Annotated in this window: 53 protein-coding genes (2 of these 53 cut by a window edge); 10 read left to right on the forward strand and 43 right to left on the reverse strand. The window is 62.1% G+C overall.

Going from position 1 to position 57,671, the window contains the following annotated elements:
- The 30 genes from DH08_RS13480 to DH08_RS13625 all read right to left on the reverse strand — a co-directional run.
- A protein-coding gene (locus DH08_RS13480; protein WP_345892388.1) for a mechanosensitive ion channel domain-containing protein crosses the window boundary here: on the reverse strand, positions 1-1,773 show its 5' portion. The gene continues 72 nt to the left of window position 1, outside the view; the window shows 1,773 of its 1,845 coding nt (coding positions 1-1,773); its start codon is at positions 1,771-1,773; its stop codon lies off the left edge, out of view.
- Between the two features lie 378 nt (positions 1,774-2,151).
- A complete protein-coding gene (locus DH08_RS13485; protein ID WP_192179763.1) occupies positions 2,152-3,468 on the reverse strand; it encodes a hypothetical protein in 1,317 nt (438 codons plus the stop codon).
- A 112-nt stretch (positions 3,469-3,580) separates the two neighbouring features.
- On the reverse strand, positions 3,581-4,825 hold the full coding sequence (gene gltS, locus DH08_RS13490; protein ID WP_192179764.1) for a sodium/glutamate symporter: 1,245 nt from the start codon (positions 4,823-4,825) through the stop codon (positions 3,581-3,583).
- A 194-nt stretch (positions 4,826-5,019) separates the two neighbouring features.
- On the reverse strand, positions 5,020-6,030 hold the full coding sequence (locus DH08_RS13495) for an Lnb N-terminal periplasmic domain-containing protein (RefSeq protein WP_192179765.1): 1,011 nt from the start codon (positions 6,028-6,030) through the stop codon (positions 5,020-5,022).
- A 48-nt stretch (positions 6,031-6,078) separates the two neighbouring features.
- A complete protein-coding gene (locus DH08_RS13500; protein WP_192179766.1) occupies positions 6,079-6,342 on the reverse strand; it encodes a hypothetical protein in 264 nt (87 codons plus the stop codon).
- Positions 6,343-6,487: 145 nt separating this feature from the next.
- Positions 6,488-7,444, reverse strand: coding sequence for a DUF2950 domain-containing protein (locus tag DH08_RS13505; RefSeq protein ID WP_192179767.1), 957 nt, complete (start codon positions 7,442-7,444; stop codon positions 6,488-6,490).
- Between the two features lie 25 nt (positions 7,445-7,469).
- Positions 7,470-8,828: a DUF3300 domain-containing protein gene (locus tag DH08_RS13510; protein ID WP_192179768.1), complete on the reverse strand. Its 1,359-nt coding sequence runs from the start codon at positions 8,826-8,828 to the stop codon at positions 7,470-7,472.
- A gap of 409 nt (positions 8,829-9,237) precedes the next feature.
- Positions 9,238-10,272, reverse strand: a complete 1,035-nt coding sequence (locus tag DH08_RS13515) for a DUF2955 domain-containing protein (protein ID WP_192179769.1) — start codon at positions 10,270-10,272, stop codon at positions 9,238-9,240.
- Complete coding sequence (locus DH08_RS13520) at positions 10,262-11,386, reverse strand: HlyD family secretion protein (RefSeq protein ID WP_246800822.1); 1,125 nt, start codon at positions 11,384-11,386, stop codon at positions 10,262-10,264. The genes DH08_RS13515 and DH08_RS13520 overlap by 11 nt, the downstream gene beginning before the upstream one ends.
- A 355-nt stretch (positions 11,387-11,741) precedes the next feature.
- Positions 11,742-12,197, reverse strand: a complete 456-nt coding sequence (locus DH08_RS13525; RefSeq protein WP_192179770.1) for an ion channel — start codon at positions 12,195-12,197, stop codon at positions 11,742-11,744.
- A complete protein-coding gene (locus tag DH08_RS13530; RefSeq protein ID WP_192179771.1) occupies positions 12,194-13,300 on the reverse strand; it encodes an AI-2E family transporter in 1,107 nt (368 codons plus the stop codon). The genes DH08_RS13525 and DH08_RS13530 overlap by 4 nt, the downstream gene beginning before the upstream one ends.
- A gap of 83 nt (positions 13,301-13,383) precedes the next feature.
- On the reverse strand, positions 13,384-13,710 hold the full coding sequence (locus tag DH08_RS13535; RefSeq protein ID WP_192179772.1) for a hypothetical protein: 327 nt from the start codon (positions 13,708-13,710) through the stop codon (positions 13,384-13,386).
- Between the two features lie 23 nt (positions 13,711-13,733).
- Positions 13,734-14,393 carry a L,D-transpeptidase gene (locus tag DH08_RS13540; protein ID WP_246800823.1) on the reverse strand — a complete coding sequence of 220 codons (660 nt, stop codon included), beginning with the start codon at positions 14,391-14,393 and terminating at the stop codon, positions 13,734-13,736.
- Positions 14,394-14,461: 68 nt separating this feature from the next.
- Positions 14,462-15,430: an ABC transporter substrate-binding protein gene (locus tag DH08_RS13545; RefSeq protein WP_192179874.1), complete on the reverse strand. Its 969-nt coding sequence runs from the start codon at positions 15,428-15,430 to the stop codon at positions 14,462-14,464.
- Positions 15,431-15,809: 379 nt separating this feature from the next.
- Complete coding sequence (locus tag DH08_RS13550; RefSeq protein WP_192179774.1) at positions 15,810-16,316, reverse strand: BA14K family protein; 507 nt, start codon at positions 16,314-16,316, stop codon at positions 15,810-15,812.
- A gap of 187 nt (positions 16,317-16,503) precedes the next feature.
- Positions 16,504-16,980: a mitochondrial pyruvate carrier family protein gene (locus DH08_RS13555; RefSeq protein ID WP_192179775.1), complete on the reverse strand. Its 477-nt coding sequence runs from the start codon at positions 16,978-16,980 to the stop codon at positions 16,504-16,506.
- Between the two features lie 164 nt (positions 16,981-17,144).
- Positions 17,145-19,079, reverse strand: coding sequence for a DUF3604 domain-containing protein (locus tag DH08_RS13560; protein WP_192179776.1), 1,935 nt, complete (start codon positions 19,077-19,079; stop codon positions 17,145-17,147).
- Positions 19,076-19,837 (reverse strand): hypothetical protein, encoded by a 762-nt coding sequence (locus tag DH08_RS13565; protein WP_192179777.1) that lies wholly within the window; start codon positions 19,835-19,837, stop codon positions 19,076-19,078. Before DH08_RS13565 ends, DH08_RS13560 begins: the two co-directional genes overlap by 4 nt.
- 10 nt (positions 19,838-19,847) lie before the next feature.
- Positions 19,848-20,843, reverse strand: coding sequence for a HupE/UreJ family protein (locus tag DH08_RS13570; RefSeq protein WP_192179875.1), 996 nt, complete (start codon positions 20,841-20,843; stop codon positions 19,848-19,850).
- Positions 20,844-20,890: 47 nt separating this feature from the next.
- A complete protein-coding gene (locus DH08_RS13575) occupies positions 20,891-21,766 on the reverse strand; it encodes a peptidyl-prolyl cis-trans isomerase (protein ID WP_192179778.1) in 876 nt (291 codons plus the stop codon).
- A gap of 430 nt (positions 21,767-22,196) precedes the next feature.
- On the reverse strand, positions 22,197-22,595 hold the full coding sequence (locus tag DH08_RS13580) for a hypothetical protein (protein ID WP_192179779.1): 399 nt from the start codon (positions 22,593-22,595) through the stop codon (positions 22,197-22,199).
- Positions 22,596-22,649: 54 nt separating this feature from the next.
- Entirely contained in the window at positions 22,650-23,459 is an 810-nt protein-coding gene (locus DH08_RS13585; protein ID WP_192179780.1) for a transporter, read from the reverse strand.
- Positions 23,460-23,515: 56 nt separating this feature from the next.
- Positions 23,516-24,439, reverse strand: a complete 924-nt coding sequence (locus DH08_RS13590; protein ID WP_246800832.1) for a formylglycine-generating enzyme family protein — start codon at positions 24,437-24,439, stop codon at positions 23,516-23,518.
- A gap of 107 nt (positions 24,440-24,546) precedes the next feature.
- Entirely contained in the window at positions 24,547-25,554 is a 1,008-nt protein-coding gene (locus DH08_RS13595) for an HAD family hydrolase (RefSeq protein ID WP_192179782.1), read from the reverse strand.
- Positions 25,555-25,574: 20 nt separating this feature from the next.
- Positions 25,575-26,015: a hypothetical protein gene (locus DH08_RS13600; protein ID WP_192179880.1), complete on the reverse strand. Its 441-nt coding sequence runs from the start codon at positions 26,013-26,015 to the stop codon at positions 25,575-25,577.
- Between the two features lie 72 nt (positions 26,016-26,087).
- Positions 26,088-27,695, reverse strand: coding sequence for an arylsulfatase (locus tag DH08_RS13605; protein ID WP_192179876.1), 1,608 nt, complete (start codon positions 27,693-27,695; stop codon positions 26,088-26,090).
- Positions 27,696-27,872: 177 nt separating this feature from the next.
- Positions 27,873-29,108 (reverse strand): alpha/beta hydrolase, encoded by a 1,236-nt coding sequence (locus DH08_RS13610; protein WP_428338304.1) that lies wholly within the window; start codon positions 29,106-29,108, stop codon positions 27,873-27,875.
- Between the two features lie 101 nt (positions 29,109-29,209).
- Positions 29,210-29,536 (reverse strand): hypothetical protein, encoded by a 327-nt coding sequence (locus tag DH08_RS13615; protein ID WP_428338303.1) that lies wholly within the window; start codon positions 29,534-29,536, stop codon positions 29,210-29,212.
- A gap of 46 nt (positions 29,537-29,582) precedes the next feature.
- Positions 29,583-30,380 (reverse strand): hypothetical protein, encoded by a 798-nt coding sequence (locus DH08_RS13620; RefSeq protein ID WP_192179785.1) that lies wholly within the window; start codon positions 30,378-30,380, stop codon positions 29,583-29,585.
- A gap of 43 nt (positions 30,381-30,423) precedes the next feature.
- Entirely contained in the window at positions 30,424-30,738 is a 315-nt protein-coding gene (locus DH08_RS13625) for a hypothetical protein (RefSeq protein WP_192179786.1), read from the reverse strand.
- A 124-nt stretch (positions 30,739-30,862) separates the two neighbouring features.
- On the opposite strand from DH08_RS13625, the gene DH08_RS13630 reads away from it, so the two are divergent.
- Positions 30,863-32,572 (forward strand): hypothetical protein, encoded by a 1,710-nt coding sequence (locus tag DH08_RS13630; protein ID WP_192179787.1) that lies wholly within the window; start codon positions 30,863-30,865, stop codon positions 32,570-32,572.
- Positions 32,573-32,840: 268 nt separating this feature from the next.
- Positions 32,841-33,302, forward strand: a complete 462-nt coding sequence (locus tag DH08_RS13635) for a hypothetical protein (RefSeq protein WP_192179788.1) — start codon at positions 32,841-32,843, stop codon at positions 33,300-33,302.
- A gap of 268 nt (positions 33,303-33,570) precedes the next feature.
- Here DH08_RS13635 and guaA read toward each other — a convergent pair whose 3' ends face one another.
- The 4 genes from guaA to DH08_RS13655 all read right to left on the reverse strand — a co-directional run bounded on the left by guaA (position 33,571) and on the right by DH08_RS13655 (position 37,856).
- Complete coding sequence (gene guaA / locus DH08_RS13640) at positions 33,571-35,133, reverse strand: glutamine-hydrolyzing GMP synthase (protein ID WP_192179789.1); 1,563 nt, start codon at positions 35,131-35,133, stop codon at positions 33,571-33,573.
- A gap of 9 nt (positions 35,134-35,142) precedes the next feature.
- Complete coding sequence (locus tag DH08_RS13645) at positions 35,143-35,823, reverse strand: 5'-methylthioadenosine/S-adenosylhomocysteine nucleosidase (protein ID WP_345892389.1); 681 nt, start codon at positions 35,821-35,823, stop codon at positions 35,143-35,145.
- Positions 35,824-35,972: 149 nt separating this feature from the next.
- Positions 35,973-36,431: a PaaI family thioesterase gene (locus DH08_RS13650; protein ID WP_192179790.1), complete on the reverse strand. Its 459-nt coding sequence runs from the start codon at positions 36,429-36,431 to the stop codon at positions 35,973-35,975.
- 135 nt (positions 36,432-36,566) lie between these two features.
- The gene (locus DH08_RS13655) at positions 36,567-37,856 is read right to left on the reverse strand and encodes an RsmB/NOP family class I SAM-dependent RNA methyltransferase (protein WP_192179791.1); all 1,290 of its coding nucleotides are present in this window, start codon (positions 37,854-37,856) and stop codon (positions 36,567-36,569) included.
- Positions 37,857-38,204: 348 nt separating this feature from the next.
- On the opposite strand from DH08_RS13655, the gene DH08_RS13660 reads away from it, so the two are divergent.
- Positions 38,205-38,882, forward strand: a complete 678-nt coding sequence (locus tag DH08_RS13660) for an MIP family channel protein (RefSeq protein WP_192179792.1) — start codon at positions 38,205-38,207, stop codon at positions 38,880-38,882.
- A gap of 74 nt (positions 38,883-38,956) precedes the next feature.
- On the opposite strand, the gene katG is transcribed toward DH08_RS13660, so the two are convergent.
- Positions 38,957-41,146 carry a catalase/peroxidase HPI gene (gene katG, locus DH08_RS13665; protein WP_192179793.1) on the reverse strand — a complete coding sequence of 730 codons (2,190 nt, stop codon included), beginning with the start codon at positions 41,144-41,146 and terminating at the stop codon, positions 38,957-38,959.
- A 130-nt stretch (positions 41,147-41,276) separates the two neighbouring features.
- On the opposite strand from katG, the gene DH08_RS13670 reads away from it, so the two are divergent.
- Positions 41,277-42,185, forward strand: a complete 909-nt coding sequence (locus tag DH08_RS13670) for a hydrogen peroxide-inducible genes activator (protein WP_192179794.1) — start codon at positions 41,277-41,279, stop codon at positions 42,183-42,185.
- Positions 42,186-42,276: 91 nt separating this feature from the next.
- Here the strand turns inward: DH08_RS13670 and DH08_RS13675 are convergent, their stop codons facing one another.
- Both DH08_RS13675 and DH08_RS13680 read right to left on the reverse strand, forming a co-directional pair.
- Positions 42,277-42,963: a class I SAM-dependent methyltransferase gene (locus DH08_RS13675; RefSeq protein WP_345892390.1), complete on the reverse strand. Its 687-nt coding sequence runs from the start codon at positions 42,961-42,963 to the stop codon at positions 42,277-42,279.
- 70 nt (positions 42,964-43,033) lie between these two features.
- A complete protein-coding gene (locus DH08_RS13680) occupies positions 43,034-44,257 on the reverse strand; it encodes an NAD(P)-binding domain-containing protein (protein ID WP_192179796.1) in 1,224 nt (407 codons plus the stop codon).
- A 295-nt stretch (positions 44,258-44,552) separates the two neighbouring features.
- Between DH08_RS13680 and DH08_RS13685 the strand changes: the two genes are divergently transcribed.
- The 3 genes from DH08_RS13685 to DH08_RS13695 are packed head-to-tail and all read left to right on the forward strand — an operon-like array spanning position 44,553 to position 48,300.
- The gene (locus tag DH08_RS13685) at positions 44,553-45,377 is read left to right on the forward strand and encodes an N-formylglutamate amidohydrolase (protein ID WP_192179797.1); all 825 of its coding nucleotides are present in this window, start codon (positions 44,553-44,555) and stop codon (positions 45,375-45,377) included.
- Entirely contained in the window at positions 45,374-47,242 is a 1,869-nt protein-coding gene (locus DH08_RS13690) for a flavohemoglobin expression-modulating QEGLA motif protein (RefSeq protein ID WP_192179798.1), read from the forward strand. Before DH08_RS13685 ends, DH08_RS13690 begins: the two co-directional genes overlap by 4 nt.
- An 11-nt stretch (positions 47,243-47,253) precedes the next feature.
- On the forward strand, positions 47,254-48,300 hold the full coding sequence (locus DH08_RS13695; protein ID WP_192179799.1) for a glutathione synthetase: 1,047 nt from the start codon (positions 47,254-47,256) through the stop codon (positions 48,298-48,300).
- A gap of 69 nt (positions 48,301-48,369) precedes the next feature.
- Here the strand turns inward: DH08_RS13695 and DH08_RS13700 are convergent, their stop codons facing one another.
- The 5 genes from DH08_RS13700 to hisS form a co-directional block, all read right to left on the reverse strand.
- On the reverse strand, positions 48,370-49,473 hold the full coding sequence (locus DH08_RS13700; RefSeq protein ID WP_192179800.1) for a calcium:cation antiporter: 1,104 nt from the start codon (positions 49,471-49,473) through the stop codon (positions 48,370-48,372).
- Between the two features lie 56 nt (positions 49,474-49,529).
- Positions 49,530-51,296: an AMP-binding protein gene (locus DH08_RS13705; RefSeq protein ID WP_192179801.1), complete on the reverse strand. Its 1,767-nt coding sequence runs from the start codon at positions 51,294-51,296 to the stop codon at positions 49,530-49,532.
- A 91-nt stretch (positions 51,297-51,387) separates the two neighbouring features.
- On the reverse strand, positions 51,388-52,086 hold the full coding sequence (gene hisG, locus DH08_RS13710) for an ATP phosphoribosyltransferase (protein ID WP_192179802.1): 699 nt from the start codon (positions 52,084-52,086) through the stop codon (positions 51,388-51,390).
- The gene (locus tag DH08_RS13715; RefSeq protein WP_192179803.1) at positions 52,083-53,204 is read right to left on the reverse strand and encodes an ATP phosphoribosyltransferase regulatory subunit; all 1,122 of its coding nucleotides are present in this window, start codon (positions 53,202-53,204) and stop codon (positions 52,083-52,085) included. Before DH08_RS13715 ends, hisG begins: the two co-directional genes overlap by 4 nt.
- Before the next feature lie 178 nt (positions 53,205-53,382).
- Positions 53,383-54,888 (reverse strand): histidine--tRNA ligase, encoded by a 1,506-nt coding sequence (hisS, locus tag DH08_RS13720; RefSeq protein WP_192179804.1) that lies wholly within the window; start codon positions 54,886-54,888, stop codon positions 53,383-53,385.
- Positions 54,889-55,099: 211 nt separating this feature from the next.
- Here hisS and DH08_RS13725 point away from each other — a divergent pair, with 211 nt between their 5' ends.
- Positions 55,100-55,351, forward strand: coding sequence for a hypothetical protein (locus DH08_RS13725; protein ID WP_192179805.1), 252 nt, complete (start codon positions 55,100-55,102; stop codon positions 55,349-55,351).
- Positions 55,352-55,358: 7 nt separating this feature from the next.
- Here the strand turns inward: DH08_RS13725 and DH08_RS13730 are convergent, their stop codons facing one another.
- Positions 55,359-55,997, reverse strand: a complete 639-nt coding sequence (locus DH08_RS13730) for a DNA-3-methyladenine glycosylase I (protein WP_192179878.1) — start codon at positions 55,995-55,997, stop codon at positions 55,359-55,361.
- 209 nt (positions 55,998-56,206) lie between these two features.
- Between DH08_RS13730 and DH08_RS13735 the strand changes: the two genes are divergently transcribed.
- On the forward strand, positions 56,207-56,950 hold the full coding sequence (locus tag DH08_RS13735) for a L,D-transpeptidase (RefSeq protein ID WP_192179806.1): 744 nt from the start codon (positions 56,207-56,209) through the stop codon (positions 56,948-56,950).
- A 307-nt stretch (positions 56,951-57,257) separates the two neighbouring features.
- On the forward strand, positions 57,258-57,671 hold the 5' portion of the coding sequence (locus DH08_RS13740) for a bifunctional 5,10-methylenetetrahydrofolate dehydrogenase/5,10-methenyltetrahydrofolate cyclohydrolase (protein WP_192179807.1). Its footprint extends 507 nt past the window's final position; the window shows 414 of its 921 coding nt (coding positions 1-414); the start codon lies at positions 57,258-57,260; the stop codon falls past the right edge of the window.

Genomic DNA, 57,671 nt, shown 5'->3' on the forward strand with positions numbered 1-57,671 from the left:
CACGGCGATCAAAGCGGCGCGGCGGATCATGAAGTTTCTGCCCGCTTTCGCCTTGAATTTGGCCCGGATGACCAGCGTGCCGTCCTCAACCTCGGCAATTCCCTGGCTCTTGAACGGCTCGAGCAGATCTCCAGCAAGTTCCGGGTTGGCCGAAATATCCTGGCCGATCTTCTTGAAAATCTTGCGGACTTTTTCGACATCGGTGTTGAATGCGACGCGAAAGATCAGTTTCTCGATCATCCAGTCGCGGCTGAAATTCTGGATCTTGCCAATCTCGCCATAGGGAATTGTCGCCAAGGCACCGCGCTGATGGCGCAGGGAAACCGACCGAACCGAGATTTTTTCTACGGTCCCCTTGGCGCCCGACGTTTCGATGTATTCGCCGAAGCGGAATGCATCGTCGATCAGGAAAAACAGCCCGGAGACCACGTCCTTCACCAGCGTCTGCGAGCCGAAGCCGATGGCCAACCCGAACACGCTCAAGCCGGCGATCAGCGGCCAGACATTGACCCCGATCGACACCAGGATCGAGAGCAGCGCCAAGGCCAGAATGCTCGATTTGCCGACCGCGCTGATCAGAGGCACCAGAGTGCCCAACCGTGAACGCGGCGCACCCAGCGCCTCTTCGTCACCACCTACGGCGGGCAACTCCGCGCGCAAGGCGCGAGCCGTCGCTGTGCCGACCACGTTCCACAGAAACGCCGCCACCAACATGATCAGCGCCACACCGGATGCGCCCTTGGCGACCTCTCGCAGATCTATGCCGAACCCGGCAGCCAGCGGTGTCGCCCATAGCGTTCCCAGCATGGCAATCATAATAGCCACGACGGTGAAGCGGGCGGTCTGTCGCCCCGCCGCCGCCAAGATTGAGATGTCAGGAGACTCCAATCCGCGCTGCGCCCAGTTCCCGATCATTGCGTCGAGATGCGGCGCGGCGAGAAACACCAACGCGGTCAGCAGAACGGCCGACCCACGAAGCGATGCTCCCAGGGTCAGCGCGGCCTGAGTGCTGAGAAAGGTGATTATCAGGAACGCGATCACGATCGCCGGCCACATTTTGGCGAGACGGGTGCGCCAGCGGCCTCTGGGGCGCGGACCGGCGACGGCGGCTGCCATTGTGCGTCTGTGCCGCCATACCGCCCATGCAAACAGAAGGTAGATCGGAATTCCCAAGCCTGTTCGCAGCAGATCCCCCAGGGCCGGCCCGACGCTCCAGAGCCGCAACGTCCCGAGCAGCGTAGCGCCGATCATCGCCAAGCCAATGGCAAGCGAGAGGTCGCGCACGAGCGCCGCCAGATGGACGGAGCGCTCCGCGAACTCGGTTCGCCGCGATGCCATCAAGAGTGATCTGACGGCGGCGAGGATGATGAAGCCGAGCACGGTCGCCACCGCCCAAAGGCGAAGGGTTTGCAAAGGCACGCCAGAACCGGCCAGCAGCCGCGCAGCAATGAAACCGATAACCAGCGCCACCACAGTAGCCGCGACGCCCGCGAAGAATCTGCGCCATGCACTGCTTGTGGCACTCGCCTTCTTGAGCCGCCGGGCGAGCAGGATGAACACGCCCGCGACGAGCGCAACAACCAGCACAATCTCGAACAGGAGCGCAAGGAGAGATGTTCCCCCGGCCGCAAGCGAGGCCCTCAGGTTTTCAATTTCGACGGGGACGTCGCTCAAAGCGGCAAACCGCGCGAACAGTCCGGAGACGAAACGCTCGGCGAGCTGTTCGAAGCCCGAAATCAACGAAGTAACGTCCGTTTCCGCCGTCTTGTCCACGATTTCCCCCTTCAGCGCCTCGGAAGCCAGTTCCGGCGGTCGCTCGTCGGCCGCTGTCTCGCTATCCAGCGCCTAACCGTCGAACAATTCAAGCTTTTTTGCCCGGCCCTTTGCCCCGCGCGGGGTCCGAGCGCACTGAACCCATCGGCCCAGAGCGCAACGACCGCGCCGATTTCGTAGGTCTGATTTGCGCTGCCTATCAGGCGTTTTCTGTGGCTTTCTTCTGCTCGACTTTCGGAAAGCCACATCTCATTCAGCTCTCTATTTGAACGCCTCTCCGCAAGCAAGTACGCTGCCAAACGACAATGGCCCATTCGGCGGTAGTGGTTTCATCGTAGCAGAGTGGGAGTGTTGAGAAGTTTGCACGACATACCATCGCTAGCTGGGAGGTATCGCAACCAGGAAGCCACTGGCCAGCAGATATTCATAAAGATGCAGTAGAGGGGGTGCGGGGCGCAACTGATCGGCAGTTATCCATTGCCGGCTGCCGTCAACCTCCCATCCGCGCCCCAGCTCAGTTTCGAGCAGGGGAAGCAACTCCTCGCGAGGGCATGGATAGGCCAGTACACGTACGTTGGAGCCGAAGAGCCGTGCGATACCCTCGAGCAGGCGGCCTTCCAGGTGCTGGTATCTTACAACGTCGAAAATCCGTATCAACGCAGGCAGCGGCACGGCAAAACGCAACGGAGCCTGCGTATATCGACGCACAAATGCAGTGGCACGGTACAACTGGCGATGCTGCGTCAGCATCGCTGCACCCTCGCCCATTACAGGAAGCGGCGCATTGGAATCGACGACCGTCAGGCGTACATCGATGACGTCCTTCACCTCAGGATTGCCAGCGACCTCACGGCGAAGCGTTTCCAGGCACGCCGCAATCGCTTCCGGTGAAAGGTTGTCGTGCGAGTCGCGCGCCAACGGCACGATGACCACAGACTTTTTATACAGAAATTCATTGGCAGCGACAGCCGCACCATCACCGTCCAGCGTCACCGCCTCAGCCCGACCGTCGCGTGCCAAGACCGTATGCAGTTCGCGCATGTCGCAACCCGCGAACGCGCTGCCTCGCATCACGATCTGATCAATTTCGAGGCGATCATTTGCAAGGTTGTCGAACATCCTTGCAGGCAAATCTCCGGGCGCTGCTCGCTCATTCAGCAGCGCATGCAGCAGGTTCACACCCAGAATGCCCACCGCCTCCTGCTGAAGCAGGTTGGCATTATCGCGAAGATTTGCGTGCAGCAGAATGTCGCTCGCCCCAGCCCGCGGTTGATCCTGAAAGCGGACGCCGATCCAGCCGTGGCAATCGTTGGTGCCCGCAAAGTTGCGGGCGGCGATGGTATCGGCGAAAGCGAACAAGCGCGTGTCTTTGCCGCGGGCATCACCGACCTGTTGCACAAGCGATTTCCATTCACAATCGAGCATCGCCTTAAGCCGCTGCCCGGACACGTAGCGCGTTCCGGAGCCGTAAAGGTCGTCGCTCACTTCCTTGTCGTAGGCTGAGACGGTCTTCGCCACCGTGCCCGACGCGGCGCCAACGCGCAGAAACCATCGCGCCACTTCCTGACCCGCGCCGATCTCCGCGAACGAGCCGAAACTCGTCGCATCGAGATTGACCTCCAGCGCCTTCTGATGCGTGTCAGCAACGGCGTTATCGGATCGACCCGTCACATCGGTAGTGGCAGAATGATGCATGGAGCCTCTTCGCTTAAAGGAAGTTGCGTTTCAACACTGCCCTCGACGCTAGTGCAAATTGATCCGTCCGGCCAGTTGCTCGCTCTCCACCAATCGGCACACCTATTGTAAATCAGTACCCTGGTACGCCCGGCGTGTTCATGTCGAAAAGTGGTAACGCCAGGAATGCCTTTGCAACGAGCGCATTGGCAAGATCGACGAAGAACGATCCCGCCAGGGTGATCAGCAAGAACGCCTTCGGCGCGGGTCCGTAGCGGCGCGCCACCTCGTCCATGGTCGCCATCGCAACGGGCATCGAAGATATCCCAAAGCCGAGAAAGCCACCGACGGTAACCGCTGCCTCATAATCCCGGCCCAGCAACCGGAATAGAACGAAATAGGCAATCGCCACGATGACCATGATCTGCAGCAGCACATTGACGAAAAGTGGTCCGAGGATAGCGGCAACGGCAATCAGCTTTGTGCTCATGAGGCTGAGCACCAGAAACAGGTTCAGGGCGACCTCGCCGCCCTTTTGGATCGGCTCGAAGTCCAGCCGGATGCGAGTCCAGTCAACAAGGTTCGTCAGGAAAACTCCCGCGAGCATCGCCGACAGGAAGCCAGGCAGCAATAATCCTGCATCCTTGGCCCAGCTATTGAGCTTGTCGCCAAGAAGGACCGATACCGCAACAATCAGGATGGTCGCCAGAATGCTTTCAAGCGATCCTCCTGACGCTGCTGCCGGAGTCTCTTTTTGCGGCTCGGCGAAGGAGACCTCGGTCTGCGGCGCCGCGGCCGGGGAGAGTCCATGACGCCCGATCAGCCAGCCGGTAATGGGTCCCGACACCAGAGCGCCGGTGATTACAGCAAGTGTCGCCGCTCCTGCTCCGACCGCTTGCGCGTTCTGAAGCCCGACGGCCTCCGCCTCCTTCGCCCAGGCAAGCGCCGTCCCTGGCCCACCGACGAAGGAAAGGCTCCCGGCTAGGAGCCCGTAGAAGGGGTGCGCACCCCAAGCCGTAGCGACACCGATGCCAACCAGATTCTGGCAGACCAGCAGGAGCACCGTCACCGCGCAGAGGATGATCAACGGACGGCCACCGGCGCGCAACGCTTTCAACTTCGCCGACAGGCCGATCGTCGTGAAGAAGACAAGCAACAGAAGATCGCGGAGCTTTGTGCCGAAGGCGACCTCAGTTGCGAACATGACCTGAGCAAGGAGAACCAGCAGAGCCACTATCATGGCACCGATCAGGGCATTGGGCATGTCGATGCGTTTGAGCACTGGAACCATTTGACGAATGCGGGTCCCCGCGAGCAAAGCGATCAGACCAATGATCAGCGTGGCAAGTTCCGAGAATTCAACATGGTCCGCGGCCATCGCTCAATTCCCCCGTCTCGAAGCTCTACGAGCGCTTCCATCATCGTCATCACCAATCTCGCTTCGGCGAATGGCTAAACGTCTTCGGCGATGCAAAATAACAACTGCGCTGCTCGACCAGCCTACCACCAATGCGAGATCAGCGAGACGGCCTCCCTTGGCGCTTCGATCTCACCAGCGAGGCCCTTCCCAGATCAATAGCCAAGGCGAGGAGACGGCACGCCAACCCGGATCAATCTCGAAAAATCCGGCGACAGGCCCGACTTCCGCGCACGGTCGTCTATGTGGGCCAACTCCCTAAGAGTCGACAATGGCAAGCGGGTGTCGAGTGCACCCCGGTCGTACGCATAGTCGGGAAGATAGCCGTTGACGATGAGGCGCCAGTCGAGGGGAACGGCGTCGCCGACCGCTCGCATCATCTTGACGATCGTCGTCGTGCAGTTCGTCGTGATGGAATTGTAGAATTCCGGAGCCGCGGAAAGCGCGTTCGCGTCCGAGACGTATTCCAGCAGGAGCGCCCGGGCCGCGTCAGGCGACGCTTTCAGGCGATAGATCTGGACATCCTCTCCCCGAACATTTGACCTGACGCCGACCACGTCTCGCTCGTCGGCCGCGACAATGACCAAGGGATTGCTCTTGAACAGGTCCGCTATGGGCGAAAACTCGCCACCGACACGACGCCGCACCTCAATGGACCAGGCAAGATATTCCCCACCGGAGAAGCCAAAGCTCATGATGACATGGGCCATTTTCGGTCCAGCCCAATAGGACATGAAGAGGTCGGCGGTCTGAACGGTGGAAAGGTCGTAGGTCCGGGTTGTCCAACGTTCGGTGAAATCGGTGTCGCTGCGCCATTCGAAGTCGCGCACGTCTTTCAGGGTTAACAGGTTTCCGTCGCGGGTGCCGGTTACCTGACGGGCGACATCAGGAGCCCAGTCGGCGTCGCCCAAGGGCTTGATGGTGCTCCACCAGACCAGAACCGCAGCAAACGCGGCGAGAAACAGGGCAAACCCCCGGATGCGAAAACGGCTGAAGAGCGCGATGACGGTGCCGAGGCCGAACAAGATGAAAAGGGCGCAGGCAGCAGCCCGACCAAGCTCTCCCGCAGGCAGGCGATACCACATGGCAAATCCGGCCCAGGCAGTTAATACTGCAATGGCGAGCGAAAGGATAATAGCGAGCGATATCCGAGCGATGCGATGCATCACGTACCCCTTTGCAGCCATGCAGGCCCCGCAGAGGCACAGCCGCCTTTACTTTGTGCGCGCGACGCCGCCCGAAATCTCGATCGCTTCAGATCCAGTCAAGGCCTCGAGGTCACCATTGGGCCAAGTGACGAACCAGCCGTTCGGGCAGAATTCGACGGTTTCGCCAGCGTGGAGCGTCAGCTTCGTCTTGTCGCCGCCTTCCGTCACGATCAGCGTGCGGATCTCACGGACCTTGTTAACCACGCTGGCCGCCGAGGCCGAACCACCCACGGCAAGAACAGCAATGGCGGCGGCGAGCGACTTCAACATGTAGCACTTGATTGACCGATTAGCGGCGGACAATATCTAAACTGCATTGTCAGCAGTGTCGTGAACCACCGTTTCTGGTTGACCATGAAGTGGCCTCTGCCGACGAGGTCGGTATTGGCGACAGCATCACCGTTTCCGAACTAGGCTAGTCATCTGTCAGCTGCCATTTGTCACCGGGATTGAATTGCTTTATCGCGCCGGCCACAGCCTCCGTTTTCGGACCAAGGTCGGCTTGGTAGACAATGCCTTGATGATTGACCGCGAAGGTGTGAACGCCCGTCTCGGCATATTTCACAGGCCAGGCCAGAAGCGCGAAACCCGCGATCATGTTGCCGTTGATGACATAGTTGTAGGCGCCGCCGGCGATATTTTTGCCCTGACCATTGAGGATGCGAAAGCGATAACCAAAATAGCCATCGCCTTTCTTGGCCTTGTCGAGAGCTGCCTGGTTGATGAAGTCGCCTGCCGGACTAATGCCATTGGCTTCGTCGGACGGCCAATATAGTCCGTCGGTCAGGCCCTCGCTGCTGGCCAGCTTCTGGGCGTACTCCAGCACGCCATCGCCATCACGGTCTTCCGAGGCGTAATCACGTTGAGCGTCGACGTAGGCACGGACCGTTTCGATTGCCCCGATCTCATTTTCGCCGACGCGCCGGTTGATGATCTCTTCTATGCCAGCATAGGTATCGAAAGCCCATTTGCCGTCTTTACCCTTCACGATGGGGAACGGCAGGGGCCATAGCTTGTCACCAATGTCGAGTTCCTTGCGGTCGCCAAGATCGCGCACGATCACCGTCTTGGCAGCACCTTGCTTGATCTGCGCGTAGGTATCCATCACGCCTTCGCTTGTCCGCAGCTTCGCGGCATCCAGACCAAGCAATGCCGCCAGTCCGTCGAAATCGTCCTTCGCCAGGACCGATTTGAATGCTTCCACCGCCGCTGAAGGATCATCGAAAAGCGGCGGATCGTTCTTGGCCACGTAGTCAGTGAGGCTCTGCTCCTCCTGCGCGCTGACAAAATTTGCAGAACCCGCGCCAATGCCCAAGATCATTCCGACACCGAGCAGCGAACGTAGAACAAGACTCCGGACGCACGTTTTCATGGTCGGTTTCCTCTCGCCAAAAGTCTTAACGCCTGCGCCCGCCACCGCCCTGCCTGCCACCGCTCGGCCTGATCATCTTGTGGCCGCCGCCGCCGCTGCTGCGAATTCCGCCTCCCATGCTCTTCGCACCGCGGTTGGAGGCAATCTGCTGACGTTTTCCAGAGCTGACGTTGCCAAGGCCCGAAGGATTCCTCGGTCTGTTGTCCACTCTCATTGCCGGCTTCGGCTTGCCAACCGGGCGATTGATTTTCCCAGACGCCTTGGCCGCGGAACGGTCATTTTTTCGCACCGAAGCATTTGGCTTGGTGTTGGTTGGCCTTTTCAAATCTGCCTTTGCTGCGGGGGGCCGGGCTTTCAAACCCTCTTTGATTTCGCGTTGGCGGACGTCCTTCACCTTCCCGGACTTTCCGGCCAGCGTGCTCATCCGGTCCTTATTGAGATCGGACGCCTTGTTGCGCAGATTGTTGCGGTCGTCCGTTTTGACCCGGTTGCGGATGCTCGTGTTGTCGATCTTGGCGAATTGGTTCTTGTCGAAGTTTATTTTCGAACGGTCGACATTCTTCCAGTCGACGTCGTTGAAATTGACCTTGCCGTTTATGTTGTTGAAGCAATTGTTGCAGTCGATATCGATATCGTTGCCGTTCCAGCCGCCGCCCCACACACCCCAGTCATTCCAATCCACTGCCGCTCCCCAGACCGCACCAGTGACGAAGGCCGCGAAATAGGGCGCGGTGGGATAGTAGTAGCTTGGGTAGGGGTCGGGATAATAGGCAATCGGAGCAACCGGATAATCGGTGGCGTAAAGCATCGCCGGTTCATACCGTGGAACATAGATCGTCTCCGCGCTAGCGGACCGGATGACGACATTGTCGTTCTCCTCGACAACCTTGATCTTGTCGTCGGACTTGATCACGCCCTTGGCCACAGCTGCGTCGCGCAACTGCTGGATGGCGACCAGCACGTCTTTTTGCTGATATGTCAGTGCGTCGCCAAGCGCCTGGGTCCACTCCAGATCGTCACTCATCATTTTGACGATTTCGGGATAATTGAGCAGTGAGATGACGCTGCCGTCCCAACTTTCCTTCGGCTTCAAGCTTGCGTTCTTGGCGACCTGATCCAAGAACCGGCTCGCCTCCACGATCTGCAGTGGATACAACGACGCTTCGGAAATTACTGCGACAAGCTCGTCGGGGTAGAGTGCGATACGCGCTACCAGGACTTCGAGTTCATCCTCGTCAAGCGGTTCGGGAGCCTGGGTTGCCGCCGCGCTATCGGTAGCAGCGGCCTGATCCTGAGCAACCGCGAAAGAGGTCTGACCGGAGCACATCAAGATCGCGATCATGGCCACGGCGCCGGCATGCCGGCGCGGAAACTTGATCTCCATTGTGATCCTCCCAGGTTGTGTCAACCCGGTTGTCAGCGACGACGTGTCGCCAAGTCCAGGGCGAATGTTCTTGCCTTGGTGCTACGTTGGCGCATTGCCTGCCGATGCGGAAGGTAAGTAACTGTATGCTACGTGCAGAAACTGGGAGACCCTGCCAGCGGATCAGTCGACGTTGAGGCCATCTTTTGGAGCGGATGTCCGCGTCAACAACAATGTTCGAAGGCGCGGCGCAGATGACCGGCCGGATCCGAACCACGAGATACTCTGAGTGTCGAAGAGGCATCCTACCGGCGACTCGACGGCAATCGGATAGGCGTCGTTTGATCGGCTGCTTCGGCAGAGCGGAATGCCGCTAAGACGAGGCCAGGATGAACGGAAAGCACATACGGCCTGAGCGGTCACGAGCTCTTCAAGACGGCACCCTGTCTTCAGCGCTGCGCCGCGGTCCTGGCCAAAGCAACGCTGCCATGAAGATCGTATAGGCGATGGCCACCAGTATGTAGTTGACCCGCGTGGCAAAAGATTCCGCTGCCGATCCCGGCAAAGGCGAGACCCCCGTTCCGAACAGGATGAGGAAGATTGTAAGCGCGCCCGCGTAGAGCTTGGCGGCAGGGTTGCTCAGCGCGGCGCGACCGCCAAACACCAGGCCGGCAAGCAGCATCAGGACAAACAGCGAGGGGGTGGTGGGACGAACCTGCAGCAATGCGAACGCAAAGGATGCAGCCACGCCTCCGAGGAGATTGACCATGACGAGGCCGAAGGCCGCCCTGGCGCTTGCGCTGACGTCGAGCTGCGACAACAGCGATGCGACAGTGATCGGAATGACGATCGCCGTGGCGAGGCCGTCCCGCGTCAGGCAAGCCAGCACGGCGATCAGCAGGATGATGGCATTGGCGGCGGCATAGCGCGCGGCGCGAGGGTTTGCAGCGGGAGCCGGGGCCTGAACATCGGCGCTGCCCCGGTCGGGTATGACCGCATGGGCAATCCACATCAGGATCGCTCCGCTGACCACGCCCTGGACAAGGATCGACAGGATGGAATCGCCGAGATCGCGGTTGAGCACGGTCAGCAGCGGCACCATCACGGCGACCACCAGGACAAGAAAGATCGCCCCGCCGCCCTTGCCGATCGCCTGCAGGTAGAAACAGACGAAATAGACGAGCCCGAGCAGCAGCAACAGGACCGGCGGCCGGTCGCCTGTCAGGACCGCGACGGCCTGCAGAAGCGCGCCGGCGACAACAATGAGGATCGCCATTCCCAGGGCCTGTTTCAGCGGCAGCGGGCGGGAACTGGAGATCAGGAACTGCGCCGCGAACAATGGCCCCAGAAAGGGGATGATCGCTCCCGACAGAACCGACCACGTGAAGCCCACGGCTACGGCCAGCGCGATGCGCAGGCCCTTGCGCCTGGCATTGGCGTGCGCAAGCTCGCCGTCAGCTGACATAGGTCAGGACCGACAACACGCGCATCCAGATGCGGCCGATCGCGTTGGTCACCGGATTGTCGCCGGTATAGATCACCACGTTCGCCTGCGAGCCGTAGCGCACGCCCTTGGGCCTGCCCTCGTCAAGGATCAGGCGGACGGGAAAGCTCTGTGGCGTTCTCACCCATCCGCTTTCGGTGGAGATCTTGGGCAGCCCGGTTTTGGGGTCGACACTTCCCTGGGCTACACCCATACCGACGCTCTCCACCGTCGCGCCGAAAACCTGGCCGGGCAAGAGGTCGAACAAGACGTCTGCGCGGTTGCCGGCTGCGACGTTCTCCAGGCTGTTCTCCTTGAACGCCGCGGTGATCCAAACCGTGCCCACGTCGATGAAGGTCATGGCGCTTTGGCCGGCGCCGACAACGCCTCCAACGGAAAGCTGCAGGTTGGTGACGACGCCCTCGGCCGGCGCCAGGACCGTGGTGCGCAAGAGATCGAGCTGTGCGCGTTCAAGCGCGGCCAGCGACTCCTTCAGTTGCGGATTGTCGGCGCCTGCGGGCCCAAGCTCTTCCTGCGCCTGCTTGAGGTCCGCTTCCGCGGCGACGACCGAGGCATTTGCCTGGTCCACCGCCGCCTTCGCCTCATCATACTTCGCCTGGGCATAGACGCCCCGCTTGACCAACTCCATGGCCCGGTTCGCCTGCTCCTGGACGTTGTCGCGAACTGCCCTTGCCTCCACAAGGCGTGCCTGGACGGCATCGACGGAGGCTGTCGAAGCGCCGATCGTCTGGCCTACCCGGGCAAGCCGTGCTTCGGCCTCGGCGACGGCCAGCTGGTATTGCTGCGGATCGATGCGAAACAGCATCTGGCCGGGCTTCACGCCGCTGTTGTCGACCACGCCCACTTCGATGACCCGGCCGGTGACCTCCGGCGCGATGCCGACGACATAGGCGCTGACCGTCGCCTGCGACGAAGAAGGCGTGCGCCTTTCCATGAAGACCGCTACCACGAACAAGAGGCAAGCCAGCAGCAGCACGCCAAGCGCGACCCGGCGCAGCGGGTTGCCCTTCGTCGCCGGCGTATCTGGCCCGTCAGCGGCGTTGTCTTGAGAGGTCCCGGTTGCGTCGGACGCCATGGCATCTTCTCCCAGTCAGACCAAGCGAGCATCGCGCCACCGACGGATGCTTGCTTCCTTTTCGGCTTCGGCCGAGGCAAGCCGGCATGCGGAACCCGGCGCACAGGCGCGAGTAATCATGACCCACACCGCGCATCTGGTTTTCATTGGCGTAAGCGACCCCTCACCATGCCGGCACTATACACAGTCTTTTGACGGTTTCAGCCAACTGGGACGTTATTTACGTGGTAACAACCGCGGATGTCGCACATTGATCTACCTGCTCGCGCCATCAGATGTCCACGCGGTACACTATGGGTTGGCGGCTTGCTCGATCTCGCTTTGCCGCGGAAGCGCGCCCTCGGCATGAAGAGCTTCAACCTGCATCCCGCGCGCGGGCCGGATGCGCCGCGGACCACTTCGCGGTGGCATGCTGGACAGCAGCGATGAAGAGAGCTGTTGTAACGCCAAACATCATCAGCCCATTGGCGGCCTGAAGTGGCGCAAGCAGCCGCATGCGGCCGCTGAGAACCACGTCGCCATAACCAAGCGAGGTGAAGGTGACGCCCGAAAAATACACCGCCGTCTCAAAGTCCTCAAAAGCACCTAGCGACCTGTAGAGCAGCGCCCAGAACGCGACCTGGACGATGTTGCCGATCATGAGCACGATCATCAGTATCGAGAATTGCAGGAAGATCGACCGCCACGGCTTGGGACCCAGCGGTTGTTTGGTGGCCCTGGCGAAGTAGCGTGCGGCGAGCACCGATGCCAGCGCCTGGAATGCAAGGCATACCGACATCGCCAGCAAGCCGAGCACAAGAACCGCAATCACGGCGCTGGACCTTCAATCTGTGGCCCGCCTTCGACCGAGGGCTGGCGCAGCCATTCATTGAGCAGCACATAGCCGACGGCCAGGAGCACAGGGCCCACAAACAGACCGAGCAGGCCGTCGACAAGCATGCCGCCGATGACACCAATCAGAATTACCGGCATCGGCGCTTCCAGTCCGCGGCCGAGCATCAATGGCTTGAGGATATTGTCGCTGAGCCCGGCGAACAGGGTCCAGACCGCAAAGATGATCGCCGGTGTGGTTGCCTCCGTCGAAAAGACATAGACGATAACAGGCAGGGTCAGCAGCACCGCCGGTACCTGCACTATGGCCAGCAAAAGCGTTGCGAGCGTCAAAAGTCCGGCTGCCGGAAGACCAATGGCGAAGAAGCCGATGCCGACGAGCAGCGCCTGGATCACCGCCACGCCGACGACGCCTACTGCCACGCCACGGATCGTGGCGGCGGTCAGCGTAACCAGGTGTGCTCCGCGCGCCGTGCTGCCTGTGACACGTTCCAACAGGCGCCTCGCGAATTCCGCGGCACCCTTGCCGTAGGCGATGAGCACCGCGGCGATCGCGAACGAAAGAACAAACGATAGTTCACCGGCGGCGAGGCCGCCGGCGAACGACATCAGCGATGCCGCAGGCCCGCTCAACATCTGGCCGTATTTGGCAAGTGCGGCCGGCATGTTGGTGGCGACGAGCGCCCAGGTCTCGGTCAGTTTCTGGCCGACCAGTGGGAGATCCGCCAGCCATGGCGGCGGCGGAGGCACGGTCAGGCTGTGGTTCTGCAAACCCGAGACAAGCGAAAATATGGACGACCCAAGCGACGTCACCACTGTGACCAACGGCACCAGCATCAGCACAACGCTGACCAACCCGATCAGCAGCGCCGACCACCGATTGCCAAGCCGGACGGCCAGGCGCAGGTGCAGCGGATTCAGCATCACCGCCAGGATCACCGACCAGAGCAAAATGCCGGCAAAAGGCAATATGATCCGGCCGCAGGCGTAGACCAGCAGGGCCAACAGTCCGATTTGAAGTACGGCGTCGATCAAGGTCGAGCGCGGATGCGCGTGATCGGAACTAGGCGCGTTCAGGGGCATTATCTGTGCCTCGCTGGCCGGTCATGTATTGTCGCCAATTCCCCATCGTCGGAGCGACCGCTCAAGACTCCGACCGGAGCGGATCAGACAGGCTCAACCGATTTGACGGCGCCGTCGGTATCCACAAGGCAGCTTGTCTTCTTGCCGCCGGCATCGAGCTCGACCTGATAGGTCTTGGAATCGATCTTGCTCGAGGAAACCGGAAGGATCTTGGCGCTGTCGACGCCGCTCGCCTTGGCGACCGCGTTGGCGCAAAGAAGCTGAAGATCCGCCGGAGCCGTCTCGACCTGGGTCCTCGACATCTGCTCCGGAGCCGGCGGCGGCGCGCTGACGCAAGCGCTCAAGGTCTGCGCCATGGATCCAAGCGCTACGACCAGGATCGAACTTCTCACTGCACGTTTTGCCGACATTGCTTGTCCCTCCGAATGCCGCTTCAAACGCCCTTGTAAAGGGCCGCCCCCTGCATGAGAACGATGACCTTGGCCCCAACCTTCACGCGGGAAGCGAAGTCGGTGATGTCGTCGTTCCTCATCCGGATACACCCTGACGACACGTCGAGCCCGATCGTCCAGGGCTCCGGCGTGCCGTGTATCCGGTAGATCGTGTCCTGATCGCCCTCATAGAGATAAAGCGCTCTGGCGCCGAGCGGATTGTCGGGCCCTCCAGGCATGCCTGCCGCATGTTTGGCTGCGTTCGGATCACGGGCGACCATTTCGGCCGGAGGCGTCCAGGTCGGCCATTCCGCCATGCGTCCGACGCGCACGATGCCGGCCCAGCCAAAGCCTTCCCGGCCGACGCCGATGCCGTAGCGCATGGCCTGCTGACCCGACTGCACAAGATAGAGAAAATGCTTGTTGCCATCGATGATGATCGTGCCGGGCACCTCGGCGGTGCGGAACTTGACCATCTGCGGACGAAATGCCTCAGGCACCTCCTTGTGGGCGGCGTAGTATTTTCGCGCTTTCTTCTTGTCGTAATCGACCCACTTATGGGTCTGCGGATCGAACACCTGCGTCTGAGCGGCATACGCCAATGTCGCGCCGATCGCGGTCATGACAAGCGCTGCGCCAAGAACCAGGCGGCGACCAGCCATTCTTCGATCATTGCTTTTCGGAGTGCCGGACCGGTCTGCGAGCGAAAGGGTCATGTTCGTCCCCGTCCCTATTTCGACCAGGCGTTCAGCCGGTCTTGATGCTTTGCAACCCAGTCCTGTGCGTACTTGGCGGGATCCTGCCGGTCGACCTGCAATGCGTAGCTCATCTCGGTGACCTCCTCTGGAGTGAAGTCGATATGGGAGAGGAAGGCCGCCACTTTCGGCAGGCGCTTCGCCGTCGAGGACGCAAAGCCGATGTAGAAATGCGATGCGTCCCAAGCCACCGGCGCCTCCGATTTCGTAAGCCAGTCAGGGTCGTCGCTTGGCATCACGATGTGCCACTTGGCGGGATCGTATTTCGGCTCGGTCAATTCGACGATATCATGGAGCTTGAACATGTGGTGCGGACTGTAGCAGTAGAATACCATCGGTTGCCCGGTGGCCGCGGCCGCATCGACCCCAGCCATTGCCATCTCTTCCGGCATTTGCAGGAGCGTCATCGTTTTTTCATAACCGTAGCTCTTGGCCCGGATCTTCTCGATGCTCGTCGAGGACCAGCCCAGCGCACCGATCCACATTTCGCCCTTGCCATCGCCGTCGGTATCGAACGCGGCTGCTTTTTTCGGATCGGCCAGATCTGAGATGTCCTTGACGCCATATTTGTCAGCCGTCTCGCGCGTGACGCAGATGCGCTGCGTGGCCGACACACCCTTGGGGCTGAGGTCCACGGTCTTGCGCCCGTCGACGTATTTCTTGACGAGTGAATCGAGATTGGGAAGCCAGACTTCCGGATAGACGTCGACCTCCCCGGTATCCATTCCGGCGAATGCCGTCATGCCGCCCATCTCGCGCACGTCGGCGTCGAGGTCGAGTTGCTGTTTGATGCCGTATTTGATGATGTTGGCCGCCGCCTGGCCCGACGGCCAGTTCGGCATTCCGATGAGGAGATCCGCCGCATGGGACCGGCTATGTACCGCCAGCATCGTCAATGCGGCCAGCGACACTTTCAGCAGATGCTGACGAAATCGACTGTCCATTTTCTCCCCCCTGCGTCGGGACTGAAAAGAACCGTGGCGGCAACGAGAGGACTCTCGATCTGCCACGGCAAGCACCAGCCTTGTGAAACCAACCATCATCATGACGGCAAACTGCGGAACCGGCGCAACGCCGCCAGGACCGCCTTGTCTGCCAGCCGGCGTTCTATCCCGTTGATTGGTTCGTATTGTCCCCGAGCCTACCGGACCGAGCCGGCAGCGGAACGTAAGTTACGTGGAGGGCAGGGTATTTTTTTGGCCGTCCGAAGGAAGGTCGAATCTTCTCGGGAATAGGGATAGCCCTGCGGGCTGGGCTCGCATCGGAGTTGTGTCGACCACTTAGAAAATCGGTCCAAGGGCGCCCAGCCCACGACGACGAACGCTAGTAACAATTACCGGAATCGGCTTCCCTGGGCGAGCATGGGCGATAGGATCTGTTTGAGTGGTAGCCGTAGTGTCGGTTGCCGTAATAACGGTTCCCGTAATACGGGGCCCGGTAATACGGGTCGGCGTAATATGAGTCGGCGTAATACGGGGCGCGGTAATAGGGATCGCCGTAATAGGATCCGCCGTAGTACGGATCGCCGCCGTAGACGCCGCTTCGGTAATACCCGCCGTAGTAGCCGTTGTTGTTGGCGATCGCGCCGCCGAGCAGCGCTCCGGCGACAAATGCGCCGGCGGGGAACCAAAAGTCGTTATGTCGGTGGTATCCCCGACGATAGTGGCGGGAGCCGCGATAACCCCTGTACCAGCCATCCCGAACCTGGATGATATCGGACTGCGCGCCCTGTGCCCTGGGCACGAAGATCGGCGCGGCATCAACTGGAACAGGGCTCGCAAGTGCAAAAGTTGCGACCAGGGCGGTCGCTATGCCTGACTGGAATTTCATGATCGCGTCCTCGCTGGTGGCAATGTTTACCGTATGCGAAACGTCGTCATTAACTACGCCGAACGTCTTCGATCCAAAATTGTTCCAGGCGCCTGCAAATTATCTGAAGCCGCTCCGGAACATTTGACGGGCAGGCAAGGCCGCCTACCATCGGCACCTTGTAACGAACTGGATTGGCCAGCCTGAATTATCTGCTGCGGCCGGGTGCCGAGGAATGGTCTTCTCTTGCCCTGCCCAACCGTTCTATTTCGAGCGAATAGCAAAACAGACTGAACAGAACCAACAGGACTTCCAACAGTTTGGCTGCTCCCTGAACGAAAGAAGGGAATTGATCGAGTTCCGGTACGTGGCGGAAAAAGAAGACCGAAAACAAAGCGCCGCCAAAGAAGAAACTGACCCGGCTGGCAAACAGGAACAGGTGCCTCACCAAGGCATTGCGAAACGGTGCGGGGACCGCAACCCAGCAAAACCTGACCCAGTAGCAAGCTTGCAGAACCAGCGCCCCACAAGCCACCGCAGCCTGCTGATAAGCGCTGATATCCTGTGGTCTTCCCAAGTCCGTGATCACTTGCCGGAAAATCGGGAAAATCGTCAAATACAAGAACGTCACCGCAGCAGTCTCGACGACCATCAATAGGACGTAGCGGATGTTGTTGTTCTTCACTGCGTGGCGCCCTTGGAGGAGTTGCAGCGGCCAGACAAGATCATAGCGAAGCTCGCCGCGCCGAATTCGTTGGCGCCGCCGACAAGGCTCTGAACCAGTGTCGTTGGCAGACGGCGCGCGATCCGCCTGCCTCGATATCAGCCTAAGTAATCAACAGCGTTTCCTTAGCCGCCCGGCGTATACCAGATCGGCGATGTATAGGCTCGTTCCTGCGTCGTCATGGTCACATCCGGCGACATCTTGATGCCAAAGTATTTCGCATCATAGGCCGGCCAGCGCGGCGTCGGGATCTCAATGACGCGGCCATAGTAGAAGGCCCGCTGGGACGGGTCGAAATCGGGGTCCTTCCATACGGCGCTAAGCTCTGGCGCTCCGATCGTGTTGGTCCATGTGGCATTGGCCACGTCGACCGTGTCGCCAACCGGCGGCAGCTTGCCGTCGGTGCCCGGCTTGCGGTCGCCAGACCAGGCGACATCATAGACCTGTTCATGCACCTCGCCGGCGGCGTCCAGCCACCCTTTGACGATCTGATAGCGGTCGAGATTGGCGCCGATCGGATCCTTCAGCGCGGCGACCAGGAAGGTCGGCACCTTGCCCGCGGGCGCCTGGCTGAGGTCGCCGCCCATCGGCACACCCTTCGTGTAGCCGGCGATCGCCGGGCTGCGGGTATTGGCGTCGGCTTCGACGAAATCGAAGCCGCCGAAGAAGCGGACCGCCATACGCGGCCCGGTCGTGGCATAGGTTTCGCGCCGCTTCATGGCGTCGAAGATCGAGGCGCGCGTATTCTCCTGCGCCCAGACCGCCGCGTAACCCGACGCGGTCATCTGCCAATCCATGATCTTCAGCCCGAGCTTGGCATTCGACATAAAGGGATGCGACGTACGCTCCGGGTTCGGCTCGACCGACGAGACCTTACCGAAGAAGTTGTCATCGTCGGCTGTGGAGAGGCCCGTGTGAGAATCCGTACTGCCGACCAGGCCGAACTTGTAAGGATTGACCCCCAGCTTGGCTTCCAGCTTCAGCCCGTTCTTGAGCGCCGAGCGCGTATACTCGAACTCCAGCATGTCCGGCGTCTTCTTCTGCGTGAGGTCAAGATTAGCCTTGTCCCATTTCTCGAAATTGGCGAACTCGTCATTGGGAGAAAGAAAGGGGTGGCTCTCACCGTCGCCCTTCATCTGGGTGGTCTCGTAAAGCACCTCCCAACGAGCGCGCTGCTCGGCATATTCGCGATCGATCTCCTTGCCGGTGAACGATTCGATGATCGGGAACATCGTGCCGTTGCTCAGATTGCCGTTATGGGCGATCGCCAGCACCTCGCCGCCGGTCTTGTCCTCATAGTTCTGCAGCCACTTCCACAGGTCGCGCGGATTGTTGCTGCCTATGGGCGGCTGCGTCGTATAGGGCTCGACCATGGCGGCCTTGTCGCCATTGTCGCGGAAGATAACGTTGCGGTGCAGGTTGTTGCCCTTGGCGAGCGACGTCCACTCATAGCCGATGACCGCGGTGAACCGCCCGGGGACATTTGCCTCTTCGGCTGCATTGATGATGCTTTGCCATGTCGACCGATAAGCCGGGTTCCCCGGTTGGTACATAATTTCCGGCGGGAATTTTCCCTGAGCAAACGTGGTGACGATGGACATGGCAGCCTCGCCGGCCTTGCCCGACTGCATCATGTCGTACCACTCGCGGGCTTGTGGGTTCTGGAGGATTTCAGGTTTTCCGGCCAGGAAATCGCCGAAGAACCCCATATTGTCGGAATGATCGGTCACCACCAGGAAATCGAGCGGGCGCGACAGCCTGACCGGCTGCCCAGTGGACGAAATGACCTCTTCGCCCTGCGCGAATTTGTAGGCCTCACGCGGCCCGAGCCTGGCGCCGGCCGCCCCGGCGTCGAAGGACAGGGCCGTGTGCAAATGCGTGTCGCCAAACAGCGGCCGCGTCGGAAAATTGCGTCCGGCATAAGGTGAGTAGGGCCGGGCCTTGATGGCTTGCCCCGCTTCCTCGACGGTATAGGTGCCGGCATCCTGTGCCCGCGCCACCGCGCCTGCGCAGACGGTAAGCAATACAAGACTTGTGATCGTCAGAGGTTTCCGGATCATGGTCTTTCTCCCTTATGGAATGAAATTTCGGTGTGGTCAGGTGTGCAAGCGAGCTCGGCGGGTGTAGTTCCGACCGGGTGCGACTGCATCGAAGCGAAATCGATTGAACCGGCCGCCCCACTTGCCAGCGAGAGAGCAGCGTCGCTTGCACCGACGTCGGAGTAGCTACGCAGGAACTGGGCGATCTGCGGCGCCGGCCCGTAGAGACGCACCACGCTGCGCGCGACGGCTTGGCCGAAGGTCAGCCGCCGCGCCACGATTTCAGTTATTACGGCTTCGCCGGAGACGAGGACCAAATCCCCGGGCTGGGCCCCCGAGACGTGAACCGTCGTACGCAGGCCGTCGCGACCCTGATCGAAGCGTGTCCACAACATCGGCTCGACGACAACCAGGGATACCGAAGGCTGGGGGGGCGCCGGCGATGCCACCCGGAGCATGTCGCCGAATTGCTCCAGCGCCGTCGCCGTCAGCTTAAATCTGTGTCCGAACAGATCTTGTCCGGTCTGGTCGAAGTTCGCCAGCGGCAGCCGTCCCGCCGCCACCTCCCTCGATATCGCGCCGATGACATAAAGTGAATCCGGATAGATCCAATTCAGAAAACCACGCGAAACCGTTTGCGGACTATCATAGCCGCAAGCGCGTCCTTCGGATGCCGGAGCAGCGGCCATCAAAGACGCGGCAAGCGCCACAGTGGTGGCGCGTGCTAGTTTCCGGCTCATCAGGAGGCGCCCGCCCGGCAGTTTCGTGCGTGATCCCATTTGCTCCTCCTTACATGAACATCGCGTCCAACCGCTGGACGCTCCAGAATGCTGCGACAATCCCGATGGCGTAAGCCGAGGCGACAATCGACTGCCGGGGAATGGCGAAGACGCGCCCCACTGCGTAGATTGCGGTCAGCAGGACGGCGATGAAGGCAAGCTGCCCGAGCTCGACGCCGACGTTGAAGGCCAGCAGCGCCAGCGGGATGTTGCTGTGCGGCAGGCCAAGTTCGACAAGCGCGCCGGCAAAGCCAAAGCCATGTAGCAGGCCGAAGGCGAAGGCGACGATCCACGGCCGAACGATAGCCAGGCTGAGCTGCCCGCGTTGCATGCGCACGACTTCCGCCGCAACCATGACGATGCTGATGGCGATCATCGCCTCCACCGGCCGAGATGGCAGCGTCAGCCATCCCAGCGTCGCACAGCTCAGGGTGATCGAATGCGCTGCAGTGAAGGCGGTGATGGCTTTCACCAGCTTGCGCCAGTCGCGCACAATTAGCATCAGCGCCGCAACGAACAGCAGGTGGTCGAAGCCGAAGGCAATATGCTCGATGCCATGACGCACGTAGGTGACGAACACCGCCCAGGCGCTCTGCGAGGCCGGGATGATTGCCGACGGTTCGCTGGGGGTGAGACGCGCCGTCCAGCTGTTGCCGTTCGCGAACGCCACGTGGACCAGCGCGTCGGTCATGGTGTTCTGCAAGCCGTCGATCACGACGTTCTGGCCTGCGAGCGGCTCCAGGGTGCGCATGCGCCAAGTCTGCACCATAGCATCCCCAGTCGGGCGCGAGATGGTGGGCGTCACATTCTCGATCTTGCCGGAAAACAAGGCCGACAGCGCAAGCCGCGCGTCGCCCTGCATCGGCGTCTTGAGCAGTACGCTGAATTCATTGGGCGCCTCTTCCTGGAGGCTGAGATAGGCGGGACGCACCTCATGTGCGGTGGCAATTAGCGGGAACAGCATGGCGACGGCCACTGCCAGCACGACCAGCCGAACGCACTCCATCGCGGCGCGGGCACCTCGGGCGACTGCAGACCATTTGGTCAACGGGTTCATTGTGCTGCCACTTTCGGTGCGGCCCCTGGCCCCAGCGCCGCTTTCGTACTGTCGCCCAACTTGACGCCATACTTGTTGCGCAGCGCGATCAGATACTCCCGGCTGAACTCGGTCTGCTTCGCAGAGCGCCACTCAGCAAGGACCGCATCCCTGACCGTCTCGAAGGGCTTCGGCGCGGCCGCCGTGCGCTGCGTGACGAGCACAAGATGAAGGCCATAGCCGGATTTCACCGGACCGCGCCATCCGTTCGGTTCAAGCGCAAACACCTGGCGCGCAAAATCGGCACCGAACATTCCCGACAGCGCCAGCTCGTCGGTATCAGCGAAGCTGTCGCCGAACAGCAGCCGGTCGCCCTCGGTCGAGTCGACCTCGATATTCGCTGACAGCGCACCCAGCGCATCGGTCGCGTCAGCCGCCGCGTCCTTGCGATGCTCCGGGTTGAAGTAGATCTGCCGGAACGAAAGTTTTCCGGGCGTCTCGAAATGTGCTGGCTTTGCGGCATAGAACTGCCGCAGCTCCGCTTCGGTCGGCTCGGCAAGCCGGGCCGTGTCCTCGACAAGGAATTTGAGCTTTTGCGCCAGGCGGCGGCGGATGATGGTGTCGTCCTGCTCCAGGCCCATCTCCTGCGCTTCGCGCGCCATCACTTTCTCGTTCAGCAGATCGTCGACAAGACCCTTGAGCTCACCGGCGGTTGGCTCGCGCAGCCATTGGCTCGACCAGGTCTGTTTGAGCCAGCGCACGTCGCCTTCGCCGATCCGGACCGGCTCGGCGGTTGTGGCTTCGACATGCCTGTCGTTAAGCCAGGAATAGCCGCCAAACACGATTGCGCCGGCGACGGCGAAATGCAGCAGAGGCTCCCTGAGCAACGTCATCCGCTTTCCTCCGACCCGCCTACGGCAGCGTCTCGCATGACAACTCCCAGGCGGGCATTGTCAGATGCCGCATTGATACGACGGCGCCTATGTTTGCCTCTTCAATCGTGGATAGTACGCCCCAAGGAGCCGGGGTTGGAATGTAAGTTACGTGGGGCAAGCATGTAATCGCGCTACAGAGCCGCTTCCGTACGGGGCGCGAAACTCGTAAATGTGCGCGGGCGAGCGCGGGATCTTGCGGACCGGCGCGTCGGACTGCACTTCGCCTTCAGCGAGCAGACTTCGCAGTTGTACTTTTATAGCCCTTCAGAGGAGCACAGCACCATCGTTGAGCAACGTTGACCGCGGTGGTCAAATGCGACGTGCCACGAGCCGACGTGACGTTGTCCTACGTTCCAAGGATCAGCCCCCGCCGGTTGCCACCGGTTTTTCAGCGAAGTTCGCTTGGGATGCCACGTAGAAGCAGACCACCCCAGACGGCGAGAACTGCGTGAAACGCAACCGTGGGCCAAAGCATGACACCGGTCATCTTCAGGACTGTCCCCGCGTACACGAGGAGAATTGCTACGCCGGTGTTGTAAATCAGAATGCCGACGAGCAATCCGAATAGTGAAGGATTTAACTCGTCCTGCCTCGCGATCCAGCTTGCGATACCTATGGCAAGCAGCGCCGCGCCCGCAATGCGACCGACAAAAATTGTTTCAACCGTGCCGCTTTCCAATCCCAACAGGAGAGCAAATGGGACGGAAGGCAGCAAAAGAAGACCGAGACCTGTCGCCGCTTCGACCGCCGCAATTACGACCAGGAATAGCTTTCGTGTCGCGTTCATCTGTTGACCTTGTCGATCGCCAACAAGCCCGATTGGGTGATGGTGTTGGCCGTCTTACTTCTTCGGGAAGAGGAAGGTGAGCGTCGTGCGCACACCCCATTCAGGTCCGCCGGCTGGCGCGACCGCGTAATATTTGCCGCCGATTGAGAAGCTCATCGGCTGGTTGCCGATCTTGAAGACCTGCGAGGCGCTCAGATTGATGGGCACGGTCCACTGGTCAGCGGTCCAGTCGTAGCTCGCCTCGGTGTTCAGTCCGATCGAACGTCCTTTGCCCAGGCTGTAAGAGAGGAAGGGCTGCAGGAATGTCGCGTTGACGTCCGGGCGATCGTCGTCGCCGGCCACGGACCAAATGTGGTTGCCGAGTACGCCGACGGTCCAAGGCCCGGCCTGCTTGAGAAGAACGGCGGTCGGACCGATGCCGAACTGGCCGGCGCCGAGGAAGTCGTCGGTGGCCGTCGGGATGAGGAAGACCGGGCCGACGCCCCAGACGATGCCGCTGGGACCCGGTGCTTTGGGCGAGAAGAACAGGCTCTGGGTGACGTCGCCCAGCCCGAGCGTATTGCCATCGGGCGGCGGCAGGTAGTCGCGATAGGCGATCGGCAGGATCGTGCGAGAGATCATGGTCCAGTCGTCGCTGATCGAAATAGGAATGACCGGCTGCAGGTTCAACGTATAGGCAAAACCGTTGTCGCCGGCTCCCGCGCCGAAGTCGAAATTGCTTTGCATCGGCACGCTGATGAGGCTGGCAATCGGATTGGCGAGCTGCTTTGACAACTCGTCGGCGTCCTGCGCCAAGGCAGCGCCGGCGCCAGCCAGGACGGCTGTCGACAGCACGAACAGACAGGCTGGAACGGTTCTCTTCATTGTATCCCTCCATTCTCAGGCGCACGGACCGAGGATCCGCCCCGTCGTCAGAAGTCTCACCCATCCTTGCTGGGCGGTGAACGCACGATGCAACGGAAACCAAGGTGGCTGGTCGACGTGTCGACGGGCTGAGCCATCCGCGCGGCCGGGCGGTAGCGCCGGCAGTAATTCGGCGCGCAAAGATGCGACCCACCCTTCATCACCTTGCGTGGGATCTTGATCGCCGGCTGTCTTGGATCGAGACTGTCCTCCCGCTTGGCGCCCCGGGGGTTGTCCACCGTGCAGCACGGGCTGTCGATCTGGCCATGCTCCTGGTACCAGTCGGTCGTCCATTGCCAGACATTGCCGGCCATGTCGTAGAGGCCGTAGCCGTTGGCGGGGAACGAACCGACCGGCGCTGTATATTCGAACCCGTCATCGAGCGTGTTGCGGTAGGGGAACTCGCCCTGCCATATGTTGGCCATATGCTTGCCGCCGGGCGTCAACTCATCGCCCCAGGCGAACTCGGCACCATCGAGCCCGCCGCGCGCCGCGAACTCCCACTCGGCCTCGGTCGGCAGTTCCTTGCCGGCCCATTTTGCATAGGCTTCGGCATCCTCGTAGGCCACATGGACGACCGGGTGGTCGGCAAGCTTCTTGATCGAGCTCGCCGGGCCGCGCGGACGACGCCAGTTGGCGCCGCGCACATAGACCCACCAATTGTAGTGGTCGCGAAGATCGACCCGTTGTTTGGCCTTGATGAACACCACAGACGAAGGCGCAAGCATGTCGGGCTGCCAGCCGGGATAATCGTCCGGGTTCGCCGGGCGCTCGGCCGCCGTCACATATCCGGTTTCCTCGACGAAGCGCGCGAAGTCGCGGTTGGTGACGGTGCAAATGTCCATCCAGAAGCCGCCCACCGTCACTCGGTGCGCCGGCGCCTCTTCCGGATAGTGCTTGTCGGAACCCATGAGGAACGTGCCGCCGGGAATCCAAGCCATCCGGTCGTGGTCTGAATTGGTCGGCGCGGAGCCTGCGAGATCGGTGTCGGCAAGTTTTGTCATGGCTTTTATCGTGTCGTTCTTGATGCGATGTCCTGTGAGGCCACTCAGGGTTCGAACGAAAACACCTTAGCCCAGTCTGCCTTCATGTCGACAACCGTCCAACCGCCATCAGCGGCCGCGTCGAGGCCCTTGTCGAGGCGGCCGATGCTCGACTGCCGATCGTAGGCCCATTCCCGCTCCGCGTCGGTGTGGTGGACATAGAGACAGAAGTGCGGTCCGGAACCAGAACAGGTCCACTGCAGCATCTGCAGATCGCCGTCGGAATTGCCGAACGCCGCGATGGGCCGCCGGCCGATATGCTGGTGGATGCCGACGGGCTTGCCGGCCTTGTCGTCGATGAAGTTGATTTCCGGCAGCCGCATGATCACCGGGATGCCGCCCTGCATTTCGAAACTGGTCTTGCCGCTGCTGCCGACGACCTGCTCGGGCGGTATGCCATAGACCTTCTCCGTCCACGGACGCATGAAATCGATGCCGCCGCCCGAGACGATGAAGGTCTTGAACCCGTTGGCCCGCAGATAGGTCAGGAGCTCCAGCATCGGCTGATAAATCATCTCCGTGTAGGGCCGGCCGGTCTTCGGGTGCTTGGCGCTCGCCATCCAGTCGAGAACGATCTGATCAAACTCGTCCGTGGTCATGCCGGAATGCGTGGCCATGACGATTTCCATGATCGCCGGTTCGCCGCCAGCGAGCGCGGCTTTCACGTCGCCCTTCAGCAACGAGGCAAAGGGCTCTTTGTCCTTCCACTCCGGATGCTGCGGCGCCAGCGCCTTCACGCGGTCGAGGGCGAACAAGAGTTGAAAATACATTGGCTGCTCCGCCCAGAGCGCGCCGTCGTTGTCGAAAACGGCGATGCGTTCGGCGATCGGGACGAAATCCGCCGAACCTTCCGCAGTCACGCGTTCGACGAAGGCGACGATGGACTGCTTGGCCTGGCCGTCATTCCAAGATGGAAGCTGATCGGCGTTCTGCGCGGTGGCAGAGGCAGCGACCCCCAATGACAGGAGGATGGACAAAAGGTAGCGCTTCGCGGCGCAAGCAAGATTGGTCATAGCTTGATGTCTCCTCTAGGTCAGCGCCCCTCGGGAGCGCCATCATCAAAGAAGCGGTTACCGGGAAGGTGATCGCTCGGGTTCGTTGGGCCTGACTTTCTCGCGGTAGCTGCCAAACCGGCTGACTGACGTCCGTCGCGGTGTTCGAACAGCAGCGTCCAAAGCCTGCCTTCCCCAAGCGCGACGTTGAGTTCCCTGGACGCCAAGTAGGGGATCAATATCAGCAGCATGATCAGGCTTGTCACAAGCGTCTGCGGCAGCTTGTATCCTCCGAATTCAGCGAGGGAGGCGGCGCTTGTTCGCCTGTGAACCAGCCCGACGATGACTTCCTCAACGACCGAGAGGACGAGAAGCAGGATCAGATATAACAGGGCCTTGTAGGCTATGACGTAGACGATCCTGCTTCGACGCCGGTCGCCCTGAGCAATGGTCTCGGTCGAAGGATTGTTCGCGACTGCCATTGATCTGCTTCCGAGTTGGCTTGGAGGCCGCGCCTTCCGACAGTGCGAGCGCGGCCTATTCAGAGCGAAGACTCAGTTTCTGCCACCCTCCTGCAATTTCGCCAGAACCTGATCGAGCGAGAAGCTGCCGGGCTTCTGCCGCGGCGGAAACTCAACATAGGTTTGGAGGTGTTTGGCGACATAAGCCTGCGCCGGCACGAGCGCGAAGGCGTGCTCGACACGCCATCTGTCGTATTCCCCGGCGTCCGTCTGCGCCCGTTCGAACGGGTCACCCTTGATGTCGAAGAGCTTCGGGAACCGCAGCGGAATCAGCGGGTTCTCCCACACGGCAAGCCCCTCCTCGCGCTGCTCGAGGAAGACCATCTTCCAGCGTTCGTAACGCAAGGCGGCGAGGTTGCCGTCATCCGTCCAGTAGAAATATTCCCGGCGCTTGCCTTCGCCTTCGCCGGCCAACACGTCGCGTTGGTCGTAGCCATCCAGATGCACTTTGAAGCTCTTGCCGGCGGCATCGTACCCGGTCAGCAGTTTTTCTACGACGTTTGGTTCGCCTGCGGCGGCGACCAGCGTCGGCACGAAGTCTTCATGTGACGTTATGTGGTTGATTTCGGTTCCGGGCTTAATGACGCCCGGCCAGCGCATCATGCAGGGCACGCGGTAGCCGCCTTCCCAGTTCGTGTTCTTCTCGCCTTTGAAGGGCGTGGTGCCGCCGTCCGGCCACGAGAAAACCTCCGCACCATTGTCGGTCGTCCAAAGGACGATGGTGTTGTCGGCGATGCCGAGGTCATCGAGCTTGCCCAGAAGCTGACCGACCATGCCGTCCATCTCCACCATGGCGTCCGCATAGATGCCCAAGCCGGTCTTGCCCTTCGAGGCCTCCTTGAGAAAGGTGTAGATGTGGGTGCGGGTCGAGTTAAACCAGCAGAAGAACGGCTTCCCATCCTGGCTCGATCGCTCGATGAAGTTGAGCGCGCTGCCGAGGAACTCTTCGTCCACGGTTTCCATGCGCTTCTTCGTCAGTGGGCCGGTATCCTCGATCTCCTGTTTGCCCACCCGTCCGAAGCGCGGATCCTCGGTAGGATCGTCGGTTGCACTGGCCTTGCATTTCATCACTCCGCGTGGACCGAACTTGGCCTTGAACTCGGGGTTCTTCGGGTAGTCAGGATGCTCCGGTTCGTCTTCGGCGTTGAGGTGATAGAGATTTCCGAAGAATTCGTCGAAGCCGTGAACGGTTGGCAAGTGCTCGTTTCGATCGCCGAGATGGTTCTTGCCGAATTGCCCGGTAACATAGCCCTGCGGCTTGAGCAGTTCCGCAAGTGTCGGATCCTTCTCCGACAGCCCTTCCTTGGCCCCGGGCAGACCGACCTTCAGGAGTCCGGTACGGAAGCATGACTGGCCGGTGATGAATGCCGCACGGCCAGCGGTGCAGGATTGCTGGGCGTAGTGATCTGTGAAGATTGCGCCCTCTTTGGCAATCCGGTCTATGTTCGGTGTGCGGTAGCCCATCATGCCGCGATTATAGGCGCTGATGTTCCAGTAGCCGACGTCGTCGCCGAAGATGACGACGATATTCGGCTTTTTCGCGGTGTCTTGCGCTTGCGCCGGGCTGGTTGACGCAACTGGCGCCAGGGTTGCTGCTGCAAACAGCGAGACGCCACTCAACAGAAGGTCTCGGCGTCGCATCGACAATGCCGTCTGGCTTTCATGATCGGTCGAGCTGGGTTGCTTTTGCTTGTCACTCATCTGGTGTTCCTCCCTAGTGCTTCTGTTTCAAGATGACTCAGGTTTTCTTGTTGTCGGCGAAATTGGTCATTCGCGGCCGCAAGTCATGAGCGCTCGCTTGAGAGCGTTCCTCGGGGATTACTTCTTGCACTCCTTCGTCGATGGTGCGCCGGATGCGCACTTCTTGCTGCCTTGCGGGCCGGTCAAAGCCTCGACCTCGTTGCCGTAGTTTTCCCTGGTGTTCTGATCGACCACCGCAACAGGCGCCGCAATCACCAGTCCCGCCGCGCTGCCCGCAGCAGCCGCCGCACCGGTCGTGGCCTGCACGATCGTATCGCCAAGGCCAACCCTGCTATCGGTCAGGGTCTGGCCGCCGGCCATCCGCGTTCCGATCAGCTGCACGATCTGCGGCGATGAGGCAAACTTGCCGTGATTCAATGGGTCCCCGGATTTGACTTTCGTCAGATCGATGACGGTTACATTGTTGCTCGCCAGTTCTTCCTTGTATGGGGCCTGCTCCGGATCAATCGATCCGAGCCGGGGGATATTGCCCCAGACCCGTCGCGAGACTCTCAGCGCGCGATCGTCCTGCGAGACAAACAGGGTGAACTGCGGGTGCTGTTTGCCCATGTCGGCAATCTGCGTGCGAAACACGTCGACATCGACGTCTGGCGCAGCCAGCATGACGTTCTTGAATTTCTTCGGCAGGCCGCCATTGCGTATCGCCATCTGGCGCAACGCTTCCAGCGCAAGCCAGTTGCCCATCGAGTGGGCGAGGATCGAGACCTCCTTTATCTCAGGATCGCGAGCCAGATACTGGAACAGCAGTTCGAGGGCATTTCGCGTGTAGTTGGTGCTTTCGCGATCGTAGCCATAGGCCAGCGTACTGCCTCGGGAAGGCCATGTGACCAGGATCGGAGCGCTGTTTGTGCCCGTGTCTTTTGCGATCTGCGCAAAGCGATAAAGGGAGTCTTCGAAGCGATTGTTGAAGCCATGGATGAAGACCAGCACGCTGCGGTCCGGGCTCTTCCTGACAGAGGCGCGGAGCCACGCCTTCGCGCCCTCCCGTGTCATTTCTTCGGCTTTCACCACCGCGAAATCGGTTGCCGGGTTTGAGGGCAGCTTCTTGGGCCAGGCGACCTCGCCGACCTTGCGCACCGACGCCGGTGGGATCGACACCGTAATGTCTGAAAATGAAGGAGCTAATCCGCGCTCGCCCGTGTACATCTCGGCCGGATTGGCAGAGCGAGCGCGGGTCGTCGTTACCAGCATCTCCACCTTGCTGGACGAAGGCGACGTATCGGCCACCGGCAGCAGCACGTTGGTGGGACGCGTCGCGCAGCCTGACAGCCAGCCAACCAACGCCAATGCCAGCAGGACGCTGTTTCTACGCCCGATTTTCGACTTGCTTACCAACAGCACGCAAAGTCCTCCCCTGCGCCGGGGGTTTGATACCGCCGGCGAAACAACTGCTATCAGTTGATATGAACAACCACGTACCGGGAGCCCGTGCGCTGATAGTAGGTCGCGCCGCAGTGCCAGACCGCCGTTCCGTTGACCGTGGTTTTAACGCAGCCGGCGGGAAGCGCTTTCACGTAGACATTCGTCCTGCGGATTGTTCGCCGTGTCGTGCGCCGTGCGACACCTGCTGCGCTTCCTGGCGTAAGAGGCCGGCCAACCTTCGCGTTCGCATCAGTCGACACCGAGCCTGTCGTTACCAGGGAGATCGGATCGACCTCGACGAAAATTGCCAAAGCCAGGGCCAGGACGAGACAGTTGCGCATCGTGAGCTTCATTGTCATTTCCTCCCTTTTGTTTGGCCATCGATCCAGCATCCAAGTCTGGATGCTAGAAACGGATGACCAATCCCATGATCGGTCCTTGCTGGACCACATCGAAGACGAAGCCGTCGTTTCGGTAATTGACCCCGAGTGCGCGGTAGCCGGCGACCGCCGAAAAGCGTTCGTTGAACCGGTATCCCAGTGCGGCTGCTACGTCCCAGTCGAGATTGGCGCCGCCTGCACCAACCATGCCCCAGCCCGTCAGATAGACTTCGGGGGTGAGTGAATACGTCGCGCGAACACCGGCAAGCCCATCGACCCAGGTTGCCCCGTCGCTGCGGGACACGCCGTCAAGGATGCCGCCGTGGAAGTCGAGATCAGTGTTGACCGACCAAACCCTCATGGCGGCGACGAGATCGAGGCGCCCGGCGTCACTCTGGATGATCGAATACCCCGCTCCGACCAACCCTGAAAACGTTTCGGAAGTGAGATCGACACTGGTGGCGAGGACGCCTCTCGGCGTGCCGCTTCCCGTCGACAGCTTTACATACTGGAGGTCGCCGAAGATGCTGTACCGATCGTAGCGCGCCTCCGCGACCGCCATCGCCGCAAAGTCAAGATTCTCCAGGATGTCGCCAAAATTCGCGTCGACGTCGACCGTGGGAAGACCGAACTGCGACACGCTTCCAGACAGTCCCGCCGCCCAGAAATAAGGCGCGACGGAGAACGTCCAACCTTGCTCGCTTGCTACGGGTTTAAGCTCCGGCGTCACCGGGGAGACCACATCGGCGGCGCCTGCGGGACCGGCAAGGCAGAGCAACCCAAGAATGGCACAAGCCCGAGTTCCAGTACGACAGAGGGTCATTATTTTCGTGGCTCCCTTTAGAATTTCGCTGACGGTGGCGGCATCATTTCTTGGGTGTTGTTCGAATCCGGCCTATCGCGGGGATTCTTGCAACGTCAGCATTCAGCACTGCTCCAACCTCGCCAGTCAACCTATCCACCAGTTCCTGCCATTCGGATCGTCTCGCCTCGCGTAATGCCGTCGGCAGCTCCTCGACCCTGGAAAGCGCCAGCTCTGCATCCGCCAGTTCCTCGCACATGTCGCGAAAGGTCTCACTGCGGTCCATCAGCCGATGGACCGTCAGCTCGAATTGAGGAAATCGGCGCACCGCCGCCGAGACCGCTCTTGTTTTGTTGTGCGACCTGTCTTCTCTTTCCATGACGCCAATTCATCGACCTGTCGCAACAGTATTGCAAAGAGCGGGCAGCGGGAGGTAAGTTACGTGGACAAGCATGTAACCGCGCCACCAGAAGTTGCGGCTGCAAAATTCAGGCGAGGAGACGGTGATCCAGGCGGGAACGTCCGCAGTCGGGGAGCACGAGTTGCCCCTTGAGGCTTGCCGCACCCAACTTGGACTTATCATCGACAGTGCTGACTTCGATGCCACTGGCCGCGAGCGACGCTTTCTCAGCCATGTGGTGGAAGAGGTATTGTCGGGTCGTGGCGATCGCATCAAGGCCTATTCGATCGCAATCGAAGTGTTCGGCCGCGGCGAGTCTTTCGACCCTCAAATCGATCCGATCGTCCGTATCGAGGCTGGCCACCTCAGGCGTGCGCTCGAGCGTTACTATCTGACATCGGGACAAACAGACCCAATCCTGATTACGATTCCAAAGGGGGGTTATGTTCCTGTCTTCTCGCTCCGTTCGCCGTCTGCGCCAGCAGCGCCCCCGCTGCCGGTTGTTTCGCAAAAGTCAGCCGTCTTTCCAGCACGGCGGGTGGCGTTGCTGTTGCCGGCCTTGGTAGGTGCGGCCCTTCTCGTGGCTGCAGCAGCGGCGCTGGCGTGGTCGTGGACATCCGTCAGGCCGGGCGCGCCGGTAACGCCCCGTGTGCTTGTGGAGAATTTTGACAATCTGACCGGCACTCAGACCGGGTCGGCGATCGCCATCGGATTGAAGCAGGAGATTGTCAGCCAGCTTTCCAAATTCAAGGACATCGTGGTCATGGAACCGCCCGCAAACGGCGGGGATATATCACCACCAAGATTTGTTCTTGCAGGCAGCGTCAACCTCGTTCCGGACGCATTCTGGCTTCGGATGCGGCTGATCAACCGGGCCGACGGTTCGATAGTCTGGTCTGATAGTTACAATGGTGGATTGAAAGTGGCCGATCTCGTCAAGGCCCAGGCCGATATTGCGAGCGAGGTGGCGACCAGCCTGGCTCAGGCTTACGGCGTCATCTTCCAGGCCGATGTTAAGCTGCGCGTCAACAATCCTCCCGACGATTGGGCGGCCTATTCCTGCACGCTTTCCTTCTACGAATACAAGACCACCCTCGAACCAGCAGCGCGAGCATCGGTACGCGGCTGCCTCGAGAAGACAGTGGATCGCTTCCCGGACTACGCCACAGCCTGGGGGCTTCTTTCGTTGATTTACATAGATGAGTACCGGTTCGAGATTCCAGCCGATCCAGCCTCGTCGGCGGCAGCCCTCGAGCTTGGCTTGGCAGCGGCAAGGAAGGCTGTGGAAGCTGACCCTCTCAACGTCCGCGGACGTCAGGCAGAAATGCTTGGGCTTTATTTCAGCAAGGAAATCGATGCTGCACTGAGCGTTGGCAAACAGGCCTTGGCCATCAACCCGAACGACACCAATTTTATGGGCGAATATGGAGAGCGCTTGGCGCTCTCCGGCAATTGGCATGATGGATGCGCGTTGCTTAATGAAGCGCGTGAAAGAAATCCCGGCGCCCTACGCACCTTTGAGGTGGACCTGGCCCTTTGCTCCTATTTCAGCGGCGACTATCAGCAGGCAGCCATGTGGCTCAAGAGATCATCGGTTCCTTCGAATCCGCTCTACCATTTGATTGCTGCTGCGGTTTACGGCGAGGCAGGAAACAAAATCGAGGCCGATCGCGAGCGTGCCTGGCTGGTCCAAAATGCACCGAATCTGGTGGAGAACGTGCGCCAGCAAGTTTCGATGCGTTTGGCCCGTTCGCAAGATGTCGAATTCGTCATCGGGTCGCTGAAGAAAGCCGGCTTCGACGTGGCGGACTGAGAGCAAATTATGTCAGGACTGACGGTCAGCAACAATAGGTGGATCTTACGCGTCCGACAGTCCTTTGCAACCCGGACCAACAGTTGGGTTGTAAGAAGAGGCACTGATTTGGTACCGCGCGGGATCCCGCACCGGAGACGTCGCGGTCGAAGGCGGTGACCACGACGAGCTTGGGGGTTTCTGCTGGACGGGTAAGCCCGATGTGCCTCTATTGACGCCCACCATACGGTTAGGGCACGTTTCGAAGAGTATTTTCAAGGGGGGTGTCATGGCCGACAAGATCCACGGATTTCTGCCTGCCACGGCCGAAATGCCGACTGACCGTCAGCGGTTGATTATCCGCTATATCTTCGGAGTCTTGATCGACCTCGTGGTGCTAAACCTGTTCGATGAGTTTTCGGACAGCGTTACGGTCGCTTCCTTCAGCGTGTCGTTGCTTGCAGCCATCTTGTTGCAGGCCCTTCTGAAGGGGACAATCGCTATTGAGCATCAGGTCGCCGTGTTCTTCGCGGCAAGGCAAGGTGCCTTCATGAAGTTCATGCGATTCTTCGGCGCATGGGTGGTGCTGTTCCTATCCAAATTCGTGATCCTGGAGGCGATTACCTTTGTGTTCGGGGATAGGGTTCGCTTCGAAGGCATGCTGCACGGGGTGGTGCCGCTGATTATCGTCGTCATGGCCATGCTCATCGCCGAGGAAGTCATCGTCCGGTTCGTCAGATGGATCCGTTGAAAGGCTGTTCACTCCACGTGGGAGGCACTGCTTCTCCTAGCGGGACGCCGGGCGCGGTCCGGAGCGCGTCAAGCTGTTCCTGAAGGCGACCGTTGAGAACGGTCATTTCCTTGAGCGCCTCATCAGGTGGCCCTTGTGAATGGCAACGAACCTGTCGGCGACAGCCCTGAAGGGCAGCCGGGCGATCTCGCTGCAGCGCCGCCGTCGGTGAGGTGACGAACGGGGCGGGACGGCTTTAGCAAGCCACGCTATTGCCGCCGGTTACCCGCTACTCCCACTCGATGGTGCCGGGCGGCTTTGAGGTCACGTCGTAGACGACGCGGTTGATGCCGCGCACTTCGTTGATGATGCGGGTGGCGGCGGCGCCCAGGAAGCCCATGTCGTAGTGGTAGAAGTCCGCCGTCATGCCGTCGACGGACGTCACGGCGCGCAGGGCGCAGACGAATTCGTAGGTGCGGCCGTCGCCCATCACGCCGACGGTCTGCACCGGCAAGAGCACGGCAAAGGCCTGCCAGATGGCGTCGTAGAGGCCGGCCTTGCGGATCTCGTCGAGATAGATGGCGTCGGCCTCGCGCAGGATCTCCAGCTTGTCGCGAGAGATGCCGCCCGGGCAGCGGATGGCGAGACCGGGGCCGGGAAAGGGATGGCGGCCAATGAAGCTCTCGGGCAGGCCGAGCTCCTTGCCGAGCGCCCTGACCTCGTCCTTGAACAGTTCGCGCAGCGGCTCGACCAGTTGCATGTTCATGCGCTCGGGCAGGCCGCCGACGTTGTGGTGCGACTTGATGGTCACCGACGGGCCGCCGGTGAAGGAGACGCTTTCGATGACGTCGGGATAGAGCGTGCCCTGGGCCAGGAAATCGGCGCCGCCGAGTTTTTGCGCCTCTTCCTCGAACACCTCGATGAACAGCCGGCCGATGGTCTTGCGCTTCTTCTCCGGGTCGGACTCGCCTTCCAGCGCCGAGATGAAACGATCAGAAGCGTCGACCAGGATCAGCGGCAGATTGTAGTGCTGGCGAAACATCGCCACCACGCCGGCGGCCTCGTCCTTGCGCATCAGCCCATGGTCGACGAGGATGCAGGTCAGCTGGTCGCCGACCGCCTCGTGGATCAGCAGTGCCGCGACCGAGGAATCGACGCCGCCCGACAGCGCGCAGATGACCTTGCCCTTGCCGACCTGCTTGCGGATCGTCTCGACCGCGTGCTCGCGATAGGCCCGCATCGTCCAGTCGCCTTCGATGCCGGCGATGTTGTGGACGAAATTCCGCAGCAGCTTTGCGCCGTCCGGCGTGTGCACCACTTCGGGGTGGAACATGATGCCGTACATCTTGCGCTCGACATTGCCGAAGATGGCGAAGGGCGAGCCTTCCGACCGGCCGAACACCTCGAAGCCCTTGGGCAAGGAGATGACGCGATCGCCATGGCTCATCCACACCTGGTGGCGCTGGCCGGGCGCCCACAGGCCCTCGAACAGCGGGTTGTCCTTCTCGATCTCGACATAGGCGCGGCCGAATTCGCGATGGTCGGAGCTTTCGGCGACACCGCCCATCTGCACGCAGAGCGTCATCTGGCCGTAGCAGATGCCCAGCACCGGCACGCCGGCATCGAAGACGATTTGCGGCGCGCGCGGGCTGCCGATGTCGGAAGTCGAGGCCGGACCGCCGGAGAGGATCACCGCTTTGGGATTGATGCGCTTGAAGGCCGCCTCGGCCGACTGGAACGGCACGATCTCGGAAAACACGCCGGCCTCGCGGATGCGGCGGGCGATGAGCTGTGTAAACTGGCTGCCGAAATCGACAATCAGGACGGTGTCGGGGTGATTGGCTGTCTTCATGGCGAGCGTTTAGAGAAAGAAATGAGTCGGCGCAATGGGTTGCGGCGCCGCACCAAGCTGCAGCGCATCTGAGGCGATCGCCTGCTCAAGCTGCCCGACCGCCGCGGCCAGCTTCTCGTCGATGACGTGCAGATATTCCTTCCAGTCATTGACGTGCTTCAGGTCGGCGGCACCGTCGGAAATGCCGCGCAGGCCGATCAGCGGCAGGCCGAACAGCTGGCAGGCGCGCAGGCAGGCGAAGGTCTCCATGTCGACCATATCGGCGGCGATGGCGTCATAGGCGGCGCCGGAGATGACCGCGCCACCGGTAGACAGAGATGCCTGCCTGATGCCGGGAATCCTGAATGGCAAGGGCACGGCCACCGGCAGGTCGAGAAACGGCGTGGCGCCCTTCTCGAAGCCCAGGGGCGAGGCGTCGATGTCGCGATAGGCAACCGAAACCACCTGGTATATTTCCGTCTGCTCCAGCGTCCGGCTGCCGGCCGAGCCAAGCGAGACGACGAGATCCGGCAGCATCTTTTCGGCCTTCAGCCGGGCAAACTCGGCGCCCAGCCTGACACCGGCCTCGACCGGCCCGACGCCGGTCATGACAGGCGTGAACAGGCGCTTGAGATGCGGACCGTACTCGGCTTCGACCGCCATGACGAAGAGGACGGACTTGCCCGACAGATGAGAAACTTTACCCGCCACGATGATCTACTTCTCCCTACCTACTAGTTGCGCCGGAAGGGAAGAAGGGCGACATGCCCTCGCCGCCTCCCGGCCCTCCGCTATGGCTCCGGGCGTTCGTCGCTCGAAAAGCCCATTGGGGGCTTTTCGTCCGCTGCGCGGACCGCTCCTCACCCCGCAATGCCATCGCGGCCGACCACGGTCATCATAGTGCCGGTCATGGTGGCGATCAGCTTGGCTTCGCCGTCGGCGGCGAAGGCATAGGCCTGGCCGTCGGCGACGATGATGGTGCGGCCGGGCTTGGTCACCGAGCCTCGGAACAAGAAGCGCTCGCCCCTGCCCGGCGCCAGGAGATTGACCTTGAACTCGATGGTCAGCACAGTGGAATTCTCCGGCATCAGCGAGAACGCCGCGTAGCCGCAGGCCGAGTCCAGCGCCGTCGAGATGACGCCGGCATGCAGAAAGCCGTGCTGCTGGGTGAGCGCCGCCGAGTAGGGCATCTCGATCTCGATGATGCCGGGCGTGACCAAGGTCAGTTCGGCGCCGATGGTCGTCATTGCTTTCTGACGCGCAAAGGACGTCCTGACGCGGTCCTCATAATCCGGAGCGGGTACGATCTTTGCTGCCATTGGCCTTCGCCTTCATTGCGCGTAGTCAAGCTTATCGCAGAGGCATGGGCGGCAGGCAATCGCCAATGCTGCAGTGCAGCAATCGGCCTTCCGCCCTGCCTGAGCCGATGCCGCCTCTGTTGGCCGGCAAAACGATCAACCGGCCCGGCGCAGCGCGCAGACGTAAAACCCGTCCGTGGCGCTGAGTGCCGGCGACAGCGAAATGCCGCCGGCGGCGCCGATGCGCGCGGCCGCCGCATGGCCCGGAAAATGACCGTCCCAAAGCGCCCGGTGATCGACTGCGCTAAAGCCGTCGTGGCGTTCACGGAAGGCCGCGACCTGGTCGCTGTTTTCTGCGTCGAACACCGAACAGGTGATGTAGACCAGCAGGCCGCCGGGTTTGACGAACGCCTTCGCCGCGTCGAGGATTGCCGACTGCTCACCCTTGCGCTGGTCGAGCTGTCTCTGCGTCAGCCGCCATTTGGCATCGGGGCGGCGCCGCCAGGTGCCGCTGCCGGTGCAAGGCGCGTCGACAAGCACGATATCCATATGGCCTGACAGCGGCGCGAGTTCCGCCGGCTTGCTGACGATCTGGATGTTGCGGTTTTCCGAACGGCGCATGCGGTCGAAGATCGGCGCCAGGCGCGCCTTTTCGGCGTCATGGGCGAAGATCTGGCCGCGATTGCCCATCTCGGCCGACAGCGCCAGCGTCTTGCCGCCGGCGCCGGCGCAATAGTCGAGCACCTGCATTCCGGCCTCAGCACCTGTCAGTGCGGCGACGATCTGCGAGCCCTCGTCCTGGACCTCGAACCAACCTTTCTGAAAGGCGGGCTCGGCCTGCACGTTGGGGTGCCGGCCGTCGCCGTCGATCGGCGGGATGCGGATGCCCTGCGGCGCAAGGCGCGCCGGCTTGGCGCCGGTGTCGGCGAGTTCGGCCAGCACCTTGCTGCGATCGGCCTGCAGCGTGTTGACCCGTAGGTCGAGCGGCGGGCGGGTGGCAAGGGCAGCCCCCTCTTCGACCCAGGCCTGGCCAAAAGCCCGTTCGAAGAGCGGCTCGCACCAGTCGGGAATATCCGCGCGCACTGCTTCCGGCGCGTCTTCGGGCCGGCGGGCGGCAAGCGCCTTCAGTTCGTCGGCGTCGAGCAGCGGCGGCGCGAACTTGTCGCCGTCGAGCGCGTCATTCAGCGACTGCGCCGTCTGCCCCCATTCGAGCAGCAACGCGCCGAAGCCGATGGCGCGCGGCGTGTCCTGGCCCAGCAGCCAGCCGGCGGAGCGCCTGCGGCGCAGCGCGTCATAGACGATGTTGCCGATCGCCGCGCGGTCGCCGCCGCCGGCGAAGCGGTGCGACAGGCCCCAATCCTTCAGCGCATCGGCCACCGGCCGGTGGCGCCGGCCAATGTCTTCCAGCACTTCGATGGCCGCCGCCAACCTTCCGCCCAGTCGCATTCTCGTCTTCCGATGCTCAGCAATTCATGTCCGGCCCTGCTCTTAGAGCCTTTCATGCCCAGATTGAAATAGTTCCGTTTGCCCGATGGCGACACGGCCCACGCCGAATGTGGCGAAGGTCCGATGGCATGCATCCTGCGAGCCGCACGAAAAAGCAGTCGTTTTCCAGCCACAACGAAACAATTCGATCAATACATTAAAGCTCTCTAATGCGCGCGACTGGCGTGCACAAGCATGCCGGCTGGAGCAAGCGCTCTTCTTTCCAAGTTTTCCGGTTGCGAATACTCTTGCCGCCATGATTCGCATCGTAGAAAAAGCGCAGCCGCGGATCGATACGAGGAGAGGGCAATGAAGACTTATCTGGCGGAAGTTCTAGGCACGTTTCTGTTGGTGTTCATCGGCACGGCTTCTGTGGTCACGGGCGGCTTCGGCGGCGCGCTGCCGCTCGGTCAGGAAGGCATCGGCCTGGCGTTCGGTATCGGCCTGATTGCGGCGGCCTATGCGATCGGCCCGATCTCGGGCGCGCATCTCAACCCGGCGGTGACGCTCGGCGTCTTCCTCGCCGGCCGGCTGCCGGCCAAGGACGTCGTCCCCTACTGGATCGCGCAGATCATCGGCGCCATCCTGGCCTCGCTGGCACTGTGGATCATCGTCTCCGGCCAGGTTGGCGGACATACGGGCGGCTTCGGCGCGAATGGCTGGGATGAGGCGAAATGGGGCGTCAGCTCGGCCTTCCTGTGGGAGCTGATCGGCACCTTCACCTTCGTCACCGTGATCCTCGGCGTCACCGCGGAAAAGCACTCGACGGCGTTTGCCGGGCTGGTCATCGGCCTGACGCTGGCGGGCATCCACTTCGCCATGATCCCGGTCACCGGCACCTCGGTCAACCCGGCCCGTTCGATCGGCCCGGCACTGTTTTCGGGTGGTGCGGCACTCAGCCAGCTCTGGCTGTTCATCGTCGCGCCGCTGATCGGCGGCGCCATCGCCGGCGTGGTCGCCAAGGCCGGCATCTTCGAGAAGGACTGATTTTCGAAGCCTGAATACGAATAAGACGCGGGCCACGGCCCGCGCCTTATTCTGGATCTTGAAGACTAGCGCGATCAGGCCACGAGGTCGAAGCGATCGGCGTTCATCACCTTGGTCCACGCCGCCACGAAATCTCTCGCAAAATTCGCCTTGGCGTCCGCCGTCGCATAGACTTCGGCCAGCGCGCGCAACTGCGAATGCGAGCCGAAGATGAGGTCGGCGCGGGTGCCGGTCCACTTCACTTCGCCGGTCTTGCGGTCGCGGCCCTCGAACACATCCTTGGCGTCCGACGCCGCCTTCCACTCCGTGCCCATGTCGAGCAGGTTGACGAAGAAGTCGTTGCTCAGCGTTGCCGGCTGGCTGGTGAAGACGCCGTGCTTCGACTGCCCGGCATTGGCGCCGAGAACACGCAGGCCGCCGACGAGAACCGTCATCTCCGGCGCCGTCAGCGTCAGCAACTGCGCCCGGTCGACCAGCGCTTCCTCGACGGTTAGGCGCTGCCTGCCGCTGACATAGTTGCGGAAGCCGTCAACCGTCGGCTCCAGCGGCGCGAAGGAGTGGATGTCCGTCTGCTCCTGCGAGGCGTCCATGCGCCCCGGCGTGAAGGGAACCGTCACGCCATTCCCGGCCGCCGTCTCGATGGCAGCGCCGCCGCCGAGAACGATCAGGTCGGCGAGAGAGACCTTCTTGCCGCCGGACTGCGACGCGTTGAACTCCTTCTGGATCGCTTCGAGCTTGTCCAGCACCTTGGCCAGTTCGGCCGGCTGGTTGACGGCCCAGTCCTTCTGCGGCGCCAGGCGAATGCGCGCGCCATTGGCGCCGCCGCGCTTGTCGGAGCCACGGAAGGTCGAGGCCGAGGCCCAGGCCGCTGAGACCAGCTGCGGCACCGACAGGCCGGACGCGAGGATCTTCGCCTTCAGCGCGGCAGCGTCCTGCTCGTCGATCAGGACATGATCGACTGCCGGGATGACGTCCTGCCAGGGCAGCTCTTCCTGGGGAACGAGCGGGCCGAGATAGCGCACGCGCGGACCCATGTCGCGATGGGTCAGCTTGTACCAGGCGCGCGCGAACGCGTCGGCGAACTGATCCGGGTTCTCATGGAAGCGCCGCGAGATCGTCTCGTAGGAGGGATCGAAGCGCAGGGCGAGGTCGGTGGTCAGCATGGACGGCGCATGACGCTTGGCCGAATTGTGCGCATCCGGCACGCTGCCAGCGCCGGCACCACCCTTCGGCGTCCACTGGTGAGCGCCGGCCGGGCTCTTGGTCAGTTCCCAGTCGAATCCGAACAGATTGTCGAAGAAGTTGTTGCTCCATTTGGTCGGCGTCGTCGTCCAGGTGACTTCCAGGCCGCTGCCGATCGCATCGCCACCCTTGCCGGTGCCGAATGTGCTGGCCCAGCCGAGGCCCTGCTGCTCGATGTCGGCGCCCTCAGGCTCCACGCCCACCAACGATGCATCGCCGGCACCGTGGGTCTTGCCGAAGGTGTGGCCGCCGGCGATCAGCGCTACTGTCTCCTCATCGTTCATGGCCATGCGGGCGAAGGTGTCGCGAATGTCGCGCGCCGCGGCCAGCGGATCCGGATTGCCGTTCGGACCTTCCGGGTTGACGTAGATCAGCCCCATCTGGACGGCGGCGAGCGGGTTCTGCAGATCGCGGTCGCCGCTGTAGCGCTCGTCGGCCAGCCACTTGCCTTCGGGACCCCAGTAGATGTCCTGCTCCGGCTCCCAGACGTCGGCGCGGCCGCCGGCGAAGCCGAAGGTCTTGAAGCCCATCGATTCCAGGGCGACATTGCCGGTGAGGATCATCAGGTCGGCCCAGGAGATCTTGCGGCCGTATTTCTGCTTGACCGGCCACAGCAGGCGGCGGGCCTTGTCGAGATTGACGTTGTCCGGCCAGCTGTTCAGCGGCGCAAAGCGCTGCTGGCCGGCTCCGGCGCCGCCGCGGCCGTCGCCGATGCGGTAGGTGCCGGCGCTGTGCCAGGCCATGCGGATGAACAGCGGCCCGTAATGGCCGAAGTCGGCCGGCCACCATTCCTGCGAATCCGTCATCAAGGCATGCAGGTCCTTGATCACGGCGTTGAGGTCGAGGCTCCTGAACTCCTCGGCATAGTCGAACGCCTCGCCCATCGGGTCGGACAGACCGGACTGCTGGTGCAGAACCTGGACGTTCAGCTGGTTCGGCCACCAGTCGCGGTTGGCCCTGGCTGCGGTGGTGTGCACGACGGGGCATTTGCCCGCGCTGTTGTCATCGGTTTTCGCGTCCATCTTTACTCTCCGATTTGCTGAATCTTTTTCCGGGGAAGCATCGAGCCGCCACTCTGGAATGGTTCCAGACTAGGGCGCTTTGACGATAAAAACAAATTGCCTTTCCTGTTTTTTCCGATAGGTTTTTCTTATGATAGGCCTCACCGTCCGGCAGATGCAGTATTTCGAAGCGCTGGCGCTGACGCTGCATTTCGGCCGCGCGGCGAAACTCGCCGGCGTCAGCCAGCCGGCGCTGTCGGCACAGATCGCCGAGATGGAGCAGCGGCTCAACTGCCGGCTGTTCGAGCGCGGCGGCAAGGTGGTGCGGATGACCGATGAGGCGCTGACCCTGCAACCCCGCATCGAGCGCATTCTCGCCGATATACGTGACGTCGAAACGACCGCAAGGCGCGGCCGTCCGGCCATGGAAGGGCGCTTTCGGCTGGGCATCATCCCGACGGTTGCGCCCTATCTGTTGCCGCATGTGCTGCCGGAGCTGAAACGGCATTTCCCGGCCCTGCAGCTCGAACTGCGCGAAGCGGTGACCGCATCGCTGATCGAGGACAGCGCCTCGGGCAGGCTCGACGCCTTCATCGCCGCCCTGCCGCTCGATCATCCCGGCCTGGTCAGTGAGGAGCTGTTTTGCGACCGGTTCTTCCTCGCCGTGCCATCGGGCGATCCGGCCTTCGCCTCGCCGCCGGTGCCGCCGGAAAGCCCGGCGCTGGAACGGCTGATGCTTCTGGAGGAAGGCCACTGCCTGCGCGAACAGGCGCTCGCGGTGTGCGGCAGCGTTCGCCCGGTGGCAATGGCAAGCTACGGCGCCACCAGCCTGACGACGCTGTTGCAAATGGTGGCGCACGGGCTCGGCGTCACGCTGATCCCCGAAATGGCGACAGGCCCGGCCAGCGTGATGCCGGATCTCAAGATCGTGCCGTTCCAGGAGCCGATGCCGCAGCGCACGATCTGCCTGGCCTGGCGGCGCAACAAGGTGCGGCACGACGAATGCGTTGAGCTGGCGAAGATCATTCGTGGGCTCGATGCGGCAGTGCTGGCGGCCTGAGGTGCTGCCGCAATAGACCCCAGATCGGCAACTGGCGCAAAAGGCGAATCCTGGGTCTCGCTTTGACGCGGCCTCGGAAAAGGACCTTAGGTCAGGCGCGCTGGAGAATATCCGCCTTGATGGGCTGGTCGAATTCCAGTGAACCTTCGCTGGTGCGCGCTGCCGCCGCAAGCACGGCGGCTCTGATGGCAGATTTGTTTTGCTCGACAATTTCGCGTCGCGATGGATCGACAGCTACAATGCGATCCAAAAAGCCGTCGGCGGTTGGAAAGACATCGCGACGAACGTAGTTCAACGTCTCCATCCGAGAGAGCACTCCAGACAATGTAGCCGTTTCGATCGCGCGTTGCGCCGCTAGCCGGACAACGGTCTCGTCCTCGACCAATCGAAGAGCCGAGAAGAAGGTGCCGGCCGGCAACGGCTCGACAATGATCACGACGCCGTTTGGCCTGATGACGCGCGCTGCTTCGCGAAGCGCTACCGGCATCGCCATTTCGGGAACGTGGTGAAGCGCATTGATCATCGTGCAGAGGTCGAATGTCGCGGTGTCGAAAGGAAGAGCCTCGGCCACGCCTTCGAGGAAATTGGCCTGCGGAACAGCCGCTGTGGCAGCCCGTATGGCGTCCACGCCCGGATCGATGCCGACCACCTCCGCGCCTTCGGCAGCAAGCTGACCTGCAAAATTGCCGGCCCCGCAACCGATGTCGAGAATCCTAAGCCCAGCGATCGATGGGCGCACCGATCTGACAACTGCCAATGGACTGTCTACAGGTTGCACTGCCGTCCACCTTTACCCTTGATCGTAGCCAGTTCGCGGGCGCCTCATCTGCTTCGATATCCAATCCGGCTCATCTCTTTGCGAGATGGTCAACCAGACGGGCTACCTCCTCGGCAATGCCGGGTACCGTGCCCGATTTCCGCGTTGATGCGAAATCGAGGCCGGCAAAATAGATGCCGGGATCGGCGCCGATGCCGTCCTCGTGCAGGGGCTGACCGGTCGCATCAAGCGCGCCCGGCAGCCCAACCCATCCGAAATCACCAGTAAAGCCGGTAGACCAGATTACCGAAGAGATCCCGCTGGCCGCCAGGTCGATCGAGCGGATGGGTGGGCTCGGCAATCGCGGCTCGATGTTTTCGGCCGGATCGTCCTCGGCCGGAGGCGCCTGAAGGCCGGTGCGCTCGATATACTGGTCGACAAGGCGCTTGGCATCTGCAGAGACCTCATCGGCAAAGCGAATATGGTCATCGAGATCATCGCCAAAGATGAGGCTGCCGTTGTCCACGCCGAGAAATCGACCAAGCAGCACGACGCCCTGCGCGCTGAGAGACTGCAGGCTGATGGTGTGCGTCGCGCCGAGTAACGGGCGCGCCGGCAATTTGCCGGATGGCAGGATTAGTTCCCGGCGCGGGAGATCGAGATGACCGCTCAGGGTCAGCCAGTTGAGCATGCTGCCGCCGCGATAGTGCCGCACCCAGCGGCCATTGCGGCATGTCGCCAGAAAGACGGAGCGCCCAGCCAGAGCCAGGTCTTCGGCAATCTGGCCTCCCGATTGACCGCTGCCGACCACCAGTACCGCACCGTCGTCAAGTGCGGCCGCACTGCGATATGCCGAGGAATCGATCTGGCGAAGTGCCGACGGCAGCTCGGCGGACCAGGGCGGGCGGACCGGACAATTCAGATTGCCAGTCGCGATCACCACGTTGCGCGCCCGAATCGTGCCATCCGGCGTCGCTACCCGATAGTGCCCATCGTCTCTTGTCAGTTCCTGCACCGGAATCCCGGTTCTCACCGGCAATCGGTGCCGCTCGACGTAGCTCTCCAGATAGGCGACGAATTCGTGGTGCGTTATGGCACCCCAAGGATCCGCCCCGCTGTAGGAATCGCCGGGCAGGATCGAGCGTATATTGGGCGAATTCAGCCGGAACGAGTCCCATCGCTGCATCCGCCATGTCTCGCCGATGCGGCTTCGTTCAAGCACGCAATGCTTGAGCCCTTGCTGTTTCAGGAAATAGCTCGTGCCGAGCCCGGCCGAGCCGGCGCCTATGACAACGGAATCAAGTATTCCCTCCACCCAGTTCCCCGACGCAGATACACTTCGAAAACAATAGTGTGCGGGGAGCGGACGCGAGGGTGCTCACCCCTTGCAATGCGGCGAGGCATTTCGTGCCGCCAATTCGACCGCACCTAAACAAGGACAGCATACTGTAGAGCGCCAGTTTCTGACAGTCCCAAGGATGGAGGCCGTTCCGGCGTCGCGGATCATCTTCGGCGTGACTCTTCCATCGAAGGCTCAGCTTGCTCATGAGTAACCCGCGGGGCTTTTGTACTGCCCCGGAACCGTCCGCCCTCTCCACGCATTTCGATGGATGGTGAGCAAGCCTATTCTCAACAATGCTGCGAGCGGGTCACCGGCTGGCTGGACAATCAAGCTTGGCGATTCCCCCGTCATTGGCACGGCGATCCACAGCGGCTCCGACGTCGGGCGCACTTGCCAATCGCTTATGTGCATCCCCGACCCTGACCGGCTGCGGGAGGAGGACCCCTTCACCGAGCACTTTATCGCCGATTTCCCAAGCCAGATCATCGTCCATCGATCGCGCTTTCAGGTCGACCTGAACCGGGCACGGGAGGCGGCGGTCTACCGGTCGCCGGACCAATCCTGGGGCCTGGACGTATGGCGAGAGCCACCCGCCGAAGACATTGTTATTGAGTCCCTCGCCTTTCACGACGCGTTCTATGGCGAGCTCAAGCGTGTGCTTGCCGATGTCGAGAAGCGCTACGGCAGGTTCGTCCTTGTCGATGTCCACAGCTACAACCACCGGCGCGAAGGGCCGAAAGCAGCGCCTGCGTCGCAAGATGGCGCGCCTGACATCAATATCGGCACATTCTCGATGGACCGCGCGCGCTGGGCGCCGATCGTGGACGCCTTCACGGATGCGCTGCGCGGCCAGCGTTTCAACGGCGAACCGATCGACGTGCGCGAGAATGTGTCTTTCAAGGGCAAGGGCGAACAGACCCGTTTTGTCCATGCCAATTTCCCCGAAACCGGGTGTGCTATCGCGGTCGAGTTCAAGAAGATCTTCATGGATGAATGGAGCGGCGAGCCGGACTGGGTGGCAATCGAACGGCTGCGCGCCATGCTGGCGTCCACGGTGCCCGTTCTCGAGGCTGCGCTGCGGGGAATGAGATGAAGCCGAAGCTCGTCGAGGCTGCCTCTCCGTTGGCGGAGATCGAAGCGGACCTGGACGCGCTTTTCCGGGACGGCAAGCCGATCCGCCGCGAGTTCGGCGACGGCAACCGTCTGCACATCGATCGGCCGCTGCCGTTTCTCTGCGTCCATGTCGGGTCGCAGCAGGATGCGGCGTTCCAGATTGTTTCCGCCAATGCGTCCTATCTGATCGTGGCCGATAGTGGCTTCGCCGGCAAGGTCGCGCGGCTGGTGGCGCGAAGGATGCGCGATCATTGCGGCGCCTTCCTCGTAATCGACATCGGCGAGTTGACCGAAGACCGGTTCCTGACGGAGGACGTGCCGTTCCTGCCACCTTTCGAGATTGCACTGGCCAGCGGCGACACCGCGGCGGAGAAGGCGGCGCTCAAGCGCTTCGCCACTGCGGCGTCCGGACGCGAAGCGAAATACCGCACGCCGCGCGTCGACGAACTCAATCCCACGACACGCGCCGAAGCACGGCCCTCGGAAGATCTCGGCGATGTTGCGGGCCTCACGGTGCGCTTCGCGCCGATCTACAGGGTGCCTGGCAGCGAGCGCGTCTATCCCGAATTGCGTGACCTTGTCGTCGCCAACATGGTGGATTCCGCGCTCCAGGCGGTCAGCGCCTTTCTGAAGGCATCGAAGCTGGAATCGCCGGCAACCCATCGTTCGCTGGGGCGGCGCGCCTATATCGACGCTGTCGTGCGCGCCGACCGGGCACTCGACAGCGTCGCGTCGACATTCGATTTCCTGCTTGCCGTCACGCCGATCAACGCCGAACCAGCCTGGCGGGAATTCGAGGCGGGTGGCTTCGAGCATGTCCCCACACTGCTCTACAGGCCGCTCGAATTCGAGGTCGCCGCCCAGAAGCGGAAGCTCTATTCGGTCTCGCTCGATCATCTGGAAGATCCGCTGCTGACCAAGCTGCTCTCGCAAAAGCAGCAGGAGCTCGATCTCCAGCTGTCGATGCTCGCGGCACGCGAGACACCCCGTTTCGTCGAACTCGGACGAGCCCTCTATGGCAGCGTCGAGCCGAGCCTGGCGGCGAGAGCACGCGCCATTCTCGAAAAGGCGCCCCGTGCTGCCTCGGCGGCCAGGCAGAAGGGGCTTGGCGCAGACGCCGTCGCCGCGGCCGCGCGAGACATGATCGCCGGATACCGTGCCGCCTACCCCGATTTCGATGCTTCCGTGGAGATCCGCGGCGACCTGCCGGCCGGCCTCCTCGTCTCTCGAAACCTGCTACTGGTTTCGCGCGATACCAACCTTCCACCGGAGCGTCTGACCGCACTGCTCAGTCACGAGATCGGTGTCCATCTGCTGACCTATTTCAACGGCGATGCGCAGGGGCTCGCCATCTTCCGCAACGGGCTCGCCGGCTACGAGGGCATGCAGGAGGGACTGGCCGTGCTGGCGGAATATCTGGTCGGCGGCATGACCGCAGCGCGGCTGCGGCTGATCGCGGCCAGGGTCATCGCCTGTCAGGCGATGCTCGAGGGTGCGACGTTCGAGGAAACCTTCCGCGTCCTCCACCAGGATTTCGGTCTCGACGAGCGCAGCGCCTTCAACGTCGTGCTACGTGTGTTTCGAGGCGGCGGCCTGGCAAAGGACGCCATCTATCTGCGCGGCGTGGTGCAGGTCCTCGATCATCTGAAAAATGGCGGCAGCCTCACGCCGTTCTGGATCGGCAAGATCTCTGCCGCGCATTTCGGCGCAATCCAGGAACTCAACGCGCGCGGCTTGCTGCGCGCGCCGCGCCTCGAACCCGCATTCCTTTCTTCCGATGCGGCGCGTCCGCGGCTCAAGAAAGCGATGGCAGGGATCGATCCGATCGATATGGTTGAGACTTGAGGGAGCACCCGATGCGCATTGCGTTCTTCGTCAATTCGGTTGAGAGCGAAACGCCCGGCTACACGACGACAACCCTGGCGCTGGCTGCAACCCAGCGCGGCCATTCTGTCGTCTATGTCGAACCCGGCGACTTCATACTGCGTCCGGACAACAGTCTGGCTGTCAATGTCGCGGTTCTGCCGGACGCTCCCTACAAGACGCCCGACAAACTGTATGCTGCCCTGAAGGATGCCGCGAAGCAGAAAAAGACGTTCGCGACGAACGACATAGACATCTTGTTTCTGCGCAACGACCCGTCGCTCGACGCCACCGATCGGCCATGGGCCGCCAATGCCGGCATCATGTTCGGGCGGCTTGCAGCGGAACAGGGCGTCATCGTCGTCAACGATCCGGACGGTCTGGCACAGGCACAGAGCAAGCTCTACCTGCAGACCTTTCCCGAAGCGGTCAGGCCGGCGACCCTGATATCGCGCAGCATTGCCGAGATCCGCGCATTCATCGACAAACACCCGAAGGGCTGCATCGTCAAACCGCTGCAAGGGTCGGGTGGCAAGAACGTCTTCCATATTGCGACGCCTGCCGATTCCAACCTCAACCAGATTTTCGAGGCCGCGAGCGGCGACGGCTATCTCATCGCGCAGGCCTACATTCCAGAGGCCAAGGCTGGCGACGTGCGGCTTTTCCTGATGAACGGCCTGCCGCTGATGCGCGACGGCAGTTACGCCGCCTTTCGCCGCATCCCAGCCAAGGGCGACGTCCGCTCCAACATCCACGCCGCCGGAACCGCCCGCAAGGTCAAGGTAACGGAAACGATGTTGCGCATTGCCGAGATGGTACGCCCCAAACTGGTCAGCGACGGCATGTTCCTGGTTGGGCTCGACATCGTCGGCGACAAACTTCTGGAGATCAATGTCTTTACGCCAGGCGGGCTGGCACGGCTCGCCGACATGTACAAGACGGATTTCGCCACGCGTGTCATCGTCGCGCTGGAGGAGAAGGCGACGCTGCGCCGAGCCTATGGAAAGACCCTGCCGAATTCGCGGCTGGCGACGCTTTGAGAATGCAGGCAAGCCGGATAGCGGTTTCCTGGCCGGTCGCCATCCCATCCATGCGCCTGATTGCCAGTTTCAAGGTATAAATATCAGAAATACAAAGGTAAAAAATACGACGATATGGACCATGCCGGTCAGGAATGTCGTTCTTTCGTTGCTAAAGCTTACGCCGCATATGAAAAGCGCCAAAATCAAAAGCACTGCGTCAGCCTCCGGGAGCCCCAGGGTCAACCCTCTTCCCGTCAGCAGGCTGGCGGCCGCGACCGCCGGTATTGTCAAACCAATCGTCGCGCAGGCCGAACCCATCGCAACATTCAAGCCGCGCTGCAGCTCATTGTTGAGTGAAGCACGGATCGCCGAAATGGCCTCCGGCAGCAAAACCAGCCCCGCGATCATTGCCCCCACAATGCTGTCGGCCTGGGTCACCTGATAGGCAACGAGCGCATCTTCGACACTTGCGGCGACCTGCTCGGCGAGCATGACAATTCCGATCAGCCCGATCACCAGCAACAGAGCGCTGGCGGAGATGCTTTCGTGAGGGGCAGTTCGCACCGAAGCGTCGTGTGCTTGTCCCTCGATGAAGTCGTCCCGGTGCCGCACGGTCTGCGCGAACACGAAGCTTGCATAGAGCAGCACGGAAAGTACGCTCACAAAACCAAGCTGAGCCGCTGAAAATGTGCCGGGATCCGTGGTTCGCGTGTAGGTCGGCAGAATAAGCGTCATGACGGTCAGCGCGACCAGGACCGCCAGATATGCGCTGGTCCCTTGCCGGACAATCGCCTGCTTGCGATGACGCCAGCCGCCAAGCGTGAGACACATGCCGACAACGCCGGTAGACGTAATCATCACCGTCGAGAAAACGGACTCGCGCGCCAGCGTAGGGTTGTTCTCTCCATGCAGCATCATGGAAACGATGATCGACACTTCGATTGCCGTCACGGCAAAAGTCAGCACCAACGTGCCGTAGGGCTCCCCCACACGATGGGCCACTGCCTCGGCGTGGTCGAGCACCACGAAAATGGTGGTGAACATGATCGCACTCGAAAGCGCTCCGACAAATATCCTGACGCTCAGCGAACCTTCGTCTACCGACAGCCCGCTGGCTCTGACTGCGACAGCCATCGCCAGGGCGGCCAAGGGCATCGCATGAGAAGTCACCGATCGTGCGAAACCACGCATTCAAGCCTTGTGCGTTTCTGCCGAACCCCGCGGAATCCTAACCGGCATTCGACTCCTCAAGCCGTCTTCTGTGTCACCAGTCCCAGTTCCTCGATCATCGCCTCGCGCATCAGGAATTTCTGCGGCTTGCCGGTCACCGTCATCGGCAACTCGGTGCGGAAGCGGATGTAGCGCGGGATCTTGTAGTGGGCGATCTGGCCGGTGCAGAAGGCCTTGATCTCCTGCTCGGTGGCGGTCTGGCCGGGCCTGAGCACGATCCAGGCGCATAGCTCCTCGCCATATTTCGGATCGGGAATGCCGAACACCTGGACTTCCTTGACCTTGGGGTGGCGATAGAGGAATTCCTCGACCTCGCGCGGATAGACGTTCTCGCCGCCGCGGATGACCATGTCCTTGACCCGGCCGACGATGTTGCAATAGCCCTCGGCGTCGATGGTCGCGAGGTCGCCTGTGTGCATCCAGCCATCGGCGTCGATCGCCTCGCGGGTCTTCTCCTGGTCGTCCCAATAGCCCTTCATCACCGAATAGCCGCGCGTGCAAAGCTCGCCCGGCGCGCCGACCGCGACGGTGGCGCCCTCGGCGTCGATGGCCTTGACCTCGACATGGGGATGAATGCGGCCGACCGTCGAGACGCGTTTTTCCAGCGGATCGTCGACGCCGCTCTGGAACGACACCGGGCTGGTCTCGGTCATGCCGTAGGCGATGGTCACCTCCGACATGTGCATCAGCGACACCACCTTCTTCATCACCTCGATCGGGCACGGCGAGCCGGCCATGATGCCGGTGCGCAGGCTGGTGAGGTCGAATGAGCCAAAATCCGGATGGTCGAGCAGGCCGACGAACATGGTCGGCACGCCGTAGAGGCCGGTGCAGCGTTCCTGTGCCACCGCCTTGAGCGTCGCCCCGGCGTCAAAACCCTCGCCTGGGAAGACCATGGTGGCGCCCTTGGTGACGCAGCCCATCGTGCCCATCGACATGCCGAAGCAATGATAGAGCGGCACCGGGATGCAGAGCCGGTCGTCGACGGTGAGCTTGATCGCCGACGTGACGAAATTGCCGTTGTTGACGATGTTGTTGTGGGTCAGCGTCGCACCCTTCGGCGCGCCGGTCGTGCCTGAGGTGAACTGGATGTTGATGGCCTCGCCGGGCTTCAGCCCCTCGGAGATGCGGTCGAGGCTGTCGTGCTCGTCGCGGCCGGCCATCGACAGTACATCAGCGAAATTGAACATGCCGGGCGAGTTGTCATCGCCCGTGCGGATGACGATCTTCAGCGCCGGCAGTTTCTGCGCCTTGAGCTTGCCGGGGGTGGCCTTGGCAAGCTCCGGCGCCAGCGTCTCGATCATGCCGAGATAGTCGGAGGTCTTGAAACTGGCCGCCGTCACCAGCGCCTTGCAGCCGACCTTGTTGAGCGCGTATTCCAGCTCGGTCAGCCGGTAGGCGGGGTTGATGTTGACCAGGATCAGGCCGATGCGGGCGGTGGCAAACTGCGTCGCTAGCCATTCCCAACGGTTGGGCGACCAGATGCCGACGCGGTCGCCTTTTTCCAGGCCGAGCGCCAGGAAGCCGGCGGCGAGCGTATCGACCGTGTCCGACAGTTCGCTCCAGGTGAAGCGTTTGTCCTGGCCGACGAAGATCGCGGCATCGAGCGTGCCGTATTTGCTGACCGTGTCGGAAAACAGCTGAGGTATCGTCTTGTCGAGCAGCGGCACCGAGCGGTCGCCCGAGACATGCGCCCGGCCGTCGAGCGGCGCGATGAAAGCCTCGCGCTTGCCGCGCCCGCGCAGATTGGTGGCGTTCTTGAGCTCGTCGAGATTGATCGCCATCGCCGTCTCCTCCCGGGATGGTCGAGCCTATCAGCCTAGCGGGGTGGTGGAAATCCCGTCGATGGTACGGAAGCAGGGCATCGCGCCGCCGCTAACCGACTACCGCTTTCATCTTCGCGGCGATGTTGCGCAATAGCGCCTCATCCGCCGCCGCGCGCTTCTTCCTCGACGCGACAAGGCAAGCCTGAGACCGCAGGACAACGCCATCGGTCAGCACCTTGAGGTGGTTGGCGCGTAGCGTCGAGCCGGTGGTGGTGATGTCGACGATGACATCGGCCGATCCGGCCGCCGGCGCGCCTTCGGTGGCGCCGAGGCTCTCGACGATGCGATAGACCTGGATGCCGTGCTTTTGCGAAAAGAACTGCTGCGTCAGCCGCCAGTATTTGGTGGCGATGCGCAGCCGCCTGCCGTGGCGCTGGCGAAAATCGGCGGCGACGTCGTCGAGATCGGCCATGGTGTCGACATCGAGCCAGATGTCGGGCACCGCCACCACGACATCGGCATTGCCGAAGCCGAGGCGGGCGACGATTTCGGCACGCGCCTCCCAGTCGGCAAGACTCTCGCGCAACAGATCCTCGCCGGTGATGCCGAGGTCGACCGAGCCCTGCCCGATCTCGCCGGCAATTTCCGATGCCGACAGGAAGGCCACCTCGATGCTGTCCATGCCTTCGATGCGGGCACGATATTTGCGCTCGTCACCCGGCAGGCTGACGGCAAGCCCGGCCTTGGCCAAGACTTCCAGCGCCTGCTCCTTCAGCCGGCCTTTCGACGGCAGCGCCAGCGTAATCATGACGCCGTCTCCCGCAGCGCCTCGATGCGGTCGAGCCAGACCGAGAAGCCGACGCCAGGGATCGGCGTCTTGGCGCCGAGCAGCGTCAGCAGCCGGTCATAGCGGCCGCCGCCGGCCAGCGGTCGCTCGCCATTTTCCACCGCGATCTCGAAGACGAGGCCGGTGTAATAATCGAGCGGGCGGCCGAAGGCGGCGTCGTAGTGAATGTTTGCAGCCGGCAGGCCATGCGCCTCGATTGCCTTGGCGCGGGCGGCGAAATTGTCCAGCGCCGCCCCCAGTGACAGGCCGGCACTTGCCGCGAAGCTCTCGAGCGCCTGGGCCGCACTGTCAAGCGGCACGTCGATCGCCAGAAATGTCTTCAGCGCCGAGAACGCTTCGTTGGAGAGCCGCACGCTGCGCAACTCGGCCTTCTCGATCAGGCGGCGCGCGATATCGGACGGCGAGCGCCCAGCCGACGCCGACAGGCCGGTTTCCTCCATGCCGCCGGCAATGTGCGCGGAAAGCCCGTCCAGATCGCCATCCAGGACAAGAGCCGCGACCGGGCCGGAGAGTTGGCTGTTGCGCGTTGGGTTGGCGAGGTCGGCCAATGCCGCCTCCAGCATCGCCGCTGAGCCAAAGGCGCGGGCAAGGCGCATGCGCCAGCCGCGCGGCAGGCCGAGTGCGGCGAGCACCGCCTCGAAAATGGTCTGGTCGCCGAGCGTGACGTTCAGCGCTTTGCCGGGCAGAGCCAGCGACAGCAGCGCATGCGCATCGGCCAGCGAGCGGGCGTCGGCATGCGGCGTGTCGCGGTCGCCGAGATCCTCGATGCCGGCCTGGAAGAACTCATTGCCGCCCTCGCGGCGCTGGCGAAACACCTCGCCGAGATAGGAATAACGGCGCGGCGTGCCGGCCTGGCTGGCGATATGGTCGAGGCAGACGGGAATGGTGAATTCCGGCCTGAGACACAGCGTCTTGCCGGTCTCGCTCTCGGTGAGAAAAATGCGGCGGCGCAGATCCTCGCCGGCCATGTCGAGGAACGGATCGGCCGGCTGCAGCACCGCGACCTCGACCGCATGCGTGCCGCGCGCGGCGAAGAGGTTGGCGATGTCGGCTGCAATGGCGGGGTAGCGGGAGGTCATGGATAGGTTGAGCGCGAGGCGCCCCCCTCTGGCCTGCCGGCCATCTCCCCCTCAAGGGGGGAGATCGGCGGCTTGCGGCTCAGCGCCTCTCCTTCAGCGCTGGAGATTGGCGAAAGCATGCGCAGCATCCAATCTCCCCCCTTGAGGGGGAGATGGCCGGCAGGCCAGAGGGGGGTGCTCAAGCGCCACCCTTCGCACGATCGGCCGCCTGCGCCGCCAGGATCTTCCTGACCTCGCCAACCAGCTCGCCTTCCGCCACCGTCACCTGCGCCGGCCGTGCCGCGCGCCATTCGGCGTTGTCGGATATCGAGGCCGACATGCGCGCGCCTTCGATCAAATCCTTGATCTGCACCTCGCCTTTGGCGCGCTCGTCGCCGCCCTGGATGATGGCGACCGGGCTGCCGCGGCGGTCGGCATATTTCAACTGCGCCTTCATGCCGGCCCCGCCGAGATACATCTCCGAGCGTATGCCGGCGGCGCGCAGGTCAGCGACCATCTTCTGGTAGCGGCCGAGGCTTTCGGTGTCCTTGTCCATCACCAGCACGACGACCGGCGCGATCACATCCGACATGTCGAGCTTGCCGAGGTTCTTCAGCGCCGTCATCAGCCGGGAGACGCCGATGGAAAAGCCTGTCGCCGGCACTGGCTCGCCACGGAAACGCGAGACCAGCCCGTCATAGCGGCCGCCACCGCCGACCGAGCCGAAGCGCACGATCTGGCCGTCCTCGTTGGGGATCTCGGCGAGCAGTTCGGCTTCAAAGACCGGGCCGGTGTAATATTCCAGGCCGCGGACGACGGAGCGGTCCATGGCAATGCGATCTTCGCCGTACCCCGCTGCCCTGACCAAGGCTTCAATCGTCGAGAGTTCGCTGACGCCTTCCTGGTAGATCGCGTTACCACTGACGTTGGAATCCTGGCGGGCCTGTTCATTCTTCGCTGTTGCAAGAAGAACGGCCTCGGCTTGCACGTCATTCAGTCCGGCGCCCTTGGCGAAGTCGCCCTCACCTTCCTTGCCCCCGTCCCAGCGCCCGGGCCCAAGCAGAAGTTTCACGCCCTCCGGCCCGAGCTTGTCCAGCTTGTCGATCGCCCGCAGCACCGTCAGCCGACGCCCGGCATTCTCGTCGCCGCCAAGGCCGATCGCCTCCAGCACGCCGTCCAGAACCTTGCGGTTGTTGACGCGGATGACGTAGTCGCCGCGCTTGATGCCCAGCGCTTCCATCACGTCGGCCATCATCGTCGCCATCTCGGCATCCGCCGCGACGCCCGGCGTGCCAATCGTATCGGCGTCGAACTGCATGAACTGTCGGAAGCGGCCGGGGCCGGGCTTTTCGTTGCGGAACACCCAGCCGGAGCGATAGCTGCGATAGGGCTTCGGCAGCTTTTCATAATTTTCGGCGACGAAACGCGCCGTCGGCGCGGTCAGGTCGTAGCGCAGCGACAGCCATTGCTCGTCGTCGTCCTGGAAGGAGAACACACCTTCGTTCGGGCGATCCTGGTCGGGCAGGAATTTTCCCAGCGCATCGGTGTATTCGATCAGCGGCTGGTCGACAGGCTCGAAACCATAAAGCTCATAGACCGAGCGGATCGTCGCCATCATCTTCTCGACGGCGCGGATATCGTCGGCGCTGCGGTCGGCAAAGCCACGCGGCAGCCGCGCTTTCGTCTTTTCCGATTTGTCGGCCATGGGATGGATACTCGGTGTTTCGTGGCGTTGCGCGGCAGGAAATTTCCTATTTCCGCGGCGCGCGTGTCCTAACCGATGCAGCCCGGAGCGGCAAGGGTTTGCGCCTTTGCTGAAACAAACTGCGCCAAAAGGAAACAATTCCGCCATGGGTGCGGCATCGTGCCGACACAATCGGAGCCGATAAGCACGCCGAAACAAAGGGTTCGGGGCCATGACCACGGCAGGGAAATTCGACATCGAACACGGCGTCCACGAACTGCCGGCGCGGCTGCGGCCGGCGGGCAGCAATGCAGCCGTGACGACAAGCCAGATGGCAGGTCCGTTCGAGATCAGTGCCGACGAGCGCAAGGGCTCGACGGTCCGCGATGCGCTGATGACCGGCCTGCTGGTGATCTATCCGGCCTTCGCCGCGCTGGCTGCGATCGTCGCCGGCCTGTTCCTGACCGGCGCCAGCGGAACCTGATTGCTGCTCATTTCGGGCGCTTGAATTTCTTCCGCTCCGCTTCGACCTCCTTGCGGCAGACGCAGCCTTCGAGATGGTCGTTGACCAGGCCCATCGCCTGCATGAAGGCGTAGACGGTGGTCGGGCCGACGAAGCTCCAGCCGCGCTTTTTCAATTCCTTTGAAATCCGCACCGAAACCGCCGTCGTCGGATTGGCGCGAAGATGGGCGAGGTCGACGATCTCGGGCCGCTCGTCCGGGCCCGGTTCGAATTTCCAGAACCAGGCGGCGAGCGAGCCGAATTCGTCGGCCATTTCGCGGGCGCGCTTGGCGTTGTTGATGGTCGAGACGATCTTGCCGCGATGGCGGATGATGCCGGCATTGCCGAGCAGGCGCTCGACATCCTTGTCGGTGAAGGCCGCAACCTTGTCGAACTCGAAATTGGCAAAAGCCTCGCGGAAATTCTCGCGCTTGCGCAGGATGGTCAGCCAGGACAGGCCCGACTGAAACCCTTCGAGGCAGATTTTTTCGAACAGCCTGCGGTCGTCGGCCACCGGCCGGCCCCATTCATGGTCGTGATAGTGCAGATAGTCGGGCAGGTTGCCGTGCCAGAAGCAGCGCGAGATGCCATCGGGCCCGGCGAGCAGGCCGGTATCTTCGTTTGCAATCACAAGAAATCCATTTGTTAATGCGTCTTTGCGCTGATTTTACCGCGGCTTTACCAGATTCCTGAACTGGCCGGTAACCACACCAAAAGGTTTACTGACAAAGCGGCATTTTACGCATTCCGATTCATGTTTCGGTTGCCGCTTCGCGCCAAGGTCCTGGGAACCGGGGGCACTTTCCCCCGCGTGTCAGACGATCAAGGTGCGTTCCGATGAAGATGTTTTTGCGTTCCGTGCTCGGCGCCGCGGCCCTTCTTGCCGCCGGCGTCACGTCCTCTTATGCGGATGACCGCTATGCCGACCGGCCGCCGGTGATGGTGAGCCCCGACCTTTCGGCGCCCTGGGTGTTGCAGCTTGGCCGCGCCCCGGGCATCGTGCGGCAGAACCGGCAGGTCGCGCAGCAGCCGCGCATGCGCTACGCACAGCCGGCACAACCCGACCAGGTGCGCACAGCAGCCGTGCAGGCGCCGGCCAAGCGCTTGGTGAAGAGGCCGCAGATCAACCCGATCTACCTGCCGCAGGAAGTCGCCTATGACGGGCCGCAGAAGCCGGGCACGATCGTCATCGATACGACGCAGAATTTCCTCTATCTGGTCGAGAAGAACGGCAAGGCGCGGCGCTATGGCGTCGGCACCGGCAAACCCGGCTTCGAATGGTCGGGCACGCACAAGATCACCAACAAGCGCGTCTGGCCGGACTGGCGTCCGCCGGCGGTGATGATCAAGCGCGAGGCCGCCAAGGGCCGCTATCTGCCGACCTATCTCGCCGGTGGCGAAGAAAACCCGCTCGGCGCGCGCGCGCTCTATCTCGGCACGACGGAATACCGCATCCACGGCACCAATCAGCCATGGACGATCGGCGGCGCGGTGTCGTCGGGCTGCATCCGCATGCGCAACGAGGACGTGGTTGACCTCTACGAGCGGGTGAACGTCGGAACGACGGTGGTGGTGATATAGTGACTGCGAATCAGCCGGTTAGGCAGCGCTGAGTCGTTTTTGGCGTGGGCTGTTGCCCTCAAGCCATAGCGCGCTTTTGCGAGACGTGCTTAGACTGGCAAAGAGTAAACGGGGGACGGGCCGTGTGGGGATGCGGCCAGTCACGAAAGGGCAGTACGGGAAACCGCGCTGCCCTTTCGTTTTTTGTGCGACAGGTCGCCCCGGAGGCAGGGCGTTTCATTTTCGGGGGCTGATTTGCCGGCCGTGCTCTGCTATTGCAGTGCACAATTCGCCGAGCCAAGATCCCCCGCTCCAAAAGGTCCCAGCCATGTCCCGCCCCGATGACAGCCGCTATCTCAAGGGTGGCCCGGTTGCCCAGCGTATCATCGCCGCCGTGCGCGAGGATGCGGCGGTCGCGAGAGCTGAAGGTTTCCCGCCCAAGCTGGTGTCGATCACCGTCGGCGACACCGCGGCGGTCGACGTCTATGTGCGCAACCAGCGCGCCAAGGCGGAGCTCGCCGGCATCGGCTTCGAGGAACGGCGCTTTGCCGCCAACATCAGCGCCGGTGAGCTGGAAGCAGCGATCCATGGCCTGAACGCCGATCCTAGAGTCACCGGCATCATCATCCAGCGGCCGGTGCCGGCGCATATCCCGATCAAGACGCTGCAGGCCGCGGTGCATCCGCTCAAGGACGTCGAGGGCATGCATCCGGCCTCGATCGGCAACATCGTCTACAACCAG

The organism is Mesorhizobium amorphae, from assembly GCF_014843845.1.
Lineage (GTDB): Bacteria > Pseudomonadota > Alphaproteobacteria > Rhizobiales > Rhizobiaceae > Mesorhizobium > Mesorhizobium amorphae_A.

Bases quoted from the DNA above. Each gene is read 5' to 3' on its own strand.
- DH08_RS13485 (WP_192179763.1), bottom strand. From the start codon at position 3,468: ATGCATCATTCTGCCACTACCGATGTGACGGGTCGATCCGATAACGCC.
- gltS (WP_192179764.1), bottom strand. From the start codon at position 4,825: ATGGCCGCGGACCATGTTGAATTCTCGGAACTTGCCACGCTGATCATT.
- DH08_RS13495 (WP_192179765.1), bottom strand. From the start codon at position 6,030: ATGCATCGCATCGCTCGGATATCGCTCGCTATTATCCTTTCGCTCGCC.
- DH08_RS13500 (WP_192179766.1), bottom strand. From the start codon at position 6,342: ATGTTGAAGTCGCTCGCCGCCGCCATTGCTGTTCTTGCCGTGGGTGGT.
- DH08_RS13505 (WP_192179767.1), bottom strand. From the start codon at position 7,444: ATGAAAACGTGCGTCCGGAGTCTTGTTCTACGTTCGCTGCTCGGTGTC.
- DH08_RS13510 (WP_192179768.1), bottom strand. From the start codon at position 8,828: ATGGAGATCAAGTTTCCGCGCCGGCATGCCGGCGCCGTGGCCATGATC.
- DH08_RS13515 (WP_192179769.1), bottom strand. From the start codon at position 10,272: ATGTCAGCTGACGGCGAGCTTGCGCACGCCAATGCCAGGCGCAAGGGC.
- DH08_RS13520 (WP_246800822.1), bottom strand. From the start codon at position 11,386: ATGGCGTCCGACGCAACCGGGACCTCTCAAGACAACGCCGCTGACGGG.
- DH08_RS13530 (WP_192179771.1), bottom strand. From the start codon at position 13,300: ATGCCCCTGAACGCGCCTAGTTCCGATCACGCGCATCCGCGCTCGACC.
- DH08_RS13535 (WP_192179772.1), bottom strand. From the start codon at position 13,710: ATGTCGGCAAAACGTGCAGTGAGAAGTTCGATCCTGGTCGTAGCGCTT.
- DH08_RS13540 (WP_246800823.1), bottom strand. From the start codon at position 14,393: ATGGCTGGTCGCCGCCTGGTTCTTGGCGCAGCGCTTGTCATGACCGCG.
- DH08_RS13545 (WP_192179874.1), bottom strand. From the start codon at position 15,430: ATGGACAGTCGATTTCGTCAGCATCTGCTGAAAGTGTCGCTGGCCGCA.
- DH08_RS13550 (WP_192179774.1), bottom strand. From the start codon at position 16,316: ATGAAATTCCAGTCAGGCATAGCGACCGCCCTGGTCGCAACTTTTGCA.
- DH08_RS13560 (WP_192179776.1), bottom strand. From the start codon at position 19,079: ATGATCCGGAAACCTCTGACGATCACAAGTCTTGTATTGCTTACCGTC.
- DH08_RS13565 (WP_192179777.1), bottom strand. From the start codon at position 19,837: ATGGGATCACGCACGAAACTGCCGGGCGGGCGCCTCCTGATGAGCCGG.
- DH08_RS13570 (WP_192179875.1), bottom strand. From the start codon at position 20,843: ATGGAGTGCGTTCGGCTGGTCGTGCTGGCAGTGGCCGTCGCCATGCTG.
- DH08_RS13575 (WP_192179778.1), bottom strand. From the start codon at position 21,766: ATGACGTTGCTCAGGGAGCCTCTGCTGCATTTCGCCGTCGCCGGCGCA.
- DH08_RS13580 (WP_192179779.1), bottom strand. From the start codon at position 22,595: ATGAACGCGACACGAAAGCTATTCCTGGTCGTAATTGCGGCGGTCGAA.
- DH08_RS13585 (WP_192179780.1), bottom strand. From the start codon at position 23,459: ATGAAGAGAACCGTTCCAGCCTGTCTGTTCGTGCTGTCGACAGCCGTC.
- DH08_RS13590 (WP_246800832.1), bottom strand. From the start codon at position 24,439: ATGGCTTGGATTCCCGGCGGCACGTTCCTCATGGGTTCCGACAAGCAC.
- DH08_RS13595 (WP_192179782.1), bottom strand. From the start codon at position 25,554: ATGACCAATCTTGCTTGCGCCGCGAAGCGCTACCTTTTGTCCATCCTC.
- DH08_RS13600 (WP_192179880.1), bottom strand. From the start codon at position 26,015: ATGGCAGTCGCGAACAATCCTTCGACCGAGACCATTGCTCAGGGCGAC.
- DH08_RS13605 (WP_192179876.1), bottom strand. From the start codon at position 27,695: ATGCGACGCCGAGACCTTCTGTTGAGTGGCGTCTCGCTGTTTGCAGCA.
- DH08_RS13615 (WP_428338303.1), bottom strand. From the start codon at position 29,536: ATGACAATGAAGCTCACGATGCGCAACTGTCTCGTCCTGGCCCTGGCT.
- DH08_RS13620 (WP_192179785.1), bottom strand. From the start codon at position 30,380: ATGACCCTCTGTCGTACTGGAACTCGGGCTTGTGCCATTCTTGGGTTG.
- DH08_RS13625 (WP_192179786.1), bottom strand. From the start codon at position 30,738: ATGGAAAGAGAAGACAGGTCGCACAACAAAACAAGAGCGGTCTCGGCG.
- DH08_RS13635 (WP_192179788.1), top strand. From the start codon at position 32,841: ATGGCCGACAAGATCCACGGATTTCTGCCTGCCACGGCCGAAATGCCG.
- guaA (WP_192179789.1), bottom strand. From the start codon at position 35,133: ATGAAGACAGCCAATCACCCCGACACCGTCCTGATTGTCGATTTCGGC.
- DH08_RS13650 (WP_192179790.1), bottom strand. From the start codon at position 36,431: ATGGCAGCAAAGATCGTACCCGCTCCGGATTATGAGGACCGCGTCAGG.
- DH08_RS13655 (WP_192179791.1), bottom strand. From the start codon at position 37,856: ATGCGACTGGGCGGAAGGTTGGCGGCGGCCATCGAAGTGCTGGAAGAC.
- DH08_RS13660 (WP_192179792.1), top strand. From the start codon at position 38,205: ATGAAGACTTATCTGGCGGAAGTTCTAGGCACGTTTCTGTTGGTGTTC.
- katG (WP_192179793.1), bottom strand. From the start codon at position 41,146: ATGGACGCGAAAACCGATGACAACAGCGCGGGCAAATGCCCCGTCGTG.
- DH08_RS13670 (WP_192179794.1), top strand. From the start codon at position 41,277: ATGATAGGCCTCACCGTCCGGCAGATGCAGTATTTCGAAGCGCTGGCG.
- DH08_RS13685 (WP_192179797.1), top strand. From the start codon at position 44,553: ATGGTGAGCAAGCCTATTCTCAACAATGCTGCGAGCGGGTCACCGGCT.
- DH08_RS13690 (WP_192179798.1), top strand. From the start codon at position 45,374: ATGAAGCCGAAGCTCGTCGAGGCTGCCTCTCCGTTGGCGGAGATCGAA.
- DH08_RS13695 (WP_192179799.1), top strand. From the start codon at position 47,254: ATGCGCATTGCGTTCTTCGTCAATTCGGTTGAGAGCGAAACGCCCGGC.
- DH08_RS13700 (WP_192179800.1), bottom strand. From the start codon at position 49,473: ATGCGTGGTTTCGCACGATCGGTGACTTCTCATGCGATGCCCTTGGCC.
- DH08_RS13705 (WP_192179801.1), bottom strand. From the start codon at position 51,296: ATGGCGATCAATCTCGACGAGCTCAAGAACGCCACCAATCTGCGCGGG.
- hisG (WP_192179802.1), bottom strand. From the start codon at position 52,086: ATGATTACGCTGGCGCTGCCGTCGAAAGGCCGGCTGAAGGAGCAGGCG.
- DH08_RS13715 (WP_192179803.1), bottom strand. From the start codon at position 53,204: ATGACCTCCCGCTACCCCGCCATTGCAGCCGACATCGCCAACCTCTTC.
- hisS (WP_192179804.1), bottom strand. From the start codon at position 54,888: ATGGCCGACAAATCGGAAAAGACGAAAGCGCGGCTGCCGCGTGGCTTT.
- DH08_RS13725 (WP_192179805.1), top strand. From the start codon at position 55,100: ATGACCACGGCAGGGAAATTCGACATCGAACACGGCGTCCACGAACTG.
- DH08_RS13735 (WP_192179806.1), top strand. From the start codon at position 56,207: ATGAAGATGTTTTTGCGTTCCGTGCTCGGCGCCGCGGCCCTTCTTGCC.